We start from the raw sequence: 57,391 nt of genomic DNA on the forward strand, positions 1-57,391 counted from the left end.
TTTATATCCAGAGATCAGTATCAATCACGACTTATAGGTCGTTGTATCTCCAATATAACAGCTGAATATCGGCCCAAGTTGGCAGAAGACTATATCAAAAAATCCATTGATGCCGCAGGCAATCACTCAACCACACAGGAGAAAAACATCACTCGGGCGGTCGCCCCGGTTGACACAGCCTGATCGGTCTGGGGACTTGAAATGAATAGGATAACTCCATTTTTGAGGGTTTCAACAGAGCTGAAATTCTTACATATATCTCTAACGCGTGAATCTCCTCACAAATATCGAGATGAACGATGCCCACATGAACGTCCCCAAGAGAGCTTCAATGGAAGCAATTATTTCAGGAATCCCCGAGTTGGGGTACATCCCTCCATATCCAGGAGTCATGGCATTGACGATGCTGAAATATATATAACCAGATGGATTGGGTGATGGAAGGGCCTGTAGCATCCAGAAAAATCCAGCAAAGATACCGATTACTGCCATCCATATAATGAACGTATTGAGCGGCTTTACACCATAACAAAAAAATTTTTCAAGAAATATCCAATCGAGAGATCTGATCACCGCGTTCTTTTTTTGTTTCCTTTTCGCAACCATTTCTTTAAAATAATATTCATCAGCTCGTTGTTTATTTCCCGCCTCTTCACACGCCCGTTTCGCCCTTCGAAAAGCCTCTTCCTGAGAACTATACTTTTCAAAAGTGTTTGGGGAGAAAATAAAACTTCCAGTTATTTTTGATTTTTTAAAAGTGGCATCGCCTGTAATTGTTGATTTTGAGAGGTCTAAATCGTTGGATATATCTGTTCCAGAAAAAGAAATATTTTTTATTTTGCAGTTATCAAAGCAAATTTTTCTCTGAATATTTGCATTATTAAAAATCGCATTATTAAATCGGGTCGGTTTTGTTCGATCCGCCGCTGTAAACGAGACATCTTTCTTGAAGGTCGCCCCATTAAAACCGGCATCTCCGTCGAAGGTCGTCTTATTAAACCTGGCATCTCCATCGAAGGTCACCCCTTCAAAATTGGCATCTCCGTGGAAGGTCGCCCTATTAAACCTGGAATTCCCGTCGAAGGTCGCTCCGTTAAAACCGCCAAATCGGTTGAAGGTCACCCCATTAAAACTGGCATCTCCGTCGAAGGTCGTCTCATTAAACCTGACATTTCCGTGGAAGAACACCCCATTAAAACTGGCATTTCCGTCGAAGGTCGCCCTATTAAACTTGGAATTTCCGTCGAAGGTCGCCCCATTAAAACCGGCAAATCTGTCGAAGGTCGCCCCTTCAAAACTGGCACCTCCTTTGAAGTTCGCCTCAACAAAACTGGCACCTTTGGTGAAGATCGCCCCCTTGATCCAGGTATCTCTGTCAAAGGTCGTCTCATTAAACCTGGCATATCCGTAGAAGGTCACCCTATTAAAACCGGCAAATCTGTCGAAGTTCGCCCCTTCAAAACTGGCATCTCCTTTGAAGTTCGCCCCTTCAAAACTGGCACCTCCTTTGAAGTTCACCTCAACAAAACTGGCATCTCCTTCAAAGGTCGCCCTATTAAAAATTGGGCGAAGTAATAATTTATCCTTAAAAAAATCCGATTCCGGAATTTTCGCCCCTTCAAAATTAAAATCGCTTTTGGTAATCTTATCATTTATTTTCTTGATTTTCAACTCATTTATCATAGCATATTCTGGACTTGATTTGTCAGGGAAATCGATATGAAGGATACAAAAATCCGCTCCTTCTAATGGTTCCTCATCGCAATCGTTGCCATCGCTAAATTTGTATTTACACATTACTAAAAATAAAGAGGAAGCCGACTCCATATAAATGCCTCGAATTAATTCTTGTCGATCTCCGATTTCACGCTGCAGTATGAACATGCTCTGGTCATGAAAATTCCATCGTACCTTTTACCAAAAGGGGATAATAGATAATATATAGTTCCGATAGTTCGCTAATTTAGTACGGTGCCCGGAAGTACCATTGATCATCAATATCCTCAGTACTTAGCTAATTTTGCTCCGTGTCTTTTTCATTCATCAGCGTTCCAAGTCTCCTTCAGTTATACTGGGTTTCTGAGGGCAGGAATTTTTATCACGACCTTTAAAATTACTCGTACGGCCTCCCAGACAAATAACTTGAACTGATCAAATCTGAACGCGCCTATCTCAATAGTTCTTGGACCTTGTTTCACGGGTGAGAATCGTGCCCAAAGCACCGCCATCCAGAGATTTTTAAGCAGAAACGAGATAATAGCAAAGAGATATCGGATCACCGGATTTCGGGTTGATGTCCTGGGTTTGACCAGGTTACGCATCCGGTACGACGACTCGATCGCAAACCTGGATCAGTAGGTCTTATGAATCCGCTGGGGATCCCAGGATATACCATGTACCACATATCCAAGGTTCTCGACCCCATGTTTCCCTCGTTTTCCTTTAGCATACTTCACGTTTATTGCAATCTTCAGATGAAGCGAGGGTTTTCCACGCATAATATAATCTCCAAACCGTGATTTTGTTCCGTTCAGGAGTTTTTTCATTGCTCGACTGTGTTTTCTGACCGGGACGATGAATGGGATCTGAACGGTTGTCAGGAAGTCGATTACCTTTCGTGCGTAGAATTCCCGATCCAGACAGAGTGCCTGGATCCTCAGACCCGCTGTTGTGATTGCATCCAGACAGTGGGCGATATATGCGACCTTGGATGTACCCTGTGTCACAGGGTAGACCGCCAGGGTTACCTGGCGGTCCTGGGTGATCGCATAGATTGTAACGTAGGAATAGAACTCGTTCGTTGATTTCTTGAGCCGACTTCGGATGACATATCCCTCGTTTTCAGGTGAAACCGTCCCATAATATGGATCATTGGTGTAATCAATGGCGAACGTGTATGCCTTTCCAGGCATGAGGATCGCAGAGATCACATGAGTCAGAATCGTGGCATTCGCAGATTAGAGATAATCCATCCGGAGTTTGGAAAGATGATACCGAAGTGAGGTTTCACATGGACTCTTCTCCAGAAGCGAGCTGATCGAATGGATTGACTGTCGCTCAACTGCCATCTCAACGAGTGTACGAAAGATAGTAGTTTGGGTTAGGGATCCCTGAATTGGAATATTCACATGACCGCTCAGAGCGGCTACAGCCAGATCACAACATTCTTTCGGACGAACGTAAGAAACATCAGTGCAGAGTCTGCTCCCGGTTTGTAAGACCATAGGGGGCAGCCTGCAAAGTATAAAGATCTTCCTATTTTATCGATAAATTAATGATCAACTGCATATTTGAACGCTTTATAAAATTAGCGAACTACTGATCCTGGAAAATGGGAAGATCTATATCCATTGCATGCTGCCCATTATGGTCCTCCGATCCAGGAGCAGATCCTGGCCGCCCTAGTGACGATCGATCATCTTCGTGGATTTGATCCATTATCATAATCCAGATCCTCGTAACCCCCCGTTTTATCTTTACCATTACAAAAAAGAAGACTTGAAGAACCCCTACGGAAGAACATACTGTCTATGCGAACGCCCCTTGTTCTACTCAGTCTCTTACTCTGTGGCCTCCGGATCGCCGGCTACACGTCGTCACCGAATACGACAACGGCATCCACACCTACAACACAAGCGCTCACCACTGACACATCGGCCCCGGTCTCCATCACCCTGGCTGACATCGAAATGATAAAGCCGGCGCTGGAGTCCCCGACCTCCTCACCAGAGAATGTGAATGCATACCCGAAAAGAGATCGGGTTCATTCCTGCGACCTCTTCACCACATAGAGGAGGGTTCCTTCTTCCATCCCCTCTCCACCGCCGGTCGTACCTGCCGGAAGGAAGCCTGTCTTCTCCAGAACCCGGATCGAAGCCTTCAACGCCGGGTAGGTGGTGGCAACGATCTGCCGGATCTTCGAGGACTGAAAGATCACCGGGATCAGGCTACGGAGCGCCTCGGTTGCCAACCCTCTGTTCTGGAAGGCGTCGATCACCGAGTATCCGATCATCACAGCGTCGGGTGCTGTTGGATACGAACAGAATCCGCTGCTGCCGATGAGGGTACGGGTCCTCTCTTCCGGGTCGGTAAAAATCCAGTACCACGAACTGAAATTGGGATCGGACCCGTCCGCCTGGATCCGGACGAATTCGGCGAGTGCTTCATCGTCAAGGAGCGGAGGAGGCCAGGCGCCGGGAATAGTCGCGTCGAGGAGCCTGCCGAGTTCCTCAGAATCGTGATGGAGATCGCTCGTGAGAATCTCCTGACCGGCCGGTACAAGATCAAGCCTTTGTGTGTGAATGGTGAGTGATGATATCATGGGAATCAACGGGTTCCTGTCTACCTGGAGGTAAACTATTGGGCCGATGTCACAAATCCTTTTTCGGAACTGCTTCCCCTGAACCGATCGGGATCCGGAAATCTCCACCTGACGCCTTTTTGATAGAGTACCGATACCGATGACCTGGATGCACACGTCAGTACAGGTACCCGCGCCCTCAATGCAGACTATTGCGGCGTTGCCGATCTCTCATCTGCTCATGATAGTGAAGAGCCTGCAAACAATTTCCCTATAAAAAATGGGCACGTTGAAGAAAAACCGGTATGCAACGAGATAACCTGATATCATATTCAATCAGAGCGATCTCCGCGTCTGTCTTCCACATCGTCACAAAGGGCAACCAATATATCTGAGCATCCCCTGTCATTCACTGGAGGATATTCATTTTCCACCTGACACATCCCATGCGAAAGCCTGGATGGGCACCTGAATGGCCGCAGAAGAGTATGAGGAGTGTCATCTGGTATCTCCTGCTCATCATCGTTGCGGTCGCCCTGATAGGAATTCCGGCATCGGCCCAGGACCAGGTGAACGCGTCTGCCCAGATTCAGGAACCAGCCGTGGTTCATATCGGTCTCTTTGTCGTGGATTTCAATCGGTATAATGTCGCGGAAGGGACGGTCGAAACGAATTTTTACCTGCATCTCCGCTCTGATTCGCCCGTCTCTATCGATGACTTCGAGATCATGAACGGGCAAATAACGACGATCGATACCATCCGTGATACCCCGAATGAAAAGAATTACCGGATCTATGCAATCATAACCACCGACCCCAATCTCCTTCACTACCCCTTTGACAATCATACGATCCCCATCATAATTGAACCGAAAGTTCTCTCCGACCAGTCGGAGGTGATGGTGATCGACAGAGACAGCACCGGCCTCGACACGGATGCCGACCTCCTGGGATGGACGTTCACCGACACCTGGCATTCGATAACAAATAAATCCTATGAAGAGAACGGGACACCGTATTCCCGGGCAGTCTTCAGTTACGGCATCCGGAGAGACAGTGCGTCGACCATACTGAAATTCTTCCTGCCAATCCTGCTCATCATCATTGTAACCCTCTCCTCTCTTATGATGAAGACCACATCCCGGCTTGGACTGAACGCCTCGATGTTCCTGGCTGCCGTGATGATCCACTGGCGGATTGCCGATGCGATACCGCTCGTTGGCTATGTAACCTTTTTGGATTTCTTCATGATCATCACCTATGCGACGCTGGTCATGGTACTCGTATCCGGAATCCTGATCATGAAGTTCGCAGAGATCAAGGATTTGATTCGGGTTGAACAGGTGTACCACTGGTCGATCCGCATCATCCCGGGGATCTCGATCGGATTATACGTCCTGCTGTTTCTCACGCTCATGATACCCGCCTGAGACCTGCATCGAAGACCAGCATACTGTTCGCAGGTGCGAACTTGAACAAACGCTTCAACAGTAAATTTGGGGCAGTGGATGGTCGACCCAATTCTCCTGTCAACGAATACAGGGCCCCGGTCGTTATGGACCCGGAGATGCCCCTGGACCAACCTTCCGGATTCCAGGGGAGGGTCTGTGTTCAATCCCTACAGGGTAGTAAACAATACAACGATATCATTGAAATCAATCCGGCCGTTTCTGTCGAAGTCGAATGCAGTGACCGGCTCGTAATCTGCGATCCAGTCCATCTGGTTGAAGAAGAGGACCACGTCATTGAAGTCGAAAACACCGTTGCCGTCGAGATCCTCGTAGAGCCCGTCATGGTTGAGGTCCTGAGGAGTGTTGACCGAGGGGGATATCGACGGCATCGGGACGACGGCGACCGAGACCTGGTGCGTACTGCTGTACCCGGCCGCAGTGAACGCCTGCAATGCTACCGAATAGGTACCCGCAGTCGTATAGGTGTGCGATGGGTTCTGGAGTGTTGATCCTGCGGGCTGGAACCGCCAGGTATCGTTCTGGCCTCCACCCCCCATCACCACAATGCTGCCATCCGTCATCGCCACACAGCCTAAACGGGCCCGTGGCGACCACGCGGCATCCGGCAACTGCGTCCAGGTTGCACCGTCATCGATCGACCGCCACACATCATTCCAACCGACGGGCCCATCACCGCCCATCAGCACAATGCTCCCGTCCGGCATCGCGACGCATCCATGCCATCTCCTCTCCTCCCAACTGGCACTCGGGGTCATCTCAGTCCAGGTGAGACCCCCATCGGTCGACCGCCACACATCATTCTTCCAGGTGCCATCTAATTCGACGCCGGTCGTGAGTACGATGCTGCTGTCCCGCGTCACGACGACGGTGAAACAGGATCTCGGCGACCACGCGGCATCCGGTAACTGTGTCCAGGTTACACCGAAATCGGTCGACCGCCACACATCGTTCTGATTGCTGTTCCCGTCATACCCGCCCATGAGTATGATGCTTCCGTCCAGCATCGCGACACTGCTCTGTTCGATTCGTCCCGACCACCCGGAACTCGAGTTCTGCTCTGTCCACGTTCTGCCGTTATCAGTCGACCGCCAGGTGTCGTTCAGAAAGGTACCGTTGCCGTAACCGCCCATCAGCACGATACTCCCGTCTGGCATCGCGACACAGCTCTGTTCGGCTCGTCCCGACCACCCGGAACTCGGGTTCTGCTCTGTCCACGTTTTGCCGTTATCGGTCGACCGCCAGGTGTCGTTCAGATAGGTACTGTTGCCGTAACCGCCCATCAGCACAATGCTTCCGTCCGGCATCGCCACACTTCGGATATACCCTCGCTTCGACCATCCGGAACTCGTATTCTGTTCTATCCACGGTTGCGTATAGGTCTCATCGCCGAAGAACCATGCCCAGCCGGTCGGACTGCCGGTCGAGGTGTCGGTGAAGTTCACGGTCAGGGGGACGGTGCCGAAAGCCGGCGTGCTGGTGAACGCCGCTATCGGGGCTGCAGCGCTGGCAGTACCGACAAGCAGCAGAAGAGCTGCAATTAACAGATATACTGTCCTCGCAGGGACCAATGTCTGGTGATCGTTCATAGGGATAGATGAAATCCTGATACTAAAGACGTTCCTATATAAGATGTTTTAAAATTCTTGTTGATCAACAGGGAGAGAAGCGTAAATATGAGTTTTTATGGCAGAAAAACCCAGTAATACTATGAGAAAAACAACAATCTCATTGCTGGTCGTACTCATCATCGGCGCATCCCTTGTCATCGCCGGCTGCGTACAGAACCAGCCGGGTGTCACCGCGTCAACGCCGGTAAAGAATGATACACTCCAGCAGGGAAATTATACCTCCAATGCAACGCTCGTCGCCTTTGTCGACGAAGCGGTCGCCTATGCAAAAGCAAACGGCAAAGAAAAAGCCCTTGCCGAATTCAACAACCCGAACGGCTCCTTCGTCAGAGGCGAACTGTATATCTACGCCTATGACTTCAACGCTACGACCCTCGCCCACCCGATCAACCCGGAGAAGGTCGGCGTCAACCGCTGGAATGAGACCGAGGGGGACGTGGGCCCTGTTCTCCAGAATATGAGTGCTCTGGCCAGGAATGGAAGTTTCTACTACCCGCTCACATATATCAACCCCGCCCACAACCGGACGCTCGAATCCAAACTGGCGTACGGGGAGAAGGTGGACGATACCTGGTGGCTCGGTTCCGGGATCTACACGGGGCCAGTAGATCAGGCATCAGGGAACCGGACCTGATCGTTGAGGGTCTATAATTTCTGGCACGGGCCGGCAGACCCTGAGCCTGAATACAACCCTCGTTTTTTGGAAGATGAGCGGTTCAGTCTGAATCGTCGCTTCAATACGTATCATTTCTGTCGCATGCCCTGTCAATAATGCAGGAATACTCACGACATCTGACATTCCGCACAAATTTTTCAGTCGACAATTTTTTTCCCGTTCAGGCCCAAGCAGCCGCTGATTTCGATTCAAAACGTCATTGAGCCCAGTATCATCTTCTGACTATCGTTCCCCCATGAGTATACCAGGACTTCGACTGCCCGGAAGAGGAAGAAGATCCTTTTGAGGATTCAGTACTTAGCTAATTTTCCTCAGTGTCTTTTTCATTCATCAACGCTCCAAGACTCATTCAATTATACTGGGTTTCTGAGGGCAGAATTTTTTACACCGACCCTTAAGGCTACTCGTATGGCCTCCCAGATATACAACTGAAACTGATCAAATCTGAACGCCCCCTTCTCGATGGTTCCTGGACCCTGTTTGACGGGTGAGAATCGTGTCCAGATTACAGTCATCCAGAGGTTCTAAAGAAGAAATGCGATGATGGCGAAGAGGTATCGGAACACCGGATCGCGGGTTGAGGTTCTGGGTTTGACCAGGTAACGTATCCTGTACGACGACTCGATCGCAAACCTGGATCGATAGGTCTTATGATTCCGCTGGGGATCCCAGGATATGTCATGTACCACGTATCCAGGGTTCTCGCTCGACACCATGGTTCCCTCGTTTTCCGTTTGCGTTTTTTCCGTTTATCGCAATCTTCAGACGAAGCGACGGTTTTCCACGCATAAAGTTGTTTCATCGCTCGACTCTGTTTTTTGACCGGGAGGATGAATGGTATCCGAACAGTCGTTAGGAAGTCGATTACCTTTCGTGCGTAGAATTCTCGATCCAGACAGAGTGCCTGAATCCTCAGACCTGCTGTTGTGACTGCATCCAGACAACGGGGGATATACGCGACCTTGGAGGTACCCTTTTGTCACAGGGTAGACTGCCATGCATGGGACCGGCCGGGAATCCGGTCGCAGGTCCCGTCATTCCCGACATCTTAAATCACTCCTGTTCCCAACAATCGCAAACAAAAATTTGGAGATTTCTAAAGAACTGATGCTTTAGTATCTTTAACCGGGTGAGTGCCTGAACCACCAAACCGTTTTTTCATCAGGTACGTTGTCAGGGCGATAAGCAATCCAAAGACACCTGCTGCTATAAAAACTGCGTTCAGGCCATAATACGCGAGGATGATACCAAGTACAATGGGAGAGGCACTCTGGCCAACGTATTTCATGCAGTTGTGAATCGAGATCACTCCTCCTCTTGATGCAGGAGGGGAGACCTGAATGATCTGCACGTCAATGGCAGTCTGGGCAAGGACAAGGCCTGCTCCGAACAGCAGTAATAAAAGAAACACTGCGGCAAGGGAATGCAAAACCGGCATGAATAACATCGACAGACCGACACAGGCAAAACCCGCAGCAATCACCATGAGTAATGAATGCTTACCAGCAAGGGGTCCCACACGGGATGCAAACAGTATGCAGGAGATCCCCGGAATTGCGAGCATAAGTCCCGATTCCCCTGACCCATATCCAAACACACTCTTGAGCATGAAAGGCACGTAGATCATCATGGCAAACAGGATGAAGAAGATCGAAAACCCCATGAATATCGTATAGATGATTGGTAATACCCTGAGACATTTGAGCGCTTCAATCATGCCCTTATGATCTCTCGTATCAGTCTGGACCTTCGTCTCAGGAAGCGATAGTATCACGATTATCGCAAATGGCAGGGAAAGTGCATAAAACAGGAACGCATAATTCCATCCCAGCAGAGCAAGGCTGCCTCCGATCACCGGGGCAAATATTGATCCAAGGGCAAATGATATGCTGATCTTACTCATGGCCGATACCCGATCAAAGCCGGTGTAAACATCTCCGATGACCAGCATTGCCATGGATGTCATCCCGGCCACGCCAACACCCTGTAAAAACCTCAGGACAAGGAGTAATGAGAAATCAGCAACAAAAAAACTGACCAGGCCCGTCAGGCCATAGAGCACAAGGCTCGGTACCAGTATCCTCTTACGATTTACGCGGTCAATGAAATGTCCTATGATGAGGGTGAAGACCGCTGTTGAGATCGTAAATACTGACATGAGCAGCGCTACATTCTGTGCGGTGGTCCCCAGGGGTCCCATCATCTCCGGCAATACGGGTGCCAGGAGAGCCCCGCCGGCCATTGCAAAGAATGCAACGAGACAGAGTATGAGAATGTGAATATTTTTGAATTTCATGATATCTCCGTCTATTTCTCCATGATCCGGGATACGTTTTTGATCATATCCTCGAAAGAATTCACAATCGCTTCCCTTTGATCAGAATCAAAATTGGATAAGAGGATATCCTCCCATTCTAATGCTATTTTTTTGAGACCAGGTTCTATCGCTCTTCCTTTTTCGGTCAGAAATATTCTCTGTGAACGTTTGTCTTCATCGTCCCTTTGCTGATAAACATAGCCTTCCTTGACAAGTTTTTGTACGGCTCGTGTGACGTTCGCTCTATCCAGATTGATGGACTGGCCAATTGATTCCTGATTTACTCCATCTTTTTGAAAAAGTGGCATTAACAGGTAAAACTGTCCGGGTCCAATATTGTAGGGTTTCAATTCTTTGTCAAGGTACATCTGACTGTACCGGTAGAGAAATGAAACGAATTTTCCAATGAACTCCTTATTGCTCATGTATTCACCTTTTTGTCAGTATGCGAGAATATCCTGAATCGAATAATTTCGGTTTTGTCAGCCACCCGACAGAGGTGCGGGCGCAACAATATGATTGCGCTAGCAATTATTATAAAATTTTAGACAGAACCACGTGTTTTTGGAAAAGAACACGCTGCTGTGCAGAGGATTTGTCAGAACAAGGTGATATCATCTGTGAGAGGGTTCAAAAATATATTTGGATGCCTTACAAAATTAGTTAGCTACTGGAGTCGGCTTTTGTGTTGGTCTTCTCGGGGTTCGGGACGGTTTCATTCCGCTCTTTGAGCGCCTTCCGGACCCTGAACTCTGTCAGGCTATGGATGAAGAGCCCGCTGTGCATCCGGTTCGCAGGCAAACTCCTGACGCTGATCGGTAACAATATACAATTTTTGAAAAGGTGCTGGGGCAAATTTATATTTTTTTTAATAAAAAAGACTACGTGTCGCATAGAGTTGAATAACCCTGACATTCAATTTTTATCAAACACTTTTATAATCCTGTGAGACGTTGAAAAATTATGAAATTCTGCAAAACAAGGCATTTCAATATTGTAATGTTTTTGTTTTTTTTCCTGTTCGCCTCGTTATTTTTATTTGAATTTATCATGTTTACACAACCTTCCCTATGGCTCTATCTTCTCATTTTATCATTCATTGGAATCCTTGGGATTACAGGGTCGCTTTTTTACGAAAAGAGGAGATGGATGTATGCCATCCCTTCAGTAATTGTTTTCCTATCGTTCATTATCAATTATATTATAATGGTTCAGAATTCGACATCCTCACGCCCATCGTCTGTTCCAGCGACAGTATCGGAAGTTTTATACTTGTCCCTTCCCATCGTGGTCACCATTCTGCATATTGGATTGTATGTCTCAGGTTTGAAGCATGCAAGAAGTCTTGCGTTATTGACGGGGGCACTGAGCATTTTCCCGATTTCATCCCTCTTTCAAGATCTCATAAGAATACAAAACTTGTTGCAGGGAATTCCTGTGCTAAGCTCAGAGGATATTGTTATATTTCTGTATATGCTCGTTACTATGCCGATTATTGGGGTTACGATTCTTTGGGAGGGGTACTCACTCTATCAAAAACGGATGATCGTTACCACACTCTCGCCGGATTCGCGGAGTGACTGGTAAACATGTACGATAGAAAAAAAGGGGAATTCAGGGTTGGAAATTATTTTTGAACCGATGAAGCACGGGACAGAAGATACCGGGCTTCCCCTGCCTGGGCCTGCGGTTCCCATGCATTGACTGTTTCGTTATAGGATGTAAATTTCTGGTTGAACACCAGGCCGGTCACCCCTTCCCTGAGCCCGGCCACCTGTTCGCCACCGGTGAACGTCCCGTTGAGGTCCTGCATGATCCCGGTAGAAACGACCCGGTCCACCCGTTTGACTGCCGACGCAAGCACGACGTTGGGGCCGAGCGGGGACTGGTCGGAATCGGTGCCGATGATATACTCCCCGGTTGCATTGTTTGCCACCGCAATCGCCCCGGTATTGGAGTACCCGGCACAGGTGTAGATCACGTCCGTTCCATTGCGGTACATCCCTTCAGCAATCCGGCCTGACTCTGCGGGATCGCTGAACCCGTCGATGGTGTACTGGTGCACATAGGTATGATCGATGGGGATCGATGCGTTGACAGCATGGACGCCGGCCGTGTACCCCTGCAGGAACGTATCGAGCAGGTCCGACTGCATCCCAAGGATGATCCCGACCCGCCCGGTCTTGGTTGCCGATGCTGCAAGGACGCCGGCCAGGTAACTGTCACCGTAGGAGGTGATATCATACGTCCTGAGTGTATCGGACCCGGTTCCCGACTGGTCGATGGCGAGGAACCGGATATCCGGGTGATCCTGTGCGAGCTGCCGGGTGTAGTTCGTATACTGGAACCCTATCGTTATGACGAGACCCGGTTTTTCCGATCCGCTGATGTTGTTGAGCAGCCCTGGCAGGGAATCACTCTCACGCGGCATGAACTCTTTTGTGGTAAAGGAGATCGCTTTCTGGGCTGCCACGAGACCCTGATATGCACTGTCGGTGTACGAGAGGTCACCTTTCTCTGATGGGTACACGATATACACGCCCGGAACTGCAGGTTTATCCGGCAGGACACTTACTGCAACGATTGCTACAACAATGACTGCTGCAACCAGGATTCCGAAATAAAGGTATTTTTTATCCATGATATCTCTCCACCGTGATGATTGTCTGATCCTCATCCCCTCAGGTTGGCCGTGTTCGGCTCCAGGTACCGGCCGGCGCCGAGCATCCAGGTACCGTCGACATCGGTCACGTAACTGATCTTGAGCTGGGTGGTGTTCGTCGCCGGGTTCACCGAGTAATACTCGACCATCCCGGTTCCATTGCGAGCGCTTGCGAACATGGTCTGCATATAGTACGATCCGTCCAGGTCAGTGACATTGATCCGGTTCACGCCGACCTGGTCGGGGCGGGACGGCCATGCAAGGGCGGTTCCGTTGTAATCGTCGGCGAAGATATAGAGGCCGTCCTTGACGAAGGAGCCGTTCGGGTTGTTGAATTCGGCGAGTGCTTTTTCTTTACCGTTGGTCTTCGCGTAGGCCTTCGCATCCGTCACGAACTGCCGGAGTTCCTGATCGATCAGCAGATCTTCGCGGGTATAGATGCCGGCACCGATCCAGTAGGTATCGTCGACCGGACGCACATAACTGACTTTATACCTGACCGAGTAATTCTCAGCCGGGTTCGGGTACCGGTACAGGAGATAGCCGCCGCCGAGCTTGGCGAGCTGGACCTCGGTCTTGGTGTAATAAGTACCGGACGCGTCGGTGAGGTTGAGGAAATTGGTGCCGACAAGGTCCGGCTGGTGCAGCAGGGCGAGGGCGTTCCCCGAATAGTCGAGCGCGTAGATGTAGACATCGCCGACTGCAAACGGACCGGTGGCGTTACTGAACGCAGCAAGAGCGGCAGTCTTTCCATGCTGCTGAGCATAGGTCGCAGCAGAATCCACAAAGTCCTTGATCTCCCGGGAGGTCGAGGGAGCATCTGGCGCTGATGCTTCGACCGGTTCTGCGGGGCCGTAATAGACGCCGGAGCCCAGCCACCAGTCGTCACTGACTTTTGTCACGTACCCGAGTTTCTTCTCGACTGAGTTGTTGTGCAGCGGGTTGACGTAATAGAACCAGACGTACCCGGAGCCGTTTCGCGCTACATCCATAACATTCCGGAAGTAGGGGTGGCCGTACGCGTCGGGTTCGTCGGCCCGGTTCACGCCGACCTTCTCTGGACTGTACGGGTGGGCGAGGGTGGTGCCGTTGAAGTCATAGGCATAGATGTAGAGTTCGCCCCGGACAAACGAACCGTTCTTGTTCGAAAATTCAGCGAGCGCTGCATCTTTGCCATAGGTCTTAGCGTAGGCGGCCGCTTCGTTGACGAAAGCGACCATCGTTTCATTCGTTGTAGTAGTGATGGTGGCTGCTTTCTCCTGGGTAACCGGAATTTTCGTGGATGATGATGAAGTCTGGGTACATCCGGAAGCGATGACCAGCAGGGCGAGAACGATAAAGAGGGATAGGGATGCACATCCCGGTTTCATGTATAGTGATGGTTCATGATTTTTATTAAAGTGGGATGATGTATTCCGGGACAATTTTCGAGAATGATTCCCATTTTTCGGTCATTTCGTATTCGAGCACCATTCACCACCAGTCCGGCTTTCGGCACAGTACCCCTTGGTGGATTCATCGACCCGCCAATGCCGTCTTCACGGCGTTATTCTCTATTCCAGTGATCCAAACCGTGTCTCGTATCCCCGGGCAATGACCGAAGAACCAAGAAGCGGTGCAAAACCCGAAAGACTGCTCACAGTCAGCCGGGGCATCGGCAGATAACGGTCGGCATACTGCTCGATCAGGGGAATGATCAGGTCCTGGTTGTTCAGAACAACAGAACCGTCAAAGACGATCGTATCCGGTTCATAGGCAACAATGAGATCTGAAATCCCCCGTCCATTCAGTCTCCCGAGTTCATGAATAAAACCGCATTTCTCAGAACCCTGTTCTTCTCGAATGGCGTCAAAGACATCCCGGGCAGAGTGTATCTGCTGATCCCCGGAATCCCATCCATTCTTCTTCAGCCATTCATGGTAGAAGCGGGGCAGGAACCGGCCGGATGCATATCCTTCCCAGTGTCCCTTTCTGCCGCACCCGCAGGTCAGGTTATAATCGCTGTCGACGAACAGATGACCGATCTCCCCGGCGTTTCCTGATCGACCGGTAAGTATTTTTCCGTTTGCAATGATCCCGGCACCGATGCCGGTCGACATGGTTACATAGACGAAATTCTTCGATCCCGTACCCTCGCCAAAACACGCCTCGCCCAGGAGACCTGCAAAGCAGTCGTTGATCAGCAGCACCGGGAGGTTGAACGCTGCACTGATCGGGTCCGACAGGGGAATGATATCGAGGGGGATGTTCGGGGGATGCACGATCGAGGTGTGGGTGCTGTCTATCGGTCCTGCCGACCCGATACCGATGCCTGCCGACATCCCGATCTCCTCGTCTGATGCCAGCGAATGAATTGTCCGGATGATGAGATCGGAGATGGTCTCCGCATCAGGCAGATCAGCAGGAAGTGTGGTCACTTTCAACCGTTCAATGCGCCCGGTTTCATTGACAAGCCCCACCCGAAGGTTGGTCGCTCCAAGGTCGACGGCAATGACGGTATCAGTACGTCCGGTTCTGTCATCTGGTGTCATGTGAAGGTTCCCAGGATATCTCCCTAAATCGGTGATCAGAAACGTCACTGATCCGGGAAGGATGCTGTGAAAGTAATTTTACCATTTGATTGAAGAAATGTTCGGGGAATAAAAATAGAACTTCCTGTACAGTGGTTTGCCGGACTGTGTCGAGATCGTGGATCGGTACAAGGTGTGTTTCCCGGCGTAAAAAAAGGTTACCAGATGACCGGTCTCTGGCTTATGTTCCGATACAGGGCATCGCCCGGCTGGATCTCCGGGAATGCCTCGTAGAATTCCGGAATATTGAACAGGACACCGTTAACCCGGTATTTACCCGTGGTATGGGGATCGGTATACACCAGGTTGCGCAACGTATCATCCCGGTACTGTGACCTCCAGATGCGTGAAGCCCCGATGAAGAACCTGCGGTCCTCAGTATGATTGGAAACCTCCTGGCCTAATGACAGGTTCTCTGTCCCCTTCCATGCATGATAGGCCAGGGTCAGACCCCCGAGATCAGCGATATTCTCCCCGAGGGTCAGGTTACCGTTATCATTGAGTCCAGGGAGGATTTCAAACCCGTTGTACTCGGTGACGAGCAGCGCTGTTCTATTGATGAAGTTCCTGGCATCCTCCTCCGTCCACCAGTCCTTGAGGCTCCCGCCCTTGTCGAACTGCCGGCCCATTTCGTCGAAGCCGTGTGTCATCTCGTGCCCGATCACCCAGCCAAGGGTAGCATAATTGAGCGTTTTGTCTGCATCCGGGTCGAAGAACGGTGGCTGGAGAATGGCAGCTGGAAATACCATCTCATTCCTGGTCGGATCATAAAAGGCGTTCACCGTCTGCGGAGATGCAAACCAGATGTTCCGGTCCAACGGCCTGCCAATCTTATCCAGTCCGTTCTGTCCGTGAATAAATGAGTACGCTGAAACGGAACGGACATTATTGACATACGAGTCGGAGAGGTTCAACCCGGAATAATCCATCCACTGGTCAGGATACGCGATCTTCTCCCCCATGGCAGCAAGTTTCTCTCGAGCCGCCTCTTTCGTGGTGGTGCTCATCCAGCTCAGGTTCGAGATCCGTTCGTCGAAGGTCTGTCGGATAGAGCGGAACATCTCCGATACCATTCCGCGGGTCCGGGGGTCGACATAGTCGGCAACATAGGCCCTGCCCACGAGATCGCCCAGGAGATCGTTCTCTGTCGTTACGACACGTTTCCACCGGGGTTGCATCTCCTTCACGCTGTTGAGCGTCGTGCTGTAGAAGGCGAAATGCTCCTCTTCGAACGATGAACTGAGATAGGGGGATTCTGCATCGATCAGGTGGTACCGCAGGTAGACTTTCCAGTCATTGAGTGAAGCCGTTCCAAGCTGAGTGTTGAGTTCCTTCACATACGACGGCTGGTGAACATTTACCTGACTGACTGGCCCGGATCCCGGGATGGCACAGAGCGTTTCCCAACCAATCGCAGGATACTGCTCTTCCAGGGTGGAGACTGAATAGAGGTTGGTGGTCTTCTCTGGGTCCTGGTTCTCCTCTGAACTGAACTGGGCCTGAGCGAGGGTCTTTTCCATGGTATAGACGGTTTCGGCGTCAGCTGCAGCCTGCCCGGCCGGCTCTCCCATCAGCAGGAATACCCGGGTGATGTGACTTTTGTAGGCTTCCTGAATCTCCAGGCTTTTATTGTCGGTTCTCAGGTAATAGTCCCGGTCCGTCAATCCCAGCCCGCCCTGTTCGAGGTATGCAACCATCTCGCTGCTGTTCCGGGGATTGGCCTCTGCGTGATAGGAGTACACCGGGTCGAACCCCTGCTGCAGGAGAAGGATCGTGGTAGTGGTCAGATCGGTACGGGAATTGATCGCGTCGATCGTCGTGAGAACATCAGACAGCGGAAGGAGTCCTTCCCGGTCGATCGTCCCGTTATCCATTCCCGACCGGTAAAATTGTCCGATCAGGGTGATATTCCGATCTGCACTCCCTGGCGAGGTGTTTGATGCGTTAATCAGGAGAGCATGAAGATCATCGTCTACCTTGTCCCGGAGTTCGGAGAATGTTGAGATACTCCCTTTATCGGCTGGAATGGGGTGCTCTGCGATCCATGCATCATTCACATAGGAAAAGAAATCGTCCCCCGGACGGACGGACAGGTTGAGGGAAGATCCGTTATCTGGAACCTGCGTGGTGGTACCCGACAGTTTTGTTCCGGTTCCAACCGGACTGGAACATCCGGCAGATACGAGACATACGATCACGATCAGAATCACTACCACAGATTTCACAAAGAATACATCTTTTTTTTATATAGAATAATGGTTTGGCTGATAATGTGATCGGCATGGAACATAACTCTGGAAGAGGACACCATCAGGGCCTTTGAGGGTTTCGTACTGATTTTTCTGCTCAGGTCAGATATCTGTCGCCGTCGACGGCGACATGAATCGATGCAGGACTTCGCCGGCAACCAGGCTGGGACTGATCCTCATTCGCCTGATGGGCAAAGAGATCGCCACGCTGTCATGCAGGCGGTTGACTCCGGGGCCGGCTGGACCCCGGAGTTCTGCAGGGGCGCAACGACGACACCGGTGGAATCGTATCATAATTCTTCTTGGTAGTACCATTCCACAAGTCTACGCTGGCATCGATGCCCTGAAGGCCGGGAAGAGCCACCCCTGGGAGACCGTTCAAACAGAACACCCTCGCGGACCATGGTGTGATCCTCACGCGGTTCCTGCTCTGGACGATCGACAATGGATATAGCACAATTCCAGATTCCGAAACCTTTATCCCTCATCTCGCCAAGAATTGACCAGTCAGTCTAGACCAATGAGTCTACTACACTGGAGCAGACAGCATGCAATATCGTCTCGTACCAAAAAACGGCGACACGTTATCCGCACTCGGCTTTGGCGCGATGCGTCTGCCGTCTAAGCGGATGGGCATCGATGAAGAGCGGGCAACCCAGCAGATCCGCAGCGCGATCGACAGCGGCGTCAACTACATCGACACCGCAGTCCCCTACCACAGCGGCGAGAGCGAACGGTTCCTCGGCCGGGCACTCAAGGATGGATATCGGGAGAAAGTGAAACTCGCGACAAAACTTCCGCCATGGGGTGTGAAGACCCGCGAGGACATGGACCGGATCCTCGACATCCAACTAAAGAAACTCCAGACCGATCACATCGACTACTACCTTCTCCACTCGCTCGATGCCAACCACTGGAAGAAGATGCACGGGCTCGGCGTACTCGAATTCCTCGACGCGGCAAAAGCCTCCGGGAAAATCATCAACGCCGGCTTCTCCTTCCATGGCGACCGCAAAACGTTCAAAGAGATCATCGACGCGTATGACTGGATCTTCTGCCAGATCCAGTATAACTTCCTTGACGAGATGAACCAGGCCGGGACCGAGGGACTCCAGTATGCCGCCTCGAAGAATATCGCCGTCATGGTTATGGAACCGCTGCGGGGCGGGATGCTCGCCGGGAAACTCCCAAAGGATGTTGAGGAGATCTACGACCGTGCAAAAACAAAACGGTCAGCAGCTGAATGGGCGCTTCGGTGGGTCTGGAACCACCCGGAGGTAACGGTCGTCCTCTCCGGGATGAACGACGAGAAGCATATCGCGGAAAACATCAAAGCCTGTGAGACCGCCCTGCCCGGATCGATGAGCACCGGTGAGCTTGCAACCGTGAAAGCAGTCGCAGCGGTGTACAACCGATTGATCAAGGTCGGCTGCACTGGGTGCGCCTATTGCATGCCCTGCCCGTTCGGCGTCAACATCCCGCAGAATTTCTTCATCTACAACAGTTACCACATGGGCGGAAGCCGGCTCTTCACCCGGGGAATGTACGGAATCTCCCTGATGGGAGCAATGGGGACAAAAGCCGATGCCTCGCTCTGCCAGAACTGTGGCAAATGTGCAAAGGCCTGCCCGCAGAAGATCGCGATCCCGGAAGAACTGAGAAAAGTCCGGGGCACCCTCGGCGGACTTCGGACGAAACTCATGATCCCGCTCGTGAAGATGATCTTCTCGGCTGAGATCAAGGAATGATTTCCCTCGCGTCTCGACTCATTCGAAAATCCGGGAAAATCAGAATTGCGAGGCTTGGCAAATTTCTAAAAAAAATAGATGGAGATTACCTGTCACACCACAGAGTCGCAATCTCTCTGATTTTTGCGATAGGGACCGCCTCAGGAGATCTCCAGGACACGACGGGTAAGGAGATTTCACAATCTTCAATCGGATCCGCCGTGAGAGGTGGCGTCTATCGTTATCGGAAATATGGAGGGCATCGGCCCCTATCAGCGTACCTGAATAGAAAATTTTCGTATGAGAGAGATCGACCCTCGCACTATCAGAAGGAAACCAGAAGATCAGAAGAGAGAATCAATTTTTTTTATAAACGAAGGAGAATCTAATGGAAAAATCTGAGAAAAAATCAGCCAGAACCCTGAACCCTGAGAAGATCTCAGCCAACCGGGAGAAGATCCTCACTACAGCACTCACCCTCTTCACGAGCCGAGGGTTCTCCGGCACTCCGACATCGCTCATCTCCAAAGAGGCCGGCGTCTCGACCGGCACGCTCTTCTTCTATTTCAAGACAAAAGAGGAGCTCATCGACACGCTCTACCGCCGAATAAAGGAAGAAGCCGCGAAAGAGATGTGCAGAGGCATGGACAAACAGAAAACCACGAAGGCAAAGATCTGGCTTCTCGGCACCAACGTGGTGGAATGGAGCATCAGAAATCACGCAAAACTGAAATTCATGGAGCAGTTTGCCCACTCGCCGTTTGTCTCCACGAGCGCCCATGAGGAAGGTATGTCCAACTTCCTCTTCCTCTCGGATCTCATGAAAGACGGTATCCGGGAAGGAGCGATCCGGAATATCGATCCGACCCTTCTCCTCTCCATACTGGCCTCGGCCCTCACCGGACTGGTCGCACGGGCTTCGGAGATCGAAGACCCGGACGAGCGCGAGAAGATCGTACAGGATGGACTGGATTTTATCTGGAACGGGATGAAAACATGAAAACGGTAATCAACGCACTGGACTTATCAAAAAATTATGGCGATGTAAAAGCAGTGGACCACGTGAACCTCCACGTAGACGAGGGAGCGCTCTTTGGCCTCCTGGGCCCGAACGGGTCTGGCAAGACCACGATGATCAAGATGCTGACCGGACAGACCCGGCCGACCGGGGGATCCGCCTCAGTCCTCGGTATCGATGTCACTCAGGACCCGGTAGGGGTCCGTGCCCGCGTAGGGATCATCCCCGAGCAGGAGACCCCGCCGAGTTTCCTGACCGCGATGGAGTACCTCGAGTTTGTCGCTGCAGTCCGGAAGATCCCGGATATCCAGGCAAAGGCCGACCACTGGTTCGACTTCCTCGACTTCGCCGACAAGAAGAACGTCCTCTGCAAGGACCTCTCACGGGGAACCCGGCAGAAACTGATGTTCACGCAGGCGTTCATTCACGAACCGTCGCTCGCGCTGATCGACGAGCCGCTCATCAACTTCGACCCGATCATACAGGACCTTGTCAAGGACTACCTCGCTGATTATGTGAAACACGGGAAGACGATCTTCATCTCGACTCACATCCTCGAAGTGGCCGAGGAGATCTGCTCGGAGTTTGCGATCCTCCACAAGGGAAACCTGCTCCACACCGGGCCAGTTGCCGAACTGACAGGAAGGGGCGAGCACCTCCCCTCCTTCTTCCTCTCGCTCGTCCGGAAGGATCGCCATGTTTGAACTCTTCATAGCGATGATGAAGGAGGAATGGCGGGTCCACTCCACGATGTTCGGCAGCCTCTCGTTTGCCATGTTCCCGGTCATGATCTTCGGGATCGCGTTCATGGGCGCGTTCCTCGTCCCGCTGATGCAGACCAGCCTCCCGGCCGGCGACCTCACGATCATGATCCATGCAAACTACCTGATGCTCGGGATCATGGTCGGAGGGTTCGGCCTGATGGGTAACGAGATCATGAGCCGGCGCTTCGGCCAGGCAAGCTTTCTCTCGTACTCTGCCCGGTCCCTCCCGCTTTCCGACCGGTTCATCTTCACGAATTTCGTCGTCAAGGACACCATCTATTACTTCTTCCTCTGGGTCCTCCCCCTCGGGCTCGGGTACATCATCGCCTCGCCGTTCACGGGCGTCCCGCTCGCGAGCGCTCTGCTCCTCCTCCTCACGCTCACCCTCGCGTTCCTCTTCGGCCTCTGCGGGGTCTTCTTCCTCTCGGCAATCTACGCCCGGTCGCGCCTCGCTCTCCTGCTCGTCATCGCGGCCCTTGTCGCGTTCGGAGCAGCTCTTGCAATCCGGACCGGCATGAACCCGGTGCTCCTCTTCCCGCCGCTCCTGCTCAACGCTGCATTCTCGTGGACCAACCTTCTCGTCTCCATCCTCGTGCTCGCAATTCTCTTCGCGATCGCGATCCTGCTCTTCAATCCCGAATCCGTCGGCTCGGAAAAATCCCACAAAGACCTGTTTGCACCGCTCGCGAAACGTTTTGCGTTCCTGCCGGATCCGCCGTTCGCAGCGAAGGATGTCCTTGACCTGTACCGGAGCGGGGCGATGATCGGGCAGATGCTCTTCTCATTCCTCCTTCCCCTCGCGATCATCTGGTTCTTCCTCTCCCTGCTCGGGCCGTTCTTCCCGCCGCACGGCCTCCTCTTCATGTTCGCGATCGTCACCGGTGTCGTCGCCTCGACCATGTACACGTGGGTCACGATGTTCGATACCTTCGGTCCGTACGCCTGCCTGCCGGTTGCGGTCAGCACGGTGATCACGAGCAAGCTCACCACATTCTCAGTCCTCCAGATCCTGCCGGCGACCTTCATTGCGGTCGTGGCCCTCCTTGCGGGAGAATTCGTGTATCTTGTCCCCGCGGTCGTGCTCGGGCTCTCGGTCTCGTTCTATGCGGTTGGGGTCATGGCCTGGCTCTCCGGGCTCTCGCCCAGCGTAATGGTGTACGATGTAAAAGTGCTCTTCACGTACCTCGTGCTTGTGGGCCTTGCCGTCACGATCTTCTCAGCGGCTGTCTTCGCCGTCCCTGCATCTGCACTTGCGGCCGTCATCCTCCTCATCCTGGCATGGTATTTTGTGCAGATGGCAAAGACCCGGTGGGACGCGATAGACCCAGAGGGATTCTGAACACTTTTTGGAAAGAAATATTTTTTTTGCTCTGTAAAAATCCCATTAAAAACAGACGGTACCGATGACCAGAAGATCCACGGTAGCGACGTGATCTGAATCGTGGTTAAAATACCTCTAATTCTGGCTCCAGGAACCCCCCGTCAGTGTTTCTGAATTTCCATGGTGATGCCCTGACACAATCACGAAAAATTATACGGTAGTCTTCCGGAACAGGAACGCCCCGGCGACCGTCATCGCAACGGTAAACCCGCCAATGACCGCGAAGCTGATCCCCGGGCTGATCTGCGAGATACCCGTCAGGCCGTACCGTATTCCCTCGACGCCGTACGTCAAAGGATCGAGCATGGTGATCGGGGCCAGCCACCCGGGCAGAGAACTGATGGGGAAGAGCGCCCCTGAGAGACCGAAGATCGGGAAGATGACAAAGTTCATGATGAGCTGGAAGCCGCTCAGGTCCTCCATCGACGACGCGATGGCGATACCGAATGCGGTGAAGCCTATACCGATCAGGATCATGAACCCTATCGCGATAAGGAATCCTGGCGCCGACCTGACCGCGAGCCCGAGGAAGAGCGACAGGACAAGGATCATCACACCCTGTACGACCGCGGTCGTCGCGCCGCCTGCAGTCTGGCCGAGCATGATCTCAAGTCTTGAGACCGGTGCAATGAGCGTCTCTTTCAAAAACCCGAACTGCTTGTCCGAGATGATCTGGGTACCCGCGAAGACCGAGGTGAAGAGGACGCTCATCGCGACCATGCCCGGGATGAGAAACTGGATGTAGTTCCCGGAAAGGCCGGGGATACTGACCACCGAGTTCAGCCCGAACCCGAGGAAGAGGAGGAAGAAGAGCGGCATGCTGATGCTGCCGATGATCCGGCTTTTGGATCGGACAAACCGTTTCATGCTCCGGAGCCAGAGCGTGTATATGATATCCATTTAGTGCGACCTCCTCATCTGCATCTGCCGGCGCATGATCTCCGTGCCGCTCGCTTCCTGCTCCCGTATCGTCTTGCCGGTGAACGAGAGGAAGACGTCCTCAAGTGTCGGCTTATGGATCGAGATCGAACTGATGGAGATCTTCTGGCCGACAAGGATCGTAACGATGCCGCTGAGGTGCTGCTCCGCGTTCCGAAGGCTGATGACCACCTCGCCATCATGGATGTCCATCCGGTTGATCCACGGCTCCTTGAGGGTCGCTACGATCGCTGCCGTGTCGGGGGATCTGATCGTGACGACATCCCCACCGATACCATCCCTGAGATTTGCGGGCGTGTCGAGAGCGATGATCTTCCCGTGGTCTATGATGGCGACCCGGTTGCAGAGACGGTCGGCTTCCTCCATGTAATGTGTCGTGAGGATGATCGTGATCCCCTTCTCTTTCGAGAGCGTCGCGATGTACTGCCAGAGATGGTTCCGGGTCTGGGGATCGAGGCCGAGCGTCGGCTCGTCGAGGAAGAGGACCGAGGGATGGTGGAGCAGCCCTCTCGCGATCTCGAGGCGCCGGCGCATCCCACCGGAGAAGTTCTTGACGATATCATCCTTCCGGTCGGTCAGCTCGACGAGCTTCAGGAGCTCCCCGATCCTCTGCTTCCGCGTATCGGATGGGATACGGTAGAGCCGGCCGTGAAAGTCCATGTTCTCCCAGGCCGTGAGCTCTTCATCGAGGCTCTGGTCCTGGAAGACGATGCCGATGGACCTCCTGACACCGTCCTCGTCCTCTTCGACATCGATGCCGTTGACGGTGGCTTTCCCCTCCGTCGGCTTGAGCATGGTCGCGAGCATGGAGAGCGTGGTCGTCTTGCCGGCGCCGTTCGGCCCCAGAAGGCCGAAGATCTCGCCCTGCCCTATCTCGAACGAGACCCTATCGACGGCAACCAGGTCGCCGAAGCGCCGGGTGAGGTCCTTGATATGTACTGCGATTGTCATTTAGTGTATTTCCTTTGAGTTGTGCCGGTTGTGTCCTTTTAAACGCTGAAGCCAGGGCTCTTGAGAAATCCTCATTTTCATGTAAAAAATCTCCCGATGCCTCACTCTTTCCGGCGGATGATGGCAAAGATCATCTTCGGTTTGCCATCAGGATACTCTTCCGGGTGCTCGGCCGCAAACGCCGGGTTGATCTCGCCGGCTACGGTCTGCACGGACTCGATTTCCCAGCCATCCGAAAACGCGTTTTCCAGATCCTGACGGGATATGCCCCCGCCGGGCGCCGAGGGGGTCTCATCGCTGAACCCGTAGAGATAGAGTCGGCCGCCCGGCATGAGAACGTGGGCGAGCCCGCTGACGTAGCGCCCCCTGTGATCTTTTTGGTCTTCGTAGACGTGGAACAAACCGCTGTCGATAACGCTCATAAAGCGCCGGTCCCATTCGACAAGGGTCATGGCATCCTTTACCAGGAATTCCGCGGACAGACCGCGTTCCGCCGCCTTTGCTTTTGCCCGGCGGATCGCTTCCTTTACGAAATCGATACCGGTGACCTCGCGTCCCCGGGCGGTGAAATACAGGGTCGTATCCCCCGTACCGCATCCCGCATCGAGGATGGGACCGGTGATACGGTCGGCAACCGCGATAAACGGTGCTTTGGGCCTGCCAATATCCCACGGGGTGGCGCTGTCGTATATCTTTCTAAATCCATCACGGAAAGATAATTCACGGAAAGATGATGGTAGATCCTGCATCAATGATTCTCCTGTGTAGTTGGAATGATATTCTCCGGTTGAGCAAGCATCACCGACGATTGTACCGGGAATTCAGAGATCATCGATAGTCCTCGCCGCGGCATTCATAGTTTCTGCGATTGTGCTGATCTGTTCCGGTGTCGCGTTCCCACGCAGCAGACGTGCCATCACAGCGCCGTGCAGGTTTTTGAAGGCTTTCATTAGTTCAGGAGATCTGCCGTGCTGGAAACCCCTTCCCGCCTCTTCGAGACGCTCAAATAGTTCCTTTACACGTTCCTCGTGTGTCTGAAGATATTGCATTCCTTCCGGGGTTACCGAATAGACCTTCTTACTGCCCTCTAAAGATACAGTGGCAAGCCCCTCTTCTTCAAGCATCGTCAGGGTTGGATAAATCACGCCGGGACTTGGCGCGTAACCTCCGGCAAGGCGTTGCTCCATGGTCTTGATGATCTGGTATCCGTAACTTGGCTGTTCCGAGAGCAAGTTGAGAATGGCAAGCTTGATGTCGCCGGCATCGAATAAACGTCCCCGTCCACCTCCAAAGCCACCAAAACCGCGGGGGTCTCTACCACCATGGCCACCAAAACCGTGTGGGTCTCTGCCATTAAAGCCGCCAAGTTCTCTATCTCCGAAACCACGGCACCCTCTGTTACCAATGCTGCCGTACTCTCTGTCACAGAAACCCTGCACATCTCTCTCTTGAGGCCCTCGGTTGAAACCTTCGTTTTCGTCAAAGCCGGGTCCTCGCTGGGCGTGACTTTCACCCATTTTGAAATTGTGTTCCATCATTGGTTACTCTCCTTTAATGAGATATATCTTTAGACATATCTCAAGATATATCTTAAACCAGTCTGTATTTAAGTATATGTATCGGAGGATCCTGATTTATGAATCGAAAACCGGTCATCCCCGCTTACCTCATGGATTGCTTGCTGGCCACAACTGGGCAGGAAAACCCGTCGGCAGCTGGCAAACCCACGGAACGCCGGTCTATACGGACGGCAGATTACAAAAAACACGAGATCCCTGAGAGCCGAAGTATCGTTGCTGCTGCGGCGGGAATGGCTGCTGGATTATCGAGAAATTAATTGCAGAGCGGAAGGCCCGCCCCAGGAATCAGCGGGGTACACGGCAGATCTGCAAGGTCTGTGATCTCGAAGCGGCCCGGAAGTACCGGGCCGAAACCCCACCCCTGCCCGGGATCATTTCCCTGCTATCGATGAAGCGGATCCCCTGTAGCGTGGGCCGATGTTTTGATTTGCGATTTAGTCCGGCCAGGTATCTCGATTGCGGGACCGGTGCCCGGCTCTGCGAAGCCTGCCATTCCCGGGACGCAATGGAATAGACGCAGAAGAAACGAATGGACAGGAAGCCATGACAGTCCCGGCGGCACCTCTTCCCCATTCCAGCACGGAGCATTATACCCTCAGTACATCCTCGATGCAGTAATCACCTGCATGAGCGAGATCGATCGTGATCCGTGCAATAGTAACAGCCGGGAGATCCCGAATGTGCCGGCGGCGAGGTATTATACAACTCAGGAAACACGGGTCAAAAATCTGCTGACAACTTCAATTTTACAAATTTGTGCTCCGTTGAAACCCCCTGGTAATAAGGTCCCACGATAAGGCAAAGATCTATAAGAATCGTTGCTCCTGGAGTCAATGTTCAAACCAAAACCAAGGAGCAGAGATAATGTCAACGAACCGGCATATCGAATTAATTGGATACATCTGTTCAGAGCCACGATCTTCTCAGGTGCCTCTCTATTCCTGCAAATATTCCAGGGGAACATATACTCAACATCAGCTCATGGCGATCCTTCTCTTTTGTGAAGCCCTTGGTACTGACCATCGCAATGTGGTCGAACTCACCAATCTGATGAGCAGGATCAAAGTGATCCTCCATACCTTCACAACGATGATTCATTCGGTCGTGATGATCATCATAGTTGAAGCATTTCAACAGAACCATAATTTTCAGTTATTTGTCCTTGTGTGCAATCATCAAGAAAATAGGAAACTCCTTTAACACTCCTGTCTTTGAACTCTCTTTCGCAAGAGTTGCAACACTATCGATCTGAATGGTGGTGAATCCGGCTTTTTTGAAGATCTCCATCAGATCTTCCCGGACAAATCCATGATGCACGGTCATCTCTGGTTCATGGGACTCTCCGTTATCAGGATCCAGATCTGCAATTGCGATGATGCCACCTGGCTTCAGGAGGGAATAAAATACCTCTGCTGCCTGGCTGGTATCAGGGACATGATGTAATGTCAGGGACACGATTATGATATCGAACTCGGGTAACTGTGACGGATCGCTCCCGATGCTCCATTCAAGGGGTTCGATTGTAGTAATTGAGTCTGCATTGAGTTTCTTCTGGAGGAAAGTCAGCATATCCTTTGACGAATCAACTGCGACAATCTTTTTGACGGAATAGAGAAATTCCAGTGCGATAAGTCCGGTACCGGTCCCATAATCCAATAGTACTTCATTTCCCCGAGGAGAGGTCCGGTTCAGCATTGCCTGGGCAATTTGGTGTGTCATGTTGAGACGGCCCGGTTCTTTATCCCACCTCATAAGAGCCTTTTGGAAGTCTTCAGAGATCAGTATCATCGATTAATTGAGGAATTCTGGAATATATAAAATGAGGGCTGATCTGAACAGTTCCTTTCGTTTTTTATGAAATTCACCGGATATCTCACGGAATAATTTAGATGGATTTAAATTTGAAAAATTTAGATTGATGTGTCAATGTCGAAGAGATCTCTGATGGTATCTGTCTCGGTCTGGTATTACTCTTCAATATCAGCAGTTCCGCACATTCGAGATAAATCGTAACAGCGACAATACGATCTCAATCTTTTCAACCGACGTCGACCCGGCAGTCAAAGACGGATCGCTCGCTGCGAAATCGCGTTGGTATGCTATCGCATCTCAGGAGATCTTCATCTTCACGCTAGATTACCTGCCTTCCGGTTCGTACAATGCAGAACTTGTCAAACAACTGAGTACTGAAATGCAGGAGAAAATCAAGAATTCAGGTACACCTATTAGCACGTAATGATGTGCTATTGTTCAGGTAATCCCAAATAATCACTTTTTTCAGTTCTATTGAAACCCTCTTCATACCTCACACTCAGATACCCAGTCTTGATCACAATGGACAGCTGACAGGTATATTTGAGAGTTTCAACTAAACAGAAATTTTCAGGTTCCAACTGATGGTGAAGGCGCTGTCAGGTTACCTGATTTAGAGAAAATTCTCCACGGGAAAAAGAATGATGAACTGATCTCTGGCTTCACTAATAGGGACGTTTGAGATAAAACTGTTCCGCCTTTATGCCACTCTCTTTGTCGAGGTGTTGCAGAATCAAAACATTATTTTTATATTTAAGAAATTCTCCAGATCTCTCACAATAATCGTAAGAGATGTATAAATATTTACATTTTTATAATGAACTCCCGATGTCGAAAAAATCTCTGATGATCTGTCTCGGTCTGGTATTACTCTTCAGTATGCTCTTTGCTGGATGTGTCAATACCTCCGCACCCAACAACACAACGCTGACGAATACCACCTCACCCCCGGGATTCGTCACTGTGACAACAGCAGTCAACCACACGAATGCGACGGAAGCCTCGAACATGTCGGTACAACCGAACCTCACCCCGGCTCTCAGTGGTAATATCTCCACCAATGCTTCGCTGAACACGACTGCAATGAATGTGACGATGAATGCAACCAGTACGGTCAACACGACTGCCACGGCAAAAGCCAATGCAACACCGACCGAATATTTCGAACAGGACTCAGGCCCTGTCGATTTTGGTACAGCAGTGAATACCTACGTCCCACTCACCACGGCGACAGGTGCTCAGAACGTCTCGGTCCTACCGACTGCGACCCTGGCTCCCGGCAATCTCACCTCAAATACTTCACAGAATATCACCCCGGTGAGCACAACCGTGAATGCTACTCAGGTGAATACGACACTGACTATCTCCCCGGTGAACACAACCGTGAACGGTACTCAGGTGAATACGACACTGAATGTCACCCCGGTGAGCACATCCACGAATGCTACTCAGGTGAATACGACTCTGAATGCAACCGGTATCACAACGGTCAATACAACAGGTACTGCTGCCGGCAACCAGACCACAGTGCCGACAACAGAACAGACAGTGAATCTCTCGAATCTATCAGACTCAGAAGCCAGTTATCCAATAGATTCTGTGGTTTTAACAACACACGACCGGGTGGTCCTTCCGGTCTCGGTGCCATCATCTTCACCGACGGTTCTTCCCTATGATGTTGCAAACTATTCACGCTATGGTTATGGCGTCTGGCAGTATGGCCAGGGGCTTGACTACGAGAAACGACTGGACCTCGTATCACCGGCATACAACAATACCTCGGTCTCCCATACAGCCAACCTTCTGCATTTCTTTGACATGACCGATGTTCATATCTCAGACAAAGAAACTCCTGCTCAGGGGATCTTCTTTGGGTACTTAGGTGGCCAGTCTTCAGGATATTCGCCGGTTATGCTCGCAACAACTCAGGTTCTCGATGCGGCCGTCCAGACGATCAACGCTCTTCATAAAGCAGAACCGTTCGATTTCGGCATCTCTCTGGGGGATGTTGCCAACAACGAACAGTACAATGAACTCAGATGGTACATCGACGTCCTCGATGGCAAGGTGATTAACCCTGATTCAGGCGTCAAGGATGATCCGGTTCCCGGACCTCTCAATGATTACCAGGATCAATACAAAGCGGCAGGGCTGAACACGTCGATCCCCTGGTATCAGGCGCTCGGCAACCACGATCACAACTGGATCGGAACGAATCCCCCGGATGATTACCTGAAAGCGAACTATACCGGAGAGTACATCCTCAACATGGGTAATATCTTCGTCGATCCACTCGGTATCAAGAGCCGTGGGTATTATATGGGTTCTATCGATGGTCGGACCGTGAATGGCGACATCATCGGTGTGGGAAATGTCTCCGATTTCGCAACCCCTCCAAAAGTACTTGCCGCTGATCCGAACCGCCGTGTCCTTTCGGTCTCTGACTGGATGGGCGAATTTTTCAATACCTCTTCAACCCCGATTGGACATGGATTCAACCAATCTGATGTGAGTTCGGGTCGTGCGTATTATTCGTTCGAACCAAAGTCGGATATCCCGATCAAGGTCATTGTGCTCGATGATACCCAGAACGCTACCGACGCCGATGCCGGCGGTTATGGGCATGGTTCTCTTGATAACGAGCAGTTTGACTGGCTTGTGAGTGAACTCAATTCGGGTCAGGCAGAAGGGCAACTGATGATCATCGCTGCTCACGTTCCGATAGCGACGGAATTATCGGGGTCTTCCCTCGATGAATATACCGGTTGGAGTTCTGTCTCTCAGGTATCCGAAGAGAAGTTACTCAGTACACTTCATGAATATCCGAATCTGATCCTCTGGATCGCAGGACATCGCCATGTCAATGCCATCAACGCTCAGAAATCGCCCGATGCCAGCCATCCAGAACTCGGATTCTGGGAGGTAGAAACCTCATCATTACGGGATTTCCCTCAACAGTTCCGCACCTTCGAGATCGTCCGCAACAGCGACAATACGATCTCAATCCTTACGACCGACGTCGACCCAGCAGTCAAAGAAGGGTCGATAGCAGCAAAATCGCGTTCCTATGGCGTCGCGGCGGAAGAAATATTCAACAATTCACTCCCCTATTTGCCTTCAGGTTCGTATAATGCGGAACTTGTTAAACAGTTGAGTACTGATATGCAGGTGAAGATCCAGAACTACGGAACACCAGCAGGCAAGTAATTTCTTGAAACAGTTCAAGGAACCTCACCCATTTACTTTTTTGGCTCTGTTGAAACCCTGCTCTTCCAAGAGTTTATGACCTCGGAAGACAAGTTTTCACGAGAAGAACCGATCATGACACGTTCACGTCTGCCGCTTGTGGTCCTGATGATCCTCGGAGCCTGGTTCATTATCCACACCGCAGGTGCCGTATCCCTGACGATCGATTATCCGTCACCGAACGAGACCACGATGGCCGAGATGCGCGACTTCTATGTGACCGGTGCCATTCCGGCCGGAATCACAACCCCGGGCGACGTCCGGATCGAGGTCTTTTCCGGGGCGAGCGCCGTCGGCACCCCGGTTCGGACCCTCGAGAGCCACGTCGATCCCTTAACCGGGACGACCCCTCTCTCGGCGATCGCGGCCGACTATCCCAATGGATCCGCGAAGGGCACCGTGATGGTCCCGGACCTGGTCAGCGAACCGGGCGGTCTCCTTGAGACCTGGAACAAGGTGATCGTGACCCCCGAGTACTACTCGGGCCTCGTGCTGGGTGGGGCCACAAAGCAGTTCGATACCACCTACACAGACCGCGACGGCCGGCCCCTTCACGATCTCGTCGCGGGCGAGTTTACGATCCGTGTGACCGGGCTCTCGGGTGATCTGCACGGGCTCACGGCCGAGAAGCAGATCACTCTCGGGAAGACGCACGCGGCACTCGGACGGTTTTCACCTCCGGCGCAGGTGAACCGGCTGACCGCGTTCGCCCGGGAGAACGGGTACCGGACCTACATCGATTCCTTTCCCGGGTACTTCTTCTGGAACAACACCGGCTATGTTATTCCAGGCCGCTGGGTCAGAAACAATGCGATCGAGGTCGTGAACGACTGTCCGGGCACGACCGTCGACACGGTCGGGGCTGCCGAGAACGACCTCTTCCTCTACAACATCCGCAACACCTCGGCCACCTATACCATCGAGACCTCGACGCTCATCCGCACCGGCATGGTCGACTCGCCCCAGACGGTGTATCATTATTATACGGCAGGCGAACCGGTGTATACCTATACCGCCCGCGAGAACGGATCCCGGGTCTCGTTCAATTCGACCCTCTCGACCCTCGCACACGGCGACAGACTCGCCCTCACACGGGCCGAACTCCGCATGGAGAATGATTCCGACCCGATCGTCGACCTGGCCGACACGACACAAAAACGGCTCGACCTTCTCCCCGGCGACGGGATCGACGTCGAATCCGACGAGACCTGCCTCCTCTACGGCGTGGTTGCACCGATCCCGGCTCCGGTCGTACCCGGTCCGTCCGGAAAAGACGGCACACCGACGAACCGGATCGCCTCGATCGAATGGACACTGGTGGATGCCGGGGGTGCTGCGGTGGCAAACTCGACCATCCCGGTCGAACTCGGACGGCGGACCGATCCAGCAAAACCCTCGGAGATCACCACCTCGTTGTACGAGTTCGGCGGAGCGATCGGCACCGGGACGCCACCCGGCCGGTACACCCTCTCCATCAAGGGGCTGGACGAGACCGGTACGGCGGTGGACGGCACGACCGAGGAGGTGCCTTTGTGCATCGATGCTACTCCGACCCCGACCCCTGAGCCGAACACCAATCACCTGGTATCGGGCCGGATCGAGGTTGAGGACTACGACCTCGGCGGGGAAGGGGTCGCCTACCACGACACCACCGCCGGCAACGAGGGCGGGGTCTACCGGCAGGACGACGTCGACATCGAGATGACCGGAGGCGAGAAGACGCCGAATGTCGGCTGGGTCAGGGACGGGGAATGGCTCTGTTACACAACGAACGTCACCCAGAGTGGGAACTATACGGTGACAGCCCGCGTGGCAAGCCCGCATTCGGGCCGGCAGATAACGCTCTCGGTCGCCGGCGGGGATACTGCGTCGATCGCAGTCCCTGACACAGGATCCTTCGCCACGTTCGCGAACGTCACCGTCCCGATCCACCTGACTGCAGGGACGCATTCCCTGGTCCTCACCTTCTTCGGCGACGGCCAGAATATCGACTGGCTCACGTTCACCCAGGAGACCGTCCCGATTAAAATCGTCCCCGGCGGGTCCGGTATCCCGCTCGACCTGAACGGGGATGGATGGTACGAGGACGTGAACGGCAACGGGGTCTTCGATTTCCATGATGTGGTCCTCTTCTTCAATCAGATGGATTGGATCGAGGCGAACGAACCAGTCGCCGGCTTCGACTTCAACGGGAACGGTCGGATCGACTTCAATGATATCGTCACCGTGTTCAACGAGGTATAAGGATGGGTGCAGGTCCATCGCGATCTCTGTCATAGCGACGGTTCGAGTTGAGAGAACGCCTTGAAGTCGACATAATGGGCAATCCGGTAGATGGAGGTGTTGATCCGTTCCCCTTGTGACGACGTCTAAAAATTTTTTGATATTGTATGATTTATTTGATAAAATGCAATTTTTAAATTGTTTTTAGAAATCTATAAATGGCTAAATGTATAATATAACGTACATTACGTGATGACCATGATATCTGTCTTATATATTGATGATGAACCAGGTCTCCTAGAAATTGGAAAATTATTCCTTGAACGAATCGGAACGTTCACCGTGGATATTGTAACCTCTGCCAGGGACGCCCTCTGCAGACTGGCATCAACATCCTATGACATTATCGTCTCTGATTATCAGATGCCGGGTATGAATGGAATTGAATTATTACGAAAAATTCGGATGAATAGTGATATCCCTTTCATCCTTTTTACAGGGAGGAGCAGAGAGGAGATCGTAGTAAAAGCCCTCGACTGCGGTGCTGATCACTATGTCCAGAAAGGTGGAAATCTCAAGGCCCAGTTTGCAGAACTCTCTCATGATATCATTCAGATCACTCTTCAAAGACACATCGAAGCTGAATTAAAGAGAGAGCAGGAGTTCTCGCGTGCCCTGCTTGAAACTCTGATCATTGATTCCGACGATCACCGGCAGGTGGATCTTCTCCCCTGCCCCATAATAGACCATGATCCCACATCCCAGCGTTCAACACCGGGTGGGAGAATACCTAATGCTTTCGGAAAAAATCGAAGAAAGACCCCGTCAATAGATATCCAAAAGACTGGGAAGTCCAATGCTCGGTTTGTAAAACTCTCTGCCAACATTCCCTCGTCGGTTACAGACAGAGGAGGAAGATCTGGTTTGTTCGAAGAGAAGGTGTTATCGAACACCCTGGTGGAGGATCTATTCATTGGTCCAGAAGATCTCTACCGGATGGAGGTACTTCCCAGCCCATCCCGGGGACCTGCTTCCCGGTTTCGTTATACTGGAGCATAGTGAAACAGATACATATGAGATAAGCCTCCATGAAGAAGAACGGATTCTATCTTTTCCTTGGGATCATAGCCATTGTACTGGTCAGCATCTTCTGGTATTCAGGAGAGCATGATCGTGCTCTGCTCATGGAACTGGCATTCATTGCAGCTGGTGCCATTGTCTCTTATGTGAAGGTGAACTGTACTGATTTCACTGAGGACGAAAGAGACATAATAATTGCAGGACAGGCTATGCGGCGCACGATGCAGGTCTTCGGGGTACTATTCTGTGCTGTTTCGATTGAAGGGGTGATGCGTCTGGTCCCTGTTCTTTCGTTTGCATATCCTCCGCCTCCACCGATTCAAACGATGAGTGAATTTTCCCCCAGGTCGATGGGTCTTCTCCAGCTCGGCCTTCTCTCTGATGATCATTCTGTACGTCGGGTTCCGGTCATATTATGCCAGAAGATACGGGGATTGGGAGACTGATGAAGAATAGGATCAAGGTCTTTCGAGCGATGAACGATCTCACTCAGGAGAACCTCGGAAGAGCAATTGGAGTAAATCGTCAGACCATCCTCGCCATTGAAAAGGGTCAGTACGTCCCGTCTCTCGATCTTGCTTTTAGAATTGCGAGATATTTCAGCGTGAACATCGAAGAGATGTTCCTCTATGTGGACGATCCCCTGGACCAGTGAACCCTTCATTTTAATCAGATTCCAACCCTGAATGACGATGAAATCAGTAATTCCAGGCCCAACCGATAAAGATCCGCACTTCCTCATACACCAATTAACTTCCGGGATGTCATTCGAAAAAAATCATCAATTATTACCTTCGGGTCTCGGTAAGACCTTCGTCATATAAACAATTCTTTTTGATGGAGTGTTACCCACTCGACCAGTCGTCAAAGACAGGAGAATGTCACACCAGGAGGTCTATCCAAAAATAGAAGATATTTATCATACTCGTTCTTTGGATTTAATTCCTTCTGTTATCCTGCAAAGGATCTGATCCCTTCAGTCACTTCAGTCGATATACCTCGAAATAATGGAATTTTTCATGGAGATAATTCGGAAAAAACCGGATAATTCGGTGGAATGAGAATATCTTATAACGTCATTCATCATTGACTGATTTATTCATCACATCGTATCCGCCCAATTATTGAAAATACCGAGGTTTGAACCATAATGTCTCTCATGAAAAGAATGACCTGGCTGCTGGTTGTGCTGGCCATCGTCTCCTGTTTGTTGATGAATTCGCCGGCAACGGCCGTGCCTGATTCGTATCTGAGGGGGTACGTTATTGATTCAAGTACTGGGCAGCCGGTGTCGGGTGCGACAATCTCGATGACCGGTTCCAATCTCTCACCAACCAGTACGATATCGAATGGTGATGGGTCCTACTCTCTTGGCCGAAGAGATACAGGCCTTGGCCTGAAGAGCGGAGAACGGATCGTCGACGGCAATAACATTCCCCGTTATGTCGACCTGACTGCAGTCAAAGATGGCTATCTGCCCTACGCTTCCAGCGTTGATTTACGGTTATACCAGGTGAGCGGCTATAACATCTCACTCACGCCGTTCACTGCGAACTTCTACGCGTTCGGCCATGTCGGACAGGCTCCGTACTCGGTACGGTTCATGGACCAGTCGACCGGCTCGCCGACCGCCTGGTTCTGGGACTTCGGGGACGGCTCTAACTCAACCGAGCAGAATCCAACCCATGTCTTCACCAAGAACGGCGTCTATAACGTGGCCCTGACCGCCACCTATGATTGGGGGAGCAACACCTGCACCCAGTACCGGTGTATCATTGTGAACTCAGTACCTGTTGCGGCCTTTACGGCCAATGCGACGTCTGGTCGGACGCCCTTCACGGTCCAATTCACTGACCAGTCCTCAGATGCAAACGGATACCAGTGGCAGTTCGGCGATGGGACCACGTCGACCGAACAGAACCCTATCCACACCTACACGAGCCCGGGGACCTATACCGTGATGCTGACAGTATCAGTACCTGACTATGGCAGTGTCTTCATCCAAAAGCCGGGGTACATCACGGTCACCGAACCGTCATCGGTCGATTTCGCTGCGAACGTGACTGCCGGTTTATCTCCCCTTGCCGTGCATTTCAACGAGTCGGTAAACGGATCGGTTCAGTATTTCTTCTGGCAGTTCGGCGACGGTTCGACCTCCTCTGAGTCGAACCCCGTCCATGTTTATGAGACGGCCGGCAGGTACACTGTCTCGCTGATGACCGTCGGTTCCAACGGGACAGAGGTGAAGACGATCGAGGACTACATCAATGTCACCTCGCCGGTGACCCCGACGGTCACACCCACTGCGACTGCGACTGCGACTGCGACGGTGACACCGACCGGAGCCCTGCCGGTGGCGAACTTCACGGTCACCTCCAGTGATCAAGACTCGCTCGGCATCCAGGTCGCCGATACCTCCGAGAACGCGACCTCGGTCCGGTACGACCTCGGGGACGGCACGACCACTGCCTATCGAACATTCCGGTACACCTACTGGCAGGCCGGCACCTATACCATCGATCAGACCGCGACCAATGCAGCGGGGTCCTCGCATAAGAGCTTTGCTGTGACCGTGCCGGCTACCACCTTCCCGCCAGTGGGAGGAGATCAGGGATGGTACACTGTCCACTGTAATGTGGACGGAGCATCGGTCCTCTTCGACCAGACCCCGATGGGGACAATAGCAGGAGGGATCCTGAAGGTCAAAGTCTATACGACCGCGACCCCGTACTACACCTACACCGTCAGTAAGGACGGGTACGCCACCTTCCAGGGTACGATCACCACTCACCCGGGAAAGGACCAGAACGTCGACCTGACCGCCCAACTGATCCCAATAGCCGGCCAGGTCTACAACGGGCCACATACGATCCCCGGGACGTTACAGGCTGAGGACTATAACATCGGTGGCGAAGGGGTCACCTATCACGACACCACCGTCGGAAATGAGGGTGGTGCGTACCGGCAGGACGACGTGGACATCGAGGTGCTCGATACTGATGGGTCGCCGAATGTCGGCTGGATCCGTGCCGGCGAATGGCTGACGTACACAGTGAATGTCAGCACTGCCGGCACCTATGACGCCGGGTTCAGGGTCGCATCCACCCACAGTGGTTCATCCGTCCTGGTGTATGTCGACAACGGCACGACCCCGGTCGCAACGCTGAACGTCCCGAATACCGGGGCCTGGCCGGTCTTCCAGACCATCTCGGTGCCGGTGACCCTGCCGGCCGGGCAGCATCAGTTCGTGTTGAAGTTCCCGACCGACTTCGTCAACATCAACTGGATCAGGTTCGCCTTGAGGGGCTGAGTAACGTGTCGAACGCATCATCCTTGACCAATTGAAGACTCCCTGGAGTCAGAGATTGGTCTATTTTTGGATTTGATGCGTTCAAACCTTTCGAAGATCAAGAGGGATTAAGGGAGTAGTTTTTATCCTGATAATCAACAATTAAGAAGTAATCATGGTGATTCTGGATGAAATTTAAGTATTTTTTTTATTTTTTCTGCGCCCTGCTCCTCCTCTGTTGCAGCGCCCAGGCTGTTTCGGTTGAAGGTGGGTACGCATATGTTACGCAATGGGGCAGTTCTGGTCAAGAAGCCGGGCAGTTCAACCAGCCCTATGGTGTCACAATTGACAGCATTGGCGATGTCTACGTCGTCGACACATACAACAACTGGATCCAGAAGTTCGATTCGAACGGCACATTCCTCAAAAAATGGGGCAGTTTTGGCACCGGAGACGGGCAGTTCAACATACCCTATGATATCGCCGTGGACAGCGTCGGCTACGTCTACGTCGCCGACATGAATAACAACCGGATCCAGAAATTCAATTCGACTGGTGGTTACCTGACCCAATGGGGCACGAAAGGCTCGGAGGAAGGACAACTCGACCAGCCAGGTAGTGTCGCGGTGGACAGCAGAGGACAGATCTATGTCGCTGACTGGGGCAACAACCGGGTTCAGGTATTCAATTCGACCGGTGGCTACCTCATGCAGTGGGGGAGTTCCGGCTCGGGAGACGGACAGTTCGACGGTCCGAATGGAATTGCCATAGACAGCACCGGCAATGTCTATGTCACTGACGCATACAACAACCGGATTCAGGAGTTCAATTCGACCGGTGGCTACCTCATGCAATGGGGAAGTTCTGGCTCGGAGGCCGGGCAGTTCGAGATTCCCCAGGGTATCGCGATGGACAGTAACGACAACGTCTACGTGGCCGACTCTGGCAACCGGGTCCAGAAGTTCACGTCGGCCGGCACCTTCATCACGCAATGGGGTACGAAAGGCTCGGAAGCCGGGCAGTTCAGCAATCCCTTTGGTATCGCCGTGGACAGCGCCGACAATGTCTATATCACTGACGTGTACAACAACCGGGTCCAGAAGTTCACGTCGGCCGGCACCTTCATCACGCAATGGGGCAGTCAGGGTTTGGAAGTCGGACAGTTCAACATGCCCTATGGTGATGCCGTGGACAGTGCAGGCAATGTCTACGTCACCGACCTGGGGAACAGCAGGGTCCAGAAGTTTACCGCGAACGGCACCTTCATCACAGAATGGGGCAGTTCGGGATCGGGAGACGGACAGTTCAACATGCCCTATGGTATCGCCGTGGACAGCGCCGACAACGTCTACGTCGCTGATTTGAATAACAACCGGGTCCAGAAGTTCAATTCGACTGGTAGCTACCTGACACAATGGGGCATGACAGGCTCAGGGAACGGACAGTTCGACCAGCCATGCGGTGTCGCGGTGGATCGCTTCGGCATCGTCTATGTCACTGACTTTGGCAACAACCGGGTCCAGATGTTCACGTCGGCCGGTGGCTACCTCTCCCAATGGGGCAGCCATGGTCCGGGAGCCGGGCAGTTCAGCGGTCCGAATGGAATTGCACTGGACAGCACCGGCAATGTTTATATCACAGACTGGGGCAACAACCGGGTCCAGAAGTTCACGTCGACTGGTAGTTACCTCAGGCAATGGGGCAGTTCCGGCTCGGAAGACGGGATGTTCGGCGACTCAACGAGTGTCGCCGTGGACCGTGACAGCAACGTCTACGTGTCCGACAGTAGCAACCACCGGATCCAGAAGTTCGATCAAAACGGCACATTCATCACGAAATGGGGGAGTTATGGCTTGGAAGCCGGGCAGTTCAACAGTCCTTTTGGTATCACGGTGGATGGTGCCGGCAACGTCTATGTCACCGACGTGAACAGCAATAGGGTCCTGAAGTTCGCCCCCACTGGTACGACCCCGGTGGTGATCGTCCCGGGCGGGTCAGCCGTCCCGCAGGATCTCAACCATGACGGACTGTACGAGGACGTCGATGGCAACGGAGTCCTCGACTTTGGTGACGTGGTCCTCTTCTTCAACCAGATGGACTGGATCGCCGAGAATGAACCGATCAGTGCGTTTGATTTCAACAAAAACGGTCAGATCGATTTCAATGATATTATCACCCTGTTCAACGAGTTGTAGGATGGATGAGAAAATCCCACAATTCTTTTTTTGATACTGCTTCGAACCAACACCAACGGGGTATATCGATCGGTGAATGGTCATCGAGCCGGCCCGGCACCGTTCTTCCTGTGCAGGGATGATAGGGCCTGAGTTGAAACCACTTATTCCTCCACAGGTTATATAACGTACTGGAATACATATCCGGCCATGGATGGATCGGATGCACCATGACCACACCACTAAAGATATCCCCGGATCCCCGCAACGAATCGATGAAGATCACCGTGAGGAAGAATGGCCCATACCATGTGAGCGGTGGTATACCCCTCAAAACCGTGGAGGTGATCTACGATGACGACGGCAATTGCCGAACCTGGAATGAGACGAAGACCTATCCACTTCAGCAGCAGCAGTATGCTCTCTGCCGGTGCGGGCTCTCGAAGGAGAAACCGTTCTGCGACGGCGCCCACGCCCCGGCCCACTTTGTCGGGACTGAGGCGGGTGACCGAAAGCCGTTTCAGAAGGGTGCCGGCATCACCCCGGGGCCGTTCCTGACACTCGCCGACAACGAGCATCTCTGCGCCCACGCCGGGTTCTGCCAGCGGGCCGGTGGTATCGGGAACCTCGTCACATCCCCTGACCCGGATGCCCGGGAGATTGCCATCGAGGAGGGCGGCAACTGCCCGTCGGGCCGGCTGGTCGTCTCGGATACTGCGACCGGGGAGGCGATCGAGCCGGACCTGGAGAAGTCCATCGCCGTCATCGAGGACCCGGTGCACGGGAAGCACGGACCGCTCTGGGTTCAGGGCGGTATCCCGGTGATCGCTGTCGATGGCAAGGCCTACGAGGTTCGGAACCGGGTCACGCTCTGCCGGTGCGGGAGGTCGAAGAACAAACCGTTCTGCGACGGGAGCCACCTCGAGGAGTGACTGCCGGGACCCCTGCGGTCGAAGAGGGCTTTCTGGATTCTGACGAGGTTGAAGGAGATGGACCTCTGATTCAACCTCCCCTCAGTTCCGGAATGTTCCTTCAGTCATAGGAGCCCGAGCAGCCGGTGAGATCATTTTAAATAGGAAGAATAGGGATCTCCTCGATCGTCTACCATGATCGCCTCTCTCGGATACATTCAGATATTTAATCGTCCTATTGCTGTTTATTTTGGTATTGCTACGTTTTTCGCGCTTCTTGTAACGGTAACCATCGGTGTACTCTTAAGGAAGGGATACCGGATTGTCCCGTTCCCCTGGCACATGCGGATGGCTGCGATCACACTTATCTTTGCGCTGATTCATGTCACCCTGGTGATCTGACAATTTTTCTTTTAAATATGGAATCAGATGGGAAGACCGCCCGCCGTGTCTTCGGCGATTGAGGTGACCACCGGCATGGAGGTGACAGAGCCCGAAGCCGGTCAGGCCCCGGCGTTCACGATGTATCCTTCTGAATATCAACGGCCTGGACAATGACTGCACACAGTTGCTGATCTTTTGTCCGTCGCGAGTCGTCGGACAGCATATCATTCCCTCCCAGACCAGCCTGTTTCATCAGTGCTGCCGGCGTGATTATGATCCTGACAGGCTTCCTGGACTCGAATGCTCCTGGTCACGAAAGTTGCCCCCCTTCGAAACGAAGACCCTCGCCGACCCTGACTGAAAAATTAAAGAATGGGTCAGGGGTGGCTCAACAGGCCGACCACTTCCTCACTTGTCCGAATTCGACCGATCCGGGGAAAGATGTGTGTACAGACATACTCGTGCTCTTCCTCTGTTGAAGCGGTCATTGCATCTTCCACAAAGATCTGATCGTAACCACGCTGAAAAGCCTCCCGTGCTGTCGTGTCGACGCCGATCCCGGTCGAGATCCCGCAGAGTACAATCGTATCGATCCCCCGGCGGCGTAACTGGAGGTCAAGGTCGGTACCGTAGAATGCTCCCCATTGTCTCTTGGTGATCACATGGACCTGGTCAAAATGTTCCAGTTCTGGTACGAAGGCATCCCAACCATCTGGGAATGGTACCGGGTTGGTCGTGGCATCTGTCCTTGGTCTCAACATATCTCTTCCATCGACCGTTGAGACTCTCACAAGAACGACAAAGGCTCCCTTCTCCGTGAATGCCTGCACCAACCTGCTTGCATTCAACACAACCTGCTCGCTCGTATGAGGGGCATGCTGCCTGTTCACGATTCCCTTCTGCATGTCGATAACGACGAGCGCTGTTTTTTCTGCTTTCAATTCGGTATCTGTTGATCTTGTGTCTTTCATCATCTTCTCTCCTCTTATGCATATTCTGCGATACGGATATTTTTATACACCTTGAAATAGACCCAGACTGCATTTACCAGTAACAATGCCCCGGTAATGAAGAATACCGATCTGATACCCAGATAGGCTGCCACCTGCCCGCCCAGGACTGATCCTCCAAATACACCCAGATACCCTGCAGACATGTTGAAACCGAAGACCCTGCCGGTCAGAGAATCCGGTGTGATCCTCTTGAGCAGGGTATTGACAGACGGAATCAATCCCGCGATCGCCAATCCCAGTACAAATCGAAGGGCCATCAACTGCCAGGGGTCGGTTACAAAGGCCTGGGGGATAAAGATGAGTCCGGCTACAATCAGTGCGGCAAGCATGACCTTCTGGGGGCCAATCTTATCAGAGAGTTTCCCCAATTGTGAAGCCGCAACGATACTGGCCAGCCCTGAGGCCGAGAATGTCATACCTGCCAGCAGAGCAACATGACTGGTGGTACTGGATAACTGGGTAATATATATGGTCAAGATGGGCTGCACGGAGTATAGTGCCAGAGTCATGACAAAAGAGCTCACAAACAGAATAAGTGTCAAACTTTTGTGTGGAACAGTCCCCCAGGTCTCTTTGATACTGAGCACCATCCTGTCCTGACGGGTGAATGATTCGTTCACAAAGAGGGCGGTTGCAATAAATGCGATCAGCAGCAGTGCACCGGTTATAAAAAAAACCTCCTGAAAACCCAGGTTCTCTGCGATGTACCCGCCAATCATGGGTCCGAGCAGAGTTCCTGCGATCGAAGATGTCGAAAGGGTACCCAACGCCCAGCCCGCGTGTTCTCTGTCCGTCTGCGTTGCAATCAATGCAGTACAGGCCGAACTGTACCCGGTTATCACGCCCTGCAATAGCCGCAGTCCGATCAGCTGGTACACGTTCTGTGCAAACCCCATGCACCCGATCACGATCGCCATGCCGAGACTTGCTCGTAACAGCATCGATTTTCGTCCGAATTTGTCGGCGGCAAGACCCCAGATCGGTGAGAAGATCGCTGAAATGATAAATGTTACACCAAATGCTATGCCAGAAAATTGTTCGATCAACGCGGTGTTGTCGACGCCGAGATGCTGGATGTACAGCGGCAATACCGGTGCGATCTGGCTCAGCCCCATACCGGTCATGAACATCCCGAACCAGCAGACGATTAAGTTTCTCTTCCAATTTTGCATGACTCTAAGCCTTCTAACGGATCGAGCGGTCAATTCAACGCAGCCACGATCTCATTCGTTCTTCGCACCCGTCCGGTCCTCGTGAAGATACCATTGACCGCCGCAGCGTGCTGTTCCTCTGACTTCGAACTCATTGCATCCTCTGCGAAGATCTGCTGAGACCCGTACTCATAGGCAAACCGGGCGGTACTTTCGACACCAATCTCAGTCGCGACCCCACAGAGGACGAGCGTGTCTATCCCTCATCTTATCAGGTGAAGATCCAGGTCGGTTCCAGAGAGGGCTCCTCAATGTCTCTTCTGGATGATACTGTCAGAATACCGGCATCCCGTTCTTTCTGAAGTGATCTGTCAGATGTGCAGCGTTTGAAATGATCTCATGAAATGTGATGCCCTTTTGCAGGTCGATGACCACACGAGCGGTCTTCGCTGTGTCCATCGCCAGATCCGTCGACATCCATTACCGGTTCTCTCTCAAAAAAAATATAGGGCCCACTTTACAAACTGAGAGTATCTCTCCATGGGGAAAGTGACAACTATTTTTATAAGCCCCTCTTCAAAACAGCGGAGGAGACCAGAACGATCATTACAAAAATATCAAAAATCAGGCCGGCTGTAACCTATTGGTCAGGGATCTGCGTTTTTTTCTCCGCCACGCACTTCAGTTTTCTGTCGAGATCGAGGAGCATGGTATCGAGGTCGTCCCGCAGTGCGACCAGCCCCTCGTCTCTCTTGGAGACCGGGATGGTGAGGAGCCGGTTCTCTGCGATGTCCCGGTCGATGTACGTGGTGTTCCACAGGCTCATCAGTCTCATGATCGGTACCAGTTTCTTTCCCGAGGCGGTGAGCGCGTACTCCACGCGTGGGGGGACCTCCGGATAGACGGTCCTCGTCACCAGGCCGTCCTGCTCCAGTTCCCGCAGCTGCCGCACCAGCATGCTCTCGGAGATACTGGTGTTTCTGCGGGCGATCTCGCTGTACCTCAGCGTCCTGTCCGTCAGGGCATGGAGGATCAACAGTTTCCCCTTGCCCCTGATCATCTTCAGTGTCGCCTCGCAGTGACTCTTGTATTTCGGCATAGGATCCTCCCTACAGAGAGGTGATCTCAACACGCTTATCTTTGTTTGTCTCCCGGGTCTCGGTATGACCTGTATCGAACGTGACGATGTTCTTCGACGTGTGTCATCCGCTCGACGAAGGTCACGGGGATCAACCCCTCCTCATGCTCGATGGTGGAGACGAGACGCCGGCTCCCGAGGATTTCGCATTTCCAGGGTCCCCGGCATCTCCCGGACCCGCGTACTACCTGCCGGGTGTCTGGAGGGCAGGACAATAATTGCAGAGCGAGAATGATACCTCTTTTTCCCGGTCCCGGACCGGGCAGTACAGGGTACCGTTCTGTTCTTCGACATGGGACCCGCCGGGAAACGGCGTTCCCACTGGATGGCCCGGCCGGTCCATGACAAACATGGAGAACGCCGAGATCAGGTAATAGAAGAGGCGGTGCCGCTCTGTGTAGGGAAACGGCGTCTGTTCCACGTGCTCGTCCCAGTGAAGACACCCGTACGGGATCATCCGGCAGAACCGGCGAAACGTTTCCGGATGGGCAATGGGTGCGGCCATCGATAGAAATTTCCCGGACCGGTACAGGGTAACGATCTGGTGATGCGCACCGAAGAGTCCCTCGGCAAGGCGCGGGCGGAGCTCGTTATGGAACTCTTTTGGGAGCCCGGCCATATCAGCGACAAACCTTCCCCCGATAACTTGGAGATCCTGCATCGAGTACCGGCTGATCTCCTCCCCGAGGATCACTCCCAGCTCCCCTTTTGTCCGTGTCGCAGCCAGCCGTTCTGCGATGGTTTCGATCACATTTTCCAGAGATTTCCCGCATACCTGCGATGTGCAGTCTGTTTCAGCCATTGACGTAAAGGTCCCCGCCGGGCATGGATCTGTTCAGGCCGACGATCCCGGCGTTTCTCTTCTCAGGTGATCTGTACAGTTATTTCAGTATACCGGTATTCCCGAAAAAACGTTGAGGTCCGGGCACTGTCCGAATTCCGCCGCTTCCCTAAAAAAGAGGACCGGGGAAGACCACCCGCATCAACTGCAGTAGAGGTCCCGGATGAACGTCATGGTCCCGGTCCCTTTCTCCGTAAGGGTATAGAGTCCGGTCGATTCAGATTTTTCCGCAAGTCCTGCTTCAGTAAGCCGGGTGATATGAAAGAGGAGATGGCCTCCTTTATGCCCGGTAAGGGAGCTCAGTTCGGTGTAGGACATGCTCCCCCCGAAAAGGGCCTTGAGCATCGCAAACCGCACCGGGTGGGAGAGCGGCTCGATAATCGATGAGAGGACGTGTTCATCCGGCATACCGGCGACCTGCACGTCATGCTTTTTCCGCTGGAGCATGCGCCGGCTCGAACAGAGTTCGCCGATCTGGTGCATCAGGCTATCCCGTTCCTGCAGATAGGTCGCGTAGCAATTTTTACAGGGTTCATCTTTCAGTTCGGGGTACTGGACGTACAGCCCCTCGTCCTGTATCTTCTGGGCGGTCATGAATTGTTCTGCTTCGTCAGGGTCCATCCGCTCCCCGATCTCTTTGAGTCTTGCGAGAAAAAATCCGATGCATTCACTGCGGTCGGTACGCGGGCAGGGATCGGTAAAGGCCCGTTCGAATTCTTTCTGTACGCCCGTGAGGACGAGATCGAGAAGGAGCTGCTGGTACCCGCGTACGATCTGCTGGCGCATGGTTTCGACCTTCTCTTCGATCACCAGCGACTGGAACGATCGAATCTCGTTCCTGATCGTATCGGAAGTCTCCCGCTGGCCGGCCTGGATCTCTTTTATGGATTTTTCTATCCTGGTAATCCGTTCTTCGATCTCGTCCTTGCGCATGACAGTAATTCCCGCAATGGTTCCTGGTAGTATACTGGAATTACCTTTCATTATATTTTGTTATTTCCCATACTTTCTGGTATGACATCCATGGATCTGTCACCGAATCTGCCATCGGGATTATCCGGACAGAAGCCGGAGATTCGGGCACGCTGCGGTTCTCTCTGCAGCAGTTGCGCTGCCTACAAAGAGAATGCAAAGACCGATGATGATTGCCGGCGGGCAAGCGAAGGATGGCAGAAAGTCCTGGGTTTTCTCATCCCTCCGGAAGGGATTTGCTGTGACGGATGCCTGGAACCAGATGAGAACAATCCCCGGAGGATCGAGAAAGACTGCCGGATACGGGCCTGCGTGCTGGAGAAAAAAATTGTTCACTGCGGCAAGTGCAGTACATTTCCCTGTGAACACCTGGAACAGCATCTACGGCCGGTGGAGCATGTCGGAAGAGACGAACATAAGAGATTGAGTGACAAGGAGGTCCGGGAGTTCGTGGAGCCGTACCTCTGCCGGGAGTTTCTCGAGGCCTCTGCCAGGAAACAGGATCCGGATCCAGGGAGATCTTTGCCATGAAATCCACTCCTGAAAAGAGCGCAGGAAAAAAACCCGGTCGCGACGACACGAAAGGACGACGTGCCGGTTTTACGATCCATGTCGACAATGAAAAATGTACCCGGTGCGGCTCCTGTACCGAGGTCTGCCGGGGCGTTCTCGGCATGGGTAATAACGGGCCGGAGATCGTCAGCCCGTCCTGCATCCGGTGCGGCCAGTGCGTTGCCGTTTGCCCTGTGGGAGCGCTGGATCATTCGAATGCGCCCCTGGCAAACCAGGTTCCCCGGGACAAATTTCCGGTCATCGATGCCGGAACGGCAGAACAGTTCATCCGTTCCCGGCGGTCCGTTCGCAACTACCGGCAAAAAGCCGTCCCCCGGGAAAAAATCCTGGAGCTCCTCGACATTGCCCGGTTCGCCCCAACGCCGTCCAACCTGCAGGGAGTCGTCTACCGGGTCTTTGATGATCCGGATACGCTGCACAGGATTACCGCTGCGGTCATCGACTGGGCGGAAGGCGAAGGGAAGAAAGATCCCGCAGCGGTTTCGGGATATACCGCGAACTATGCCCGGCAGGTAACTCTGTATCGCGAGAACGGCGATGATGTCGTCCTGAGATCGGCCCCGTGCCTGGTTGTGGCGATGGCGGATGAAAATCTGGATTTTGGCCGGGACAACAGTTACCTCTCGCTGGCCTATGTCCAGTTGCTGGCACCGTCGCTCGGGCTGGGGACGTGCTGGGCAGGATTTTTCGAGTACTGTGCGGCAACCGGCTATGAACCGCTTCTCCGCTTATTGAACCTGCCGGAACATATGCGAGTCACCACCGGGATGATGGTCGGCTATCCGAAATATACCTACCACCGACAGGTGGACCGGAATCCGCTGCAGGTGACGTGGGAGTAGGGATATGAGTTGACGGAGATCTCACGGCTGTTCGAATTTCCCAGAGAAATTCTCCTGGGCCGGGCTGTCCTCCGCGATGATCCCTGAAGGTGGATGATGAACGCCTGAGAATCCCACATTAACCATAATTGAGGAGATATTTTGTATGCAGAAAAAACTGGCACAACCTATTGAGACGTACTTTTACGCGTCGAACATTCCTGACAACGAACTGATTGTGAACTGCTTCACCGAGGACGCCATCGTCCTGGATGAAGGACACACCTACCGGGGGCATGCTGCCATCCGGAAATGGCGGGATGACGTCACCGAACAATGGACGATCACGACCGAAATTACCGGTGTCGCTGAAAAAGGCGGCGAGACGGTCGTGACCGCCACCGTTTCCGGAAACTTCGACGGGAGCCCGGTTCCTCTTGATTTCCATTTTACTGTGGAGAACGAAAAGATCACTGCACTGCGGATCGTTTTGGCAGGCACAGAATAAATTGATCTTCGGGCAGACAATCACTGCCCGTTCTCTTTTGTTTCCAGTTACGCCGATCCCGACACCGCCTCCGCACGGGGCCGGCCGTCGACCGATCAGATACTCGGTGTCACTGCCTGCATCGTGGAGGGTGAGCGTCGCCATTGTCGTCGTCATAGTTGAAGCATCTCAACAAAGCCGTTTCCACAGATTATCCTTCCAGCGCCAGATCAGCACCGAAGGCATACGCTTCCTGTAACAATTGCGGATCGTTTTCTACGGTGTCGGGCCCTTTCATAGAAGATGCAATCAGTAACGGTGCAACCAGAGATTCTGTCACCGGGTCAAAATTTCCCTGGAAAATGAGGTGAAGAACGCCTCGTAATGGAGTAAAGGCCTCACGATAATGTGTGTACTCGCGAGGTGCATTTTGTGTAATCAGTAATGCAACCTTTTTCGGAGATTGTATCGTTGTTCTCAACTCCCCTGTTTCGGTGACCGAGAAATAGAGGTACAGTCGATCAATGACCAGTTTGAGATTTCCTGCAATTCCACCCATATAATTCGGTGAAGCGAGAATAATAACATCAGATTCGTTAATGTTGTTATAGATCTCCTGCATATCGTCGTTCAGAACGCATTGTCCGGTCCGTTTGCATGTATCGCAATTTGTACAGTCATGAACTGTCAGATTATTCGTAGAGATTGTGGTTGTCGTGGCACCCTGTGCGGCTGCGCCCTCCAGTACCTGGCGCAACAGCGTTGCCGTGTTCCCATCCGGACGCGTGCTGCCCAGTATCCCCACTACCTTCATGATGATGCACCCCCGTCCGGTCGGAAGGCTTCCTGTGCGCGAATCGGATCACAGTATTCGCGATAGAAAACAATCCGTCCGTCGTCACGAACCTTTACCACGCCGATATAATCCTGGTCGTACACTTTTTGTGTCGACCTGATCAAAAACGTCATGGAGATCTCAAATATCCCGACCCGTGGATCGGAAGACAGATAAGTTACCAGAGGTCCTTCCCCACGCAGTTCAAACGCCGGTGCGACATTTTTGTAATACTCGTAAATGGCACGCTTCCCTTCCAGCCGCCGGCGAAATTTATCCTGATTGTAAGGGAATTCCACGACGGCATCTTCGGCCCAGATATCCATCCAGGAATCGATGGACGCGCCTTTTACAAGGGAGAGATAATGTTGTGCAGCATTTGTCACGAAAGATTGGTTGTTAATCATAGGAGACACCACTTTTTTCCAGTACCTGAATTTTTTATGTGGATTGGAATAGGAAGATAAATTAGTTAAAGTAAAGACGAACATTATGGTTAGATACTCACTGAAAGGAGAGTGATCACATGAAAGACGGGCCTATCGATCCATTAGTCTGCCCCATATCATATACCACCTCTATTGTCGGAGGGAAATGGCAATGGGTGATACTCTGGCTGATATATTCCGAAAAAATACAACGATACGGACAGTTGAAGAAACGGCTGCCGACGATTTCGGATAAAGTATTAAGCCAGCAGTTACGCACCCTTGAACATGAGGGTTTAATCCATCGCCAAGAATATCCGGAAATACCGCCCAGAGTAGAATATTCCTTGACGGAAAAAGGGAAAAGCCTGCATCCTATCCTGGAACTTATGGCTGCATGGGGATCGCAGCATATACCCCGGGGTTGATGAAACGGGATCTTTTTTTACCTTCTCCAGAAGAATGGGGAGTGAGAAAAAAGGATGATGGGGCATTACCATGTGCTATCGAAGAGGGAAACGTCGTACTTGTTCCCGATGATAATTTAAAAAATTACGACAACGCATCAGAACTTCTTACTCTGTAACGTCCTCGCAAAAAGTGTCCGCACACTTCTGACTCCAGCTTCCATTCTTCCTCTTCTGATACTCGTTCCCCCATTCGTGTAACGCCATCAGAACAGGAAAGACTGAGCGACCGTCATCAGTGATACGGTAATCGACCCGTGGCGGGACCTCGGGATAGGCCGTCCGCTCGAGCATCCCGTCGGCCACAAGCTCGCGGAGCTGTTTCGTCAGCATCATCTGGGTGATCCCGGGAATTTTCCGCTGGATCTCAGAGAACCGTACTGGTCCGTCCCTGAGGAACCAGAGGATAATGGGCTTCCACTTTCCGCCGATAACGGAGAGCGAAATCTGGATCGGGCACTTCCCTGTTGGAGGAGATCTCTGCATGATCATTAGTATCATCAATGATAGTATATAAGAATGTATAGACTACTCATTTTTTAATACTAAAGGACGCATGATCCCTTGCACCAACGACATGAGGCACAAAGGATGGAAACACCAGTACTGATCGATAACGATCGCTGCACGGGCTGCGGGATCTGCAGCCGCGTATGTATCTTCTCTGTTCTCTCTCAGGACAACAACGGCACCGTTCCCCGGATTAATCCGGAACAACATGGACGGTGCGTACGATGTGGCCAGTGTGAAACATTCTGCCCTTCATCAGCAATTTCGGTGAAGTACCCGGCTGCGTGGCCAACACCGGATCAGCCAGCTCCCGGGTCCGTAACCCCGACACAGATCCGGGAGCTCGTACAGGGTAGAAGAACCGAGCGGCAGTTCCGGCGCCAGCCAGTCCCCAGGGAGACGATCGAATCGATGCTTGATATCGTCAGGTATGCACCGAGTGCAGTCAACCTCCAGCCAGTACACTGGCAGATCATCGAAAAAGAGGAGTCACGGAGAGCGCTTACTGCCGGGGTGGTCCGGTGGCTTGATGAGGCTTCCCGGAACGGCTGGTATCGCGAACTGGATGCCTGGCTTCCCGAACTGATCCGGCAATGGAACGAGGGGACCGATCTGATCACCCACGGCGCCCCGTGCATCATCATAGCCCATACTCCCCGGACATCCCCTGCGTTTTACACGGACGCTGTGATTGCACTCAGTTATCTCGATATCGTCGCCCCGGTTTTTGGTATCGGCACCTGCTGGGCAGGGCTAGTTCGCAAGGCCTGCGAAAACTCACCCGAAGTTCAGAAACTCACCGGCATCCCGGAAGATCATATGGTACAGCATGCGATGCTGGCCGGCTATCCCGCCCTGCAGCACCACCAGATACCGCGACGGCAGCCGGCCCGGATCGGCTGGACATAAAAAAGGGTGTGGCGTTATCTCGGAAAAAAACAAGGGGAAGTAATTACTATGGCTAGACTCACCATCGAAGAGATTTTTGTCCCGGGTACGACGTGCCGGATCCCCGGGATCCTCATACGTCCCGCAGAGCCCACCGGAGCGGCAGTGATCGTGCACGGCTATGGGGGAAATAAAGAGGAGCAGTTGGGATTAGGGTTCCGGGTGGCAAACGCGGGTCTTGCCGCCTGTGTCATCGATCTCCGCGGTCATGGCAGCCATCCCCTGCCATTGGATGCAGGGATGAGGGACGATACGGAAGAGGTGATCCGATACCTTCGCTCCTTCGGGAAGGTCGTCGCAATCGGCCATTCCGTAGGTGGCCGCCTTGCACTTTTAAGCAGTGCCGATTACCATATTGCGCTCTCGCCACCTTTGCGCGAGACATTTGATGAGGAGACCCGGGAACGGCTCAAACTCGTGCGCAGCTACCGGGTGCGCCCTCATGATACTGCCGCCCTCTTTGAGGTCCTCAGGCAGCTTCCGATCCGGGACCCTGTACACTATGCGGGAAAAAACTCTCTCATACTGTATGGCGAACGGGATATGCCCGAGATCATCGCAGACTGCAGCGCCCTTGCCCGTGCCGGCGGGCCGGTTTTCTGTATTCCCGGCGCATTCCATAACGATATCTATCTCGCAGAAGAGGCAATGACAACAATCAGCGACCGGATCCGAGAATGGTTCCCCGGTAAAGATACAACAACTCCCGACAGGTCCTAATGAAGACCGGCGAACCCTGGTGCCCGGGCAAAAACCGTTATGGGATAGTGTTTTGAAGGTTTAATCCTGCTTTTTTCCCACACAATCCCGAGACGTGTCCGCACACTTCTGGCTCCAGCTCCCATTTCGCAGAGACCTCGGCGGGGCGTGTGACCCGTTCAGGAGATCATGTCGAGTGGCGGTTCTGCTAAAACCGGGCAGGACCGGGTGGAGGTGCCTGGGGGGTGTCTCACTCCGTCCACTTAGATTGTGTGATCTGGTGGAGATGTTCAACGGCGATGAAGCCGGCCGGCACGATCATGCGACGTCTGCCAGGGTGACGGCCCTGGTGAGAGAACGCTCCTGCGTGATCGAGATGACGGGCGGGCCGGCAGGTGAGTGACCGTCTGAGTGTGGCCGAGGGAGGGCAGATACCCGAAGATCGTCATCGCCGGCCAGGTAGCTGAAGTCACTGGACAGACCACGAAGCATGTCAGGGATAAAGGGTTTGATGATCGGTAATACTTGGTCAGATCCTGCTCTTCATCAGAGAACATGGGCTGATCTCACGGAAAGCGATCGATGACCTCCTCCTGGATAAACTCCCGGAGATCCTGAATCTCCAACAGAAATGGGATAAAATTCACAATCTATTGCATAAATTATCAAAAGATTGGCTCTGTTGAAACCCTAAGTTACCGGTAGAGCTAAGAACAAGTTGCTCCCTGTAAAAGTTATGGCAAACCGAAACAAGGAGCACCATTTCTTCTCAGATCAGAAGTATATTTGTTTTCTGACATCGTGCCAGAATGCAGTTAGGCTGACCGGGATCCCAGAGTACTCCTCACGCTATTCGAGGAGGGATTTCACTCAGCGCCAATTACTCACGTTACTTTTATTCAAAGAATATCTCGGAGCTCACTATCGTGATTTCGTACAACTTGTTGAGATCATGGACATTATCTAGGAACAATTGCAACTCGATGATATCCCCCATTACTCCACACTCTGTAAATTTTCAAAACGAGTTCCTTCAACCGTCTTAAACCAGTTATTTCGAAAAGCGTGTTCATTCATGAGGGAATGGAAAAACGTCACGTCGATAGTTGCAATTGATTCATCCGGTTTCACGCCGGATTCTGCCAGTACCTATTACTCAGCCAGAACCGGGAAGACTCGTCATGACTATCTCAAAACGACAATCTCCGTAGATACGGATCATATCTCCCTGCTAGCATTTCACGTCACAAAGAGTCGACGCCACGATTCACAAATCGCACCTATCGTACTTCGTGCATCGAATCGAGTGAAAAAAATCAAGGTGTTATGTCATGGATAAGGGCTACGATTCTGAACGAATTCATCTGTTGATCCATGAGGATTTGAGAGCTCAATCCATGATTCCTATCCGTGACTGGCATGCATCTTTTATTTCTGGAAAATATCTACAGATCATGGACAGGCATTTCGAAACGAAAATCTACAGACGTAGGAATATAGCCGAAACGTTTTTTTCGATTTTGAAAAGGCTATTCGGGGAAACTATCTACTCTCGATCTCATCAACAGCAAGTGAAAGAAATCAAATTGAAATGTATCAATTTCTCCATCGATCGTTTCATTAAAAAACAAAGGGTATTCAATGTGTTTTGAGGATTTCAACAGAGCCAAAATTCGTAATACTATTCCTCATTTTTGAAACTACGGGGAAATGTTTAATTATTGCCAGAGCATACGAGGGGTGAAAATTAACAGAGAGATGGGACAGATGAAATACGTTGACGGATTCGTACTCGTTGTACCGGATGAGAAGCTTGCTGATTACCGCAAGATGGCGAAGACCGGGGAGAAACTCTGGAAAAAGTATGGCGCCCTTGAATATTTCGAGTGCGTGGGCGATGACCTCGCGTCGGAGTGGACAAAGTCGACCTTCCCAAAGATGGCAAAGGCAAAAGAGGGTGAGACGGTAGTCTTCTCATTCATTGTCTATAAATCGAAGGCCGACCGTGACAAGATAAATGCAAAGGTCATGCAGGATCCGGCGATGAATGACCCGGCCATGAAGGACAAGCCAATGCCGTTCGACATGAAACGCATGGCATATGGCGGGTTTCAGGTCATCGTCGGGGAATAAGGGTCCGGGCATTCCTCTTGCGAGGCCAGGCACGGGCCGGGTCGGACGCGGAGTCAGCCGGAAAAATCAGGAGCAAAAATCATGGAGAGAATCGTTCTTTCCCTCATGTTCCGGGATAATGCAGAAGAGGCAGTGAAGTTCTATCTGTCCCTGTTTTCCCCGATATTCGGGAATTCGAAGATTGAATGGATCACGTACTACGGCGAAGAGGAACTCGAAGCCCTGCGTGCCGTTCCGCAAATGAGCGAAGAGATCATGCCCGGGCCGGCCGCGAGCGTAAAGACCGTCCGCTTCCGGCTCGCCGGGCAGGAAATTCTGGCGGTGAACGGGGGTGGGTTCTTCGGGAAATTCACCGAGAGCGCGTCACTGTACGTGAGCTGCGAGACCCAGGAACAGATCGACTTGCTCTGGACGGCGCTCTCCCGGGAGGGGACCGAACAACCCTGCGGCTGGGTGAAAGACCGATTCGGCGTTTCGTGGCAGATCGCGCCGTCCGTTATCGGGGAGATCATGGAAGGCCCCGACCAGAAGAAAGCCCAGCGGGTCATGCTGGCACTTTACCGCATGAAAAAAATCGACCTTGAGGAGATCCTGCGGGCAGCTGCCGAACCCCGGCCTGCCGGTTCGTGAAGCCCGGGAAAGAATCTTCCGGGTTTTCGTACACTAAAAAACGATATCCTAGTTCTTTCGGCTCGGCATCTGGTTTCCGGAGGCGAAAAAACCCAATGAACGGGTTTCTTGAATTCGGCTGGAGATCATTTTATACATGATTTTCGGAGAAAAACAGCGACGAGCATTCCGCGGGAGCGGTATGTGAGGAGCGAGCCTGAGCAGCCGCTTGCGCCGGAGCCTGCGACAAGCCAGGGGAGTCATCCTGCCAACAGGAAACAACGTGAAGCAGCGAGGTGATGTGAAACGAGCCGCAGCATCAGCGAGTATGTTTTGTATCAGTTTGCGGCACGTTTGCATCAGACTGATGCAAACAATCTGAGCCTGTGCCGGGTCAGAATTTTAAATCAGGGCGCATTCCTCCACCCCCTCATTTTGTTTGCAGCAGATCACGGGATCGCACACACACGCAATCGTCACCCTCTGCGATCGGGTGCGTGTGTGTGTTCTCCAGATCTGCTGCAAACAATGATCTATCATCCTGTACGCAGGATGATTCAGTAGCCGTTCCGGAGATCGGCGCCTTCCCTGCGTTTTTGTTCTTTGCAATATCTGCTGCAAACGTGATGCAAACGTGCTGCAAATGATGCAAACCATTTTTCACCTGGCTCTGGGTCCTGGTCAACCCGTAACGTCGAGCGCCGGCATGTGCTGATGCATGGGTGGAGAAGACCGACAACCACCCGGCCTTTCGTGCCGATGCAGGGCTGTTCCAGGATCTGGTCAGCGCCCGGTTCGGCGATGTGACGATCCCGGCCCTCCCCATCCTCAACAGGACCGGCAGGATGAGCTGACGACCCGTGATCGGGGAGCGCCAGGGATCCTGAAGAGGCTGAAGGAGAAGAAGATCTGAACGGAACGAGGCCGGCCATCGACCGATCAGCTGTTCGGTGTCACTGCCGGCATCATGGAGGGAGGCGTCGTCGTTGTCGACGATGTGCAGCCGGCTCTATCCGGGAGTGCGAGGATGTTCCGGCTCCAGCCATGCTCGATAGTTTTGAGAATATCGTATTCACGCAGTGCCGGCTCGCCGATATTACCGAGGATCATCCGTATATGTTCCCAGAGAATTTATGCAACAGTCTGTTGCACAATTGAGGGGTCAGGCCAGGCTTCGGCGAGTCGGTGCATATATTTCAGGTTCCGGGCCGAGAATCCCTTCATCTCCGGGAACTCGTGACGAAGGTTGCCGGCCAGGCAGGGGGGTGATAAGTGACATGGAACCTCTCAATCCCTGTACATAATGCCCGCAGCACGGGCCCCAACGAGTATACGAATGATAGTAACTTGGGTCAGGGATCCATGAATCGGAATATTCACCTGACGGCTCAGAGCGGCTCCAGCCGGATAACAATATTCATTCTGACGAACATAAGAAACATCAGTGCAGGGTCTGCTCCAGGTTTGTGAGACCATAGGGGGCGGCCTGCAAAGGATATAGATCTTCCTATTCTATCGAGTTATTGATGATCAAAAGTATAATTGGATGCCTTGCAAAATTAGCGAACTACTGAGTAGAGGTTTGATCACCGTGTTAATCAGAGCCTTAAGTCAGGCTTCCTGTAACCTGAATCCTGCAAAAACAGATGTATGAATAAGGATTTTTTGACAGAAACCGCAGTTGATCTGTATTTATTACAGGGAACCGACGATTGCCCTTTTTAATTTTTTAATTCATCGCACTTTTTTTAAAAAGGTTATTTTACCAGGGATTGCCCTAACATTTTCGCCTCTCTGATCTTATCAGGATACTTTGTCAGGTCTTTTGGCTGGTAACACTGATTCTGCCAGATGAAGCCTGCATCGACAAAACCCAGGAACTGAAAGACATTCTTTACGTACTCGTTGACAGGATTCAGGACTTCGGGACCAAGACCACCACAGGTAAGCGCAACCACGAGCTTTTTGCCCTTTGGGAGATCGCAGGAGAATTCCGGTTTTTTTAAGTGGGCGTAGAACCGATCGATGAACGGATATGCCTGTGCGTTCAACCGCATCCAGTAGATTGGAGAACCGAATACAACTGCATCTGATTCTGCCAGTTTCTCCCAGAGTTCTGCCATATCGTCCTGCAGGATACACTCTCCCCCGGTTATACACGTGTTACATCCCGTGCAGGGCTGAATATCCAGATCGCAGAGCCGAACCAGTTCAGTCGTTGCCCCTGCTTCCCGTGCACCAGCAAGAATGTGTTCAACAAGTGTCTGGCTGTTTGCGCCATTTCGCGGACTTGTTGCTATTCCAAGGATCTTCATAGTCAGATAAGTTAAGGTTAGTTTCAAAAAAAACTTTCCGGATTTCTACACATCGCCGGGGTGCCATTAAACACGCAGTCTTTGAACCACCAGGAAAC

57 protein-coding genes and 1 pseudogene are annotated in these 57,391 nt (G+C 52.3%); 28 read left to right on the top strand and 30 right to left on the bottom strand.

The window, feature by feature from the left end; all coding sequences use genetic code 11:
- Window positions 1–261: 261 nt before the first annotated feature.
- Window positions 262–1,884, bottom strand: coding sequence for a pentapeptide repeat-containing protein (locus MPAL_RS07170; protein ID WP_048145256.1), 1,623 nt, complete (start codon window positions 1,882–1,884; stop codon window positions 262–264).
- Between the two features lie 467 nt (window positions 1,885–2,351).
- Complete coding sequence (locus MPAL_RS14455) at window positions 2,352–2,912, bottom strand: hypothetical protein (protein WP_158303648.1); 561 nt, start codon at window positions 2,910–2,912, stop codon at window positions 2,352–2,354.
- Between the two features lie 618 nt (window positions 2,913–3,530).
- Between MPAL_RS14455 and MPAL_RS15810 the strand changes: the two genes are divergently transcribed.
- A complete protein-coding gene (locus tag MPAL_RS15810) occupies window positions 3,531–3,791 on the top strand; it encodes a hypothetical protein (protein ID WP_012618084.1) in 261 nt (86 codons plus the stop codon).
- On the opposite strand, the gene MPAL_RS07180 is transcribed toward MPAL_RS15810, so the two are convergent.
- Window positions 3,764–4,321 (bottom strand): GNAT family N-acetyltransferase, encoded by a 558-nt coding sequence (locus tag MPAL_RS07180; RefSeq protein WP_012618085.1) that lies wholly within the window; start codon window positions 4,319–4,321, stop codon window positions 3,764–3,766. The genes MPAL_RS15810 and MPAL_RS07180 overlap by 28 nt on opposite strands.
- 467 nt (window positions 4,322–4,788) lie before the next feature.
- On the opposite strand from MPAL_RS07180, the gene MPAL_RS07185 reads away from it, so the two are divergent.
- Complete coding sequence (locus MPAL_RS07185) at window positions 4,789–5,730, top strand: ligand-gated ion channel (protein ID WP_012618086.1); 942 nt, start codon at window positions 4,789–4,791, stop codon at window positions 5,728–5,730.
- 188 nt (window positions 5,731–5,918) lie between these two features.
- Here MPAL_RS07185 and MPAL_RS07190 read toward each other — a convergent pair whose 3' ends face one another.
- Window positions 5,919–7,358: a Kelch repeat-containing protein gene (locus MPAL_RS07190; RefSeq protein ID WP_012618087.1), complete on the bottom strand. Its 1,440-nt coding sequence runs from the start codon at window positions 7,356–7,358 to the stop codon at window positions 5,919–5,921.
- A gap of 121 nt (window positions 7,359–7,479) precedes the next feature.
- Between MPAL_RS07190 and MPAL_RS07195 the strand changes: the two genes are divergently transcribed.
- A complete protein-coding gene (locus tag MPAL_RS07195) occupies window positions 7,480–8,034 on the top strand; it encodes a cache domain-containing protein (protein ID WP_048145257.1) in 555 nt (184 codons plus the stop codon).
- 566 nt (window positions 8,035–8,600) lie between these two features.
- Here the strand turns inward: MPAL_RS07195 and MPAL_RS07200 are convergent.
- The 8 genes from MPAL_RS07200 to MPAL_RS07235 all read right to left on the bottom strand — a co-directional run bounded on the left by MPAL_RS07200 (window position 8,601) and on the right by MPAL_RS07235 (window position 17,850).
- Window positions 8,601–8,792 (bottom strand): hypothetical protein, encoded by a 192-nt coding sequence (locus MPAL_RS07200; RefSeq protein WP_048145258.1) that lies wholly within the window; start codon window positions 8,790–8,792, stop codon window positions 8,601–8,603.
- A 380-nt stretch (window positions 8,793–9,172) separates the two neighbouring features.
- Window positions 9,173–10,372 (bottom strand): MFS transporter, encoded by a 1,200-nt coding sequence (locus tag MPAL_RS07205; RefSeq protein WP_012618089.1) that lies wholly within the window; start codon window positions 10,370–10,372, stop codon window positions 9,173–9,175.
- A gap of 11 nt (window positions 10,373–10,383) precedes the next feature.
- Window positions 10,384–10,818, bottom strand: a complete 435-nt coding sequence (locus MPAL_RS07210) for a MarR family winged helix-turn-helix transcriptional regulator (protein WP_012618090.1) — start codon at window positions 10,816–10,818, stop codon at window positions 10,384–10,386.
- A 238-nt stretch (window positions 10,819–11,056) separates the two neighbouring features.
- Window positions 11,057–11,194: a hypothetical protein gene (locus MPAL_RS16260; RefSeq protein WP_158303649.1), complete on the bottom strand. Its 138-nt coding sequence runs from the start codon at window positions 11,192–11,194 to the stop codon at window positions 11,057–11,059.
- Window positions 11,195–12,020: 826 nt separating this feature from the next.
- Window positions 12,021–13,034 (bottom strand): BMP family ABC transporter substrate-binding protein, encoded by a 1,014-nt coding sequence (locus MPAL_RS07220; RefSeq protein WP_012618093.1) that lies wholly within the window; start codon window positions 13,032–13,034, stop codon window positions 12,021–12,023.
- 32 nt (window positions 13,035–13,066) lie between these two features.
- Window positions 13,067–14,425 (bottom strand): cache domain-containing protein, encoded by a 1,359-nt coding sequence (locus MPAL_RS07225; protein WP_012618094.1) that lies wholly within the window; start codon window positions 14,423–14,425, stop codon window positions 13,067–13,069.
- A gap of 183 nt (window positions 14,426–14,608) precedes the next feature.
- Complete coding sequence (locus tag MPAL_RS07230; RefSeq protein WP_012618095.1) at window positions 14,609–15,586, bottom strand: ROK family protein; 978 nt, start codon at window positions 15,584–15,586, stop codon at window positions 14,609–14,611.
- A gap of 197 nt (window positions 15,587–15,783) precedes the next feature.
- Window positions 15,784–17,850 carry a M13 family metallopeptidase gene (locus MPAL_RS07235; protein WP_012618096.1) on the bottom strand — a complete coding sequence of 689 codons (2,067 nt, stop codon included), beginning with the start codon at window positions 17,848–17,850 and terminating at the stop codon, window positions 15,784–15,786.
- A gap of 572 nt (window positions 17,851–18,422) precedes the next feature.
- Here MPAL_RS07235 and MPAL_RS07240 point away from each other — a divergent pair.
- The 4 genes from MPAL_RS07240 (at window position 18,423) to MPAL_RS07260 (ending at window position 22,722) form a co-directional block, all read left to right on the top strand.
- Complete coding sequence (locus MPAL_RS07240; RefSeq protein ID WP_012618097.1) at window positions 18,423–19,622, top strand: aldo/keto reductase; 1,200 nt, start codon at window positions 18,423–18,425, stop codon at window positions 19,620–19,622.
- A gap of 367 nt (window positions 19,623–19,989) precedes the next feature.
- Window positions 19,990–20,601, top strand: a complete 612-nt coding sequence (locus tag MPAL_RS07250; RefSeq protein WP_012618098.1) for a TetR/AcrR family transcriptional regulator — start codon at window positions 19,990–19,992, stop codon at window positions 20,599–20,601.
- Entirely contained in the window at window positions 20,598–21,323 is a 726-nt protein-coding gene (locus tag MPAL_RS07255; RefSeq protein WP_012618099.1) for an ABC transporter ATP-binding protein, read from the top strand. The genes MPAL_RS07250 and MPAL_RS07255 overlap by 4 nt, the downstream gene beginning before the upstream one ends.
- Complete coding sequence (locus tag MPAL_RS07260; RefSeq protein ID WP_012618100.1) at window positions 21,316–22,722, top strand: hypothetical protein; 1,407 nt, start codon at window positions 21,316–21,318, stop codon at window positions 22,720–22,722. The genes MPAL_RS07255 and MPAL_RS07260 overlap by 8 nt, the downstream gene beginning before the upstream one ends.
- A gap of 192 nt (window positions 22,723–22,914) precedes the next feature.
- On the opposite strand, the gene MPAL_RS07265 is transcribed toward MPAL_RS07260, so the two are convergent.
- The 4 genes from MPAL_RS07265 to MPAL_RS07280 all read right to left on the bottom strand — a co-directional run bounded on the left by MPAL_RS07265 (window position 22,915) and on the right by MPAL_RS07280 (window position 26,192).
- Complete coding sequence (locus tag MPAL_RS07265; RefSeq protein ID WP_012618101.1) at window positions 22,915–23,664, bottom strand: ABC transporter permease; 750 nt, start codon at window positions 23,662–23,664, stop codon at window positions 22,915–22,917.
- Complete coding sequence (locus MPAL_RS07270; protein WP_012618102.1) at window positions 23,665–24,654, bottom strand: daunorubicin resistance protein DrrA family ABC transporter ATP-binding protein; 990 nt, start codon at window positions 24,652–24,654, stop codon at window positions 23,665–23,667.
- Between the two features lie 101 nt (window positions 24,655–24,755).
- Window positions 24,756–25,403, bottom strand: coding sequence for a class I SAM-dependent methyltransferase (locus MPAL_RS07275; RefSeq protein WP_012618103.1), 648 nt, complete (start codon window positions 25,401–25,403; stop codon window positions 24,756–24,758).
- A gap of 72 nt (window positions 25,404–25,475) precedes the next feature.
- Window positions 25,476–26,192 carry a PadR family transcriptional regulator gene (locus MPAL_RS07280; protein WP_012618104.1) on the bottom strand — a complete coding sequence of 239 codons (717 nt, stop codon included), beginning with the start codon at window positions 26,190–26,192 and terminating at the stop codon, window positions 25,476–25,478.
- Between the two features lie 906 nt (window positions 26,193–27,098).
- Between MPAL_RS07280 and MPAL_RS15490 the strand changes: the two are divergent.
- A pseudogene (locus tag MPAL_RS15490) lies at window positions 27,099–27,311 on the top strand (IS5/IS1182 family transposase); the annotation flags it as partial.
- 75 nt (window positions 27,312–27,386) lie between these two features.
- Here the strand turns inward: MPAL_RS15490 and MPAL_RS07290 are convergent.
- Window positions 27,387–28,022, bottom strand: coding sequence for a class I SAM-dependent methyltransferase (locus tag MPAL_RS07290; protein WP_052292219.1), 636 nt, complete (start codon window positions 28,020–28,022; stop codon window positions 27,387–27,389).
- An 870-nt stretch (window positions 28,023–28,892) separates the two neighbouring features.
- Here MPAL_RS07290 and MPAL_RS07295 point away from each other — a divergent pair.
- From MPAL_RS07295 to MPAL_RS07335, 8 genes are all read left to right on the top strand, one after another.
- A complete protein-coding gene (locus tag MPAL_RS07295) occupies window positions 28,893–31,253 on the top strand; it encodes a TIGR03768 family metallophosphoesterase (protein ID WP_236610343.1) in 2,361 nt (786 codons plus the stop codon).
- A 114-nt stretch (window positions 31,254–31,367) separates the two neighbouring features.
- Complete coding sequence (locus MPAL_RS16910) at window positions 31,368–33,536, top strand: carbohydrate-binding protein (RefSeq protein WP_236610344.1); 2,169 nt, start codon at window positions 31,368–31,370, stop codon at window positions 33,534–33,536.
- A 231-nt stretch (window positions 33,537–33,767) separates the two neighbouring features.
- A complete protein-coding gene (locus MPAL_RS15115; RefSeq protein WP_012618111.1) occupies window positions 33,768–34,574 on the top strand; it encodes a response regulator in 807 nt (268 codons plus the stop codon).
- 29 nt (window positions 34,575–34,603) lie between these two features.
- On the top strand, window positions 34,604–35,041 hold the full coding sequence (locus MPAL_RS07310; RefSeq protein WP_012618112.1) for a DUF2178 domain-containing protein: 438 nt from the start codon (window positions 34,604–34,606) through the stop codon (window positions 35,039–35,041).
- Window positions 35,011–35,250, top strand: coding sequence for a helix-turn-helix transcriptional regulator (locus MPAL_RS07315; protein WP_236610345.1), 240 nt, complete (start codon window positions 35,011–35,013; stop codon window positions 35,248–35,250). Before MPAL_RS07310 ends, MPAL_RS07315 begins: the two co-directional genes overlap by 31 nt.
- A gap of 495 nt (window positions 35,251–35,745) precedes the next feature.
- Window positions 35,746–37,905 (top strand): PKD domain-containing protein, encoded by a 2,160-nt coding sequence (locus MPAL_RS14460; RefSeq protein ID WP_012618114.1) that lies wholly within the window; start codon window positions 35,746–35,748, stop codon window positions 37,903–37,905.
- A gap of 167 nt (window positions 37,906–38,072) precedes the next feature.
- Entirely contained in the window at window positions 38,073–40,079 is a 2,007-nt protein-coding gene (locus tag MPAL_RS15120) for a 6-bladed beta-propeller (protein ID WP_012618115.1), read from the top strand.
- Window positions 40,080–40,288: 209 nt separating this feature from the next.
- The gene (locus tag MPAL_RS07335) at window positions 40,289–40,990 is read left to right on the top strand and encodes a CDGSH iron-sulfur domain-containing protein (protein ID WP_012618116.1); all 702 of its coding nucleotides are present in this window, start codon (window positions 40,289–40,291) and stop codon (window positions 40,988–40,990) included.
- 740 nt (window positions 40,991–41,730) lie between these two features.
- Here MPAL_RS07335 and MPAL_RS07345 read toward each other — a convergent pair.
- From MPAL_RS07345 to MPAL_RS14465, 7 genes are all read right to left on the bottom strand, one after another.
- Window positions 41,731–42,327 carry a hydrolase gene (locus MPAL_RS07345; RefSeq protein ID WP_012618118.1) on the bottom strand — a complete coding sequence of 199 codons (597 nt, stop codon included), beginning with the start codon at window positions 42,325–42,327 and terminating at the stop codon, window positions 41,731–41,733.
- 11 nt (window positions 42,328–42,338) lie between these two features.
- Complete coding sequence (locus MPAL_RS07350; RefSeq protein ID WP_012618119.1) at window positions 42,339–43,538, bottom strand: multidrug efflux MFS transporter; 1,200 nt, start codon at window positions 43,536–43,538, stop codon at window positions 42,339–42,341.
- Between the two features lie 29 nt (window positions 43,539–43,567).
- Window positions 43,568–43,777 carry an isochorismatase family protein gene (locus MPAL_RS16675; RefSeq protein ID WP_201763882.1) on the bottom strand — a complete coding sequence of 70 codons (210 nt, stop codon included), beginning with the start codon at window positions 43,775–43,777 and terminating at the stop codon, window positions 43,568–43,570.
- Between the two features lie 73 nt (window positions 43,778–43,850).
- The gene (locus MPAL_RS16680; RefSeq protein WP_201763838.1) at window positions 43,851–43,994 is read right to left on the bottom strand and encodes a cysteine hydrolase family protein; all 144 of its coding nucleotides are present in this window, start codon (window positions 43,992–43,994) and stop codon (window positions 43,851–43,853) included.
- Window positions 43,995–44,157: 163 nt separating this feature from the next.
- Window positions 44,158–44,616 carry a winged helix-turn-helix transcriptional regulator gene (locus tag MPAL_RS07355; protein ID WP_012618120.1) on the bottom strand — a complete coding sequence of 153 codons (459 nt, stop codon included), beginning with the start codon at window positions 44,614–44,616 and terminating at the stop codon, window positions 44,158–44,160.
- 223 nt (window positions 44,617–44,839) lie between these two features.
- Window positions 44,840–45,457, bottom strand: a complete 618-nt coding sequence (locus MPAL_RS07360) for a DUF2115 domain-containing protein (protein ID WP_012618121.1) — start codon at window positions 45,455–45,457, stop codon at window positions 44,840–44,842.
- A 180-nt stretch (window positions 45,458–45,637) separates the two neighbouring features.
- The gene (locus tag MPAL_RS14465; RefSeq protein WP_158303650.1) at window positions 45,638–46,480 is read right to left on the bottom strand and encodes a winged helix-turn-helix domain-containing protein; all 843 of its coding nucleotides are present in this window, start codon (window positions 46,478–46,480) and stop codon (window positions 45,638–45,640) included.
- A gap of 39 nt (window positions 46,481–46,519) precedes the next feature.
- On the opposite strand from MPAL_RS14465, the gene MPAL_RS07370 reads away from it, so the two are divergent.
- From MPAL_RS07370 to MPAL_RS07380, 3 genes are all read left to right on the top strand, one after another.
- Window positions 46,520–46,999: a DUF3795 domain-containing protein gene (locus tag MPAL_RS07370; RefSeq protein ID WP_012618123.1), complete on the top strand. Its 480-nt coding sequence runs from the start codon at window positions 46,520–46,522 to the stop codon at window positions 46,997–46,999.
- A complete protein-coding gene (locus tag MPAL_RS07375) occupies window positions 46,996–47,883 on the top strand; it encodes a nitroreductase family protein (RefSeq protein WP_012618124.1) in 888 nt (295 codons plus the stop codon). Before MPAL_RS07370 ends, MPAL_RS07375 begins: the two co-directional genes overlap by 4 nt.
- 145 nt (window positions 47,884–48,028) lie before the next feature.
- A complete protein-coding gene (locus MPAL_RS07380; protein WP_012618125.1) occupies window positions 48,029–48,370 on the top strand; it encodes a nuclear transport factor 2 family protein in 342 nt (113 codons plus the stop codon).
- 190 nt (window positions 48,371–48,560) lie between these two features.
- Here the strand turns inward: MPAL_RS07380 and MPAL_RS14470 are convergent, their stop codons facing one another.
- Window positions 48,561–49,163: a flavodoxin family protein gene (locus tag MPAL_RS14470; RefSeq protein ID WP_012618126.1), complete on the bottom strand. Its 603-nt coding sequence runs from the start codon at window positions 49,161–49,163 to the stop codon at window positions 48,561–48,563.
- Window positions 49,160–49,675, bottom strand: a complete 516-nt coding sequence (locus MPAL_RS07390) for a nuclear transport factor 2 family protein (protein WP_012618127.1) — start codon at window positions 49,673–49,675, stop codon at window positions 49,160–49,162. The genes MPAL_RS14470 and MPAL_RS07390 overlap by 4 nt, the downstream gene beginning before the upstream one ends.
- Window positions 49,676–49,710: 35 nt before the next feature.
- Here MPAL_RS07390 and MPAL_RS07395 point away from each other — a divergent pair, with 35 nt between their 5' ends.
- Together MPAL_RS07395 and MPAL_RS16265 are read left to right on the top strand one after the other, a co-directional pair.
- Window positions 49,711–50,040, top strand: coding sequence for a winged helix-turn-helix transcriptional regulator (locus MPAL_RS07395; protein ID WP_012618128.1), 330 nt, complete (start codon window positions 49,711–49,713; stop codon window positions 50,038–50,040).
- Window positions 50,040–50,198, top strand: coding sequence for a hypothetical protein (locus MPAL_RS16265; protein WP_158303651.1), 159 nt, complete (start codon window positions 50,040–50,042; stop codon window positions 50,196–50,198). The genes MPAL_RS07395 and MPAL_RS16265 overlap by 1 nt, the downstream gene beginning before the upstream one ends.
- Here the strand turns inward: MPAL_RS16265 and MPAL_RS07400 are convergent.
- A complete protein-coding gene (locus MPAL_RS07400; RefSeq protein WP_048145822.1) occupies window positions 50,188–50,565 on the bottom strand; it encodes a winged helix-turn-helix transcriptional regulator in 378 nt (125 codons plus the stop codon). The two genes, MPAL_RS16265 and MPAL_RS07400, sit on opposite strands and share 11 nt — an antisense overlap.
- 105 nt (window positions 50,566–50,670) lie before the next feature.
- On the opposite strand from MPAL_RS07400, the gene MPAL_RS15130 reads away from it, so the two are divergent.
- The 7 genes from MPAL_RS15130 (at window position 50,671) to MPAL_RS17200 (ending at window position 55,832) form a co-directional block, all read left to right on the top strand.
- Complete coding sequence (locus MPAL_RS15130; protein ID WP_012618130.1) at window positions 50,671–51,498, top strand: nitroreductase family protein; 828 nt, start codon at window positions 50,671–50,673, stop codon at window positions 51,496–51,498.
- Window positions 51,499–51,546: 48 nt separating this feature from the next.
- A complete protein-coding gene (locus MPAL_RS07410; RefSeq protein WP_012618131.1) occupies window positions 51,547–52,257 on the top strand; it encodes an alpha/beta hydrolase in 711 nt (236 codons plus the stop codon).
- Window positions 52,258–53,311: 1,054 nt separating this feature from the next.
- Window positions 53,312–53,575, top strand: a complete 264-nt coding sequence (locus MPAL_RS17545) for a transposase (protein ID WP_148208180.1) — start codon at window positions 53,312–53,314, stop codon at window positions 53,573–53,575.
- Entirely contained in the window at window positions 53,568–53,888 is a 321-nt protein-coding gene (locus MPAL_RS17550) for a hypothetical protein (protein WP_052292224.1), read from the top strand. The genes MPAL_RS17545 and MPAL_RS17550 overlap by 8 nt, the downstream gene beginning before the upstream one ends.
- Window positions 53,889–54,003: 115 nt before the next feature.
- The gene (locus MPAL_RS07420) at window positions 54,004–54,369 is read left to right on the top strand and encodes a DUF1428 domain-containing protein (RefSeq protein WP_012618133.1); all 366 of its coding nucleotides are present in this window, start codon (window positions 54,004–54,006) and stop codon (window positions 54,367–54,369) included.
- An 81-nt stretch (window positions 54,370–54,450) separates the two neighbouring features.
- Window positions 54,451–54,999 carry a VOC family protein gene (locus MPAL_RS07425; RefSeq protein ID WP_012618134.1) on the top strand — a complete coding sequence of 183 codons (549 nt, stop codon included), beginning with the start codon at window positions 54,451–54,453 and terminating at the stop codon, window positions 54,997–54,999.
- A gap of 701 nt (window positions 55,000–55,700) precedes the next feature.
- Entirely contained in the window at window positions 55,701–55,832 is a 132-nt protein-coding gene (locus tag MPAL_RS17200; RefSeq protein WP_269078461.1) for a hypothetical protein, read from the top strand.
- An 85-nt stretch (window positions 55,833–55,917) separates the two neighbouring features.
- Here the strand turns inward: MPAL_RS17200 and MPAL_RS16270 are convergent, their stop codons facing one another.
- The 3 genes from MPAL_RS16270 to MPAL_RS07430 form a co-directional block, all read right to left on the bottom strand.
- Window positions 55,918–56,088: a hypothetical protein gene (locus MPAL_RS16270; RefSeq protein WP_158303652.1), complete on the bottom strand. Its 171-nt coding sequence runs from the start codon at window positions 56,086–56,088 to the stop codon at window positions 55,918–55,920.
- A gap of 21 nt (window positions 56,089–56,109) precedes the next feature.
- Window positions 56,110–56,235 carry a DUF1016 N-terminal domain-containing protein gene (locus MPAL_RS17555; protein ID WP_394295846.1) on the bottom strand — a complete coding sequence of 42 codons (126 nt, stop codon included), beginning with the start codon at window positions 56,233–56,235 and terminating at the stop codon, window positions 56,110–56,112.
- 500 nt (window positions 56,236–56,735) lie between these two features.
- A complete protein-coding gene (locus MPAL_RS07430) occupies window positions 56,736–57,293 on the bottom strand; it encodes a flavodoxin family protein (RefSeq protein ID WP_012618136.1) in 558 nt (185 codons plus the stop codon).
- Window positions 57,294–57,391: the final 98 nt, after the last annotated feature.

The organism is Methanosphaerula palustris E1-9c (genome assembly GCF_000021965.1).
Taxonomy (GTDB): Archaea; Halobacteriota; Methanomicrobia; order Methanomicrobiales; family Methanospirillaceae; genus Methanosphaerula; species Methanosphaerula palustris.

What these genes read in the sequence shown, in the direction of transcription:
- MPAL_RS07170 (WP_048145256.1), bottom strand. Translation starts at nt 1,884, where the DNA reads ATGTTCATACTGCAGCGTGAAATCGGAGATCGACAAGAATTAATTCGA.
- MPAL_RS14455 (WP_158303648.1), bottom strand. Translation starts at nt 2,912, where the DNA reads ATGCCTGGAAAGGCATACACGTTCGCCATTGATTACACCAATGATCCA.
- MPAL_RS15810 (WP_012618084.1), top strand. Translation starts at nt 3,531, where the DNA reads ATGCGAACGCCCCTTGTTCTACTCAGTCTCTTACTCTGTGGCCTCCGG.
- MPAL_RS07180 (WP_012618085.1), bottom strand. Translation starts at nt 4,321, where the DNA reads ATGATATCATCACTCACCATTCACACACAAAGGCTTGATCTTGTACCG.
- MPAL_RS07185 (WP_012618086.1), top strand. Translation starts at nt 4,789, where the DNA reads ATGAGGAGTGTCATCTGGTATCTCCTGCTCATCATCGTTGCGGTCGCC.
- MPAL_RS07190 (WP_012618087.1), bottom strand. Translation starts at nt 7,358, where the DNA reads ATGAACGATCACCAGACATTGGTCCCTGCGAGGACAGTATATCTGTTA.
- MPAL_RS07195 (WP_048145257.1), top strand. Translation starts at nt 7,480, where the DNA reads ATGAGAAAAACAACAATCTCATTGCTGGTCGTACTCATCATCGGCGCA.
- MPAL_RS07200 (WP_048145258.1), bottom strand. Translation starts at nt 8,792, where the DNA reads ATGGTGTCGAGCGAGAACCCTGGATACGTGGTACATGACATATCCTGG.
- MPAL_RS07205 (WP_012618089.1), bottom strand. Translation starts at nt 10,372, where the DNA reads ATGAAATTCAAAAATATTCACATTCTCATACTCTGTCTCGTTGCATTC.
- MPAL_RS07210 (WP_012618090.1), bottom strand. Translation starts at nt 10,818, where the DNA reads ATGAGCAATAAGGAGTTCATTGGAAAATTCGTTTCATTTCTCTACCGG.
- MPAL_RS07220 (WP_012618093.1), bottom strand. Translation starts at nt 13,034, where the DNA reads ATGGATAAAAAATACCTTTATTTCGGAATCCTGGTTGCAGCAGTCATT.
- MPAL_RS07225 (WP_012618094.1), bottom strand. Translation starts at nt 14,425, where the DNA reads ATGAAACCGGGATGTGCATCCCTATCCCTCTTTATCGTTCTCGCCCTG.
- MPAL_RS07230 (WP_012618095.1), bottom strand. Translation starts at nt 15,586, where the DNA reads ATGACACCAGATGACAGAACCGGACGTACTGATACCGTCATTGCCGTC.
- MPAL_RS07240 (WP_012618097.1), top strand. Translation starts at nt 18,423, where the DNA reads ATGCAATATCGTCTCGTACCAAAAAACGGCGACACGTTATCCGCACTC.
- MPAL_RS07250 (WP_012618098.1), top strand. Translation starts at nt 19,990, where the DNA reads ATGGAAAAATCTGAGAAAAAATCAGCCAGAACCCTGAACCCTGAGAAG.
- MPAL_RS07255 (WP_012618099.1), top strand. Translation starts at nt 20,598, where the DNA reads ATGAAAACGGTAATCAACGCACTGGACTTATCAAAAAATTATGGCGAT.
- MPAL_RS07260 (WP_012618100.1), top strand. Translation starts at nt 21,316, where the DNA reads ATGTTTGAACTCTTCATAGCGATGATGAAGGAGGAATGGCGGGTCCAC.
- MPAL_RS07265 (WP_012618101.1), bottom strand. Translation starts at nt 23,664, where the DNA reads ATGGATATCATATACACGCTCTGGCTCCGGAGCATGAAACGGTTTGTC.
- MPAL_RS07270 (WP_012618102.1), bottom strand. Translation starts at nt 24,654, where the DNA reads ATGACAATCGCAGTACATATCAAGGACCTCACCCGGCGCTTCGGCGAC.
- MPAL_RS07275 (WP_012618103.1), bottom strand. Translation starts at nt 25,403, where the DNA reads ATGCAGGATCTACCATCATCTTTCCGTGAATTATCTTTCCGTGATGGA.
- MPAL_RS07280 (WP_012618104.1), bottom strand. Translation starts at nt 26,192, where the DNA reads ATGATGGAACACAATTTCAAAATGGGTGAAAGTCACGCCCAGCGAGGA.
- MPAL_RS07290 (WP_052292219.1), bottom strand. Translation starts at nt 28,022, where the DNA reads ATGATACTGATCTCTGAAGACTTCCAAAAGGCTCTTATGAGGTGGGAT.
- MPAL_RS07295 (WP_236610343.1), top strand. Translation starts at nt 28,893, where the DNA reads ATGATCTGTCTCGGTCTGGTATTACTCTTCAGTATGCTCTTTGCTGGA.
- MPAL_RS16910 (WP_236610344.1), top strand. Translation starts at nt 31,368, where the DNA reads ATGACACGTTCACGTCTGCCGCTTGTGGTCCTGATGATCCTCGGAGCC.
- MPAL_RS15115 (WP_012618111.1), top strand. Translation starts at nt 33,768, where the DNA reads ATGACCATGATATCTGTCTTATATATTGATGATGAACCAGGTCTCCTA.
- MPAL_RS07310 (WP_012618112.1), top strand. Translation starts at nt 34,604, where the DNA reads ATGAAGAAGAACGGATTCTATCTTTTCCTTGGGATCATAGCCATTGTA.
- MPAL_RS07315 (WP_236610345.1), top strand. Translation starts at nt 35,011, where the DNA reads ATGCCAGAAGATACGGGGATTGGGAGACTGATGAAGAATAGGATCAAG.
- MPAL_RS14460 (WP_012618114.1), top strand. Translation starts at nt 35,746, where the DNA reads ATGTCTCTCATGAAAAGAATGACCTGGCTGCTGGTTGTGCTGGCCATC.
- MPAL_RS15120 (WP_012618115.1), top strand. Translation starts at nt 38,073, where the DNA reads ATGAAATTTAAGTATTTTTTTTATTTTTTCTGCGCCCTGCTCCTCCTC.
- MPAL_RS07335 (WP_012618116.1), top strand. Translation starts at nt 40,289, where the DNA reads ATGACCACACCACTAAAGATATCCCCGGATCCCCGCAACGAATCGATG.
- MPAL_RS07345 (WP_012618118.1), bottom strand. Translation starts at nt 42,327, where the DNA reads ATGATGAAAGACACAAGATCAACAGATACCGAATTGAAAGCAGAAAAA.
- MPAL_RS07350 (WP_012618119.1), bottom strand. Translation starts at nt 43,538, where the DNA reads ATGCAAAATTGGAAGAGAAACTTAATCGTCTGCTGGTTCGGGATGTTC.
- MPAL_RS16680 (WP_201763838.1), bottom strand. Translation starts at nt 43,994, where the DNA reads ATGTCGACGGATCTGGCGATGGACACAGCGAAGACCGCTCGTGTGGTC.
- MPAL_RS07355 (WP_012618120.1), bottom strand. Translation starts at nt 44,616, where the DNA reads ATGCCGAAATACAAGAGTCACTGCGAGGCGACACTGAAGATGATCAGG.
- MPAL_RS07360 (WP_012618121.1), bottom strand. Translation starts at nt 45,457, where the DNA reads ATGGCTGAAACAGACTGCACATCGCAGGTATGCGGGAAATCTCTGGAA.
- MPAL_RS14465 (WP_158303650.1), bottom strand. Translation starts at nt 46,480, where the DNA reads ATGAAAGGTAATTCCAGTATACTACCAGGAACCATTGCGGGAATTACT.
- MPAL_RS07370 (WP_012618123.1), top strand. Translation starts at nt 46,520, where the DNA reads ATGGATCTGTCACCGAATCTGCCATCGGGATTATCCGGACAGAAGCCG.
- MPAL_RS07375 (WP_012618124.1), top strand. Translation starts at nt 46,996, where the DNA reads ATGAAATCCACTCCTGAAAAGAGCGCAGGAAAAAAACCCGGTCGCGAC.
- MPAL_RS07380 (WP_012618125.1), top strand. Translation starts at nt 48,029, where the DNA reads ATGCAGAAAAAACTGGCACAACCTATTGAGACGTACTTTTACGCGTCG.
- MPAL_RS14470 (WP_012618126.1), bottom strand. Translation starts at nt 49,163, where the DNA reads ATGAAGGTAGTGGGGATACTGGGCAGCACGCGTCCGGATGGGAACACG.
- MPAL_RS07390 (WP_012618127.1), bottom strand. Translation starts at nt 49,675, where the DNA reads ATGTTCGTCTTTACTTTAACTAATTTATCTTCCTATTCCAATCCACAT.
- MPAL_RS07395 (WP_012618128.1), top strand. Translation starts at nt 49,711, where the DNA reads ATGAAAGACGGGCCTATCGATCCATTAGTCTGCCCCATATCATATACC.
- MPAL_RS16265 (WP_158303651.1), top strand. Translation starts at nt 50,040, where the DNA reads ATGAAACGGGATCTTTTTTTACCTTCTCCAGAAGAATGGGGAGTGAGA.
- MPAL_RS07400 (WP_048145822.1), bottom strand. Translation starts at nt 50,565, where the DNA reads ATGCAGAGATCTCCTCCAACAGGGAAGTGCCCGATCCAGATTTCGCTC.
- MPAL_RS15130 (WP_012618130.1), top strand. Translation starts at nt 50,671, where the DNA reads ATGGAAACACCAGTACTGATCGATAACGATCGCTGCACGGGCTGCGGG.
- MPAL_RS07410 (WP_012618131.1), top strand. Translation starts at nt 51,547, where the DNA reads ATGGCTAGACTCACCATCGAAGAGATTTTTGTCCCGGGTACGACGTGC.
- MPAL_RS17545 (WP_148208180.1), top strand. Translation starts at nt 53,312, where the DNA reads ATGAGGGAATGGAAAAACGTCACGTCGATAGTTGCAATTGATTCATCC.
- MPAL_RS17550 (WP_052292224.1), top strand. Translation starts at nt 53,568, where the DNA reads ATGGATAAGGGCTACGATTCTGAACGAATTCATCTGTTGATCCATGAG.
- MPAL_RS07420 (WP_012618133.1), top strand. Translation starts at nt 54,004, where the DNA reads ATGAAATACGTTGACGGATTCGTACTCGTTGTACCGGATGAGAAGCTT.
- MPAL_RS07425 (WP_012618134.1), top strand. Translation starts at nt 54,451, where the DNA reads ATGGAGAGAATCGTTCTTTCCCTCATGTTCCGGGATAATGCAGAAGAG.
- MPAL_RS16270 (WP_158303652.1), bottom strand. Translation starts at nt 56,088, where the DNA reads ATGATCCTCGGTAATATCGGCGAGCCGGCACTGCGTGAATACGATATT.
- MPAL_RS07430 (WP_012618136.1), bottom strand. Translation starts at nt 57,293, where the DNA reads ATGAAGATCCTTGGAATAGCAACAAGTCCGCGAAATGGCGCAAACAGC.